Consider the following 57,671-nt stretch of genomic DNA (forward strand, 5'->3'; position numbering starts at 1 on the left):
GTTTTGACCGTCTCACCAATATAACCGCCTTCTCAGAAGGTCTTGCGTTACGTCAGTGGATGCGCATTATAGACATCTTATTTTTTTCTTCAAGCACATTTTGCATTTATTTTTTTAACTGCTCATTTTTTAACAAATAACGATATCCTTTAATCAGATATCGCTATTATATTACTAATACCTAAACTTCGAACGGATCGCGTAGAATCATTGTCTCTAAACGATCTGGGCCAGTTGAAATAATATCAACAGGCGCTTGTGATAATTCTTCAATACGTTTTATATAATTTATCGCGGCTTGTGGCAGTTCTTCAAAAGATTTAACCCCAAATGTCGACTCTGACCAACCAGGCATCACTTCATATACTGGTTTAACCACACTCCAATCTTCAGCTGAAGACGGGGCGATTTGCGTTACGTCACCATTTGGTAATTCATAACCAACACAGATTTTAATTTCTTTTAATCCATCTAAGACATCTAGTTTTGTTAAGCAAAATCCAGAAACAGAGTTTAGTTGCACTGCTTTACGAATTGCAACAATATCCAACCAGCCAGTTCGACGACGACGTCCTGTTGTCGCACCAAACTCATTGCCCTGTTTACAAAGATATTCACCAATATCATCATCAAGCTCTGTCGGGAATGGGCCCGCGCCAACTCTTGTGGAATAAGCTTTAACAATTCCTAATACATATCCGACGTAACGAGGACCAAAACCTGTTCCAGTTGCAACACCACCAGCGGTAGTATTTGAAGATGTAACATAAGGATAGGTACCGTGATCAATATCAAGTAATGTGCCTTGTGCCCCTTCAAACATGATTTTCTCATTTTTTCGACGCGCATTCTCTAACAAACTAGGGACATCCGCAATCATTGTCACCATAGTTTCGGCGATCGAAGAGATATCTTTTAAAACTTCGTCATAATGCACAGGTTCTACTTGATAATAGTTAACGAGTAAGAAATTATGATACTCCATAATTGCCGATAGCTTTTCAGCAAACGTATTGAGATCTCGTAAATCCCCCACTCTTAAACCTCTGCGAGCAGCTTTATCTTCATAAGCAGGACCGATACCACGTCCGGTAGTACCAATTGCTTTTTTACCCATTGCTTTCTCTTTTGCTTGGTCTAAAGCAATATGCGAAGGTAGAATCAGCGGACAAGCTTCAGAAATCAATAATCGATCTTTGACGGAGATACCTTTACTTTCTAGCTCACCCATCTCTTTTATTAATGCATCAGGGCAGACTACAACGCCATTGGCGATAATACTAGTAACATTATCTCTTAAAATACCAGATGGTATGAGGTGTAAAACAGTTGTTTCACCATTAATTACAAGTGTATGACCCGCATTATGCCCGCCTTGATAACGAACAACATATTTGGCTTTTTCTGTTAGCAGATCGACGACTTTACCTTTACCTTCATCGCCCCATTGCATACCTAATACAACAACATTATCACTCATTTTTCATACTCATCTTATTTAAATTAATATCCTACCGCTAAAAATGGCATTTGCAACCATTATTTTTTATTAGATTCGGCGCTATTTACATTCAGTTTCATATATCGAAAGAACTCGCTATCAGGACTTATCACCATAACATCCGTTTCTTTAAAACTTTTTTCGTATGCTTTTAAGCTACGAATGAAACTGAAAAATTCTCGATCTTTATTAAATGCATCTGCATAAAGCTTAGCGGCATTCGCATCACCCTCGCCTTGAATCGTTCTTGCTTGTTTCTCAGCTTCAGATAAAATTTTGGTTGCCGCTAATGTCGCATCAGCACGCGTTTCTTCAGCTTCTCTTATTCCCTGAAAACGTTGATCACGAGCAACGACTTCTCGTTCAGCACTCATTCTGGCATAAATCGACTCAGAGACTTCAGGCGGAAAATTAATTTGCTTAATGCGAACATCAATCACTTCAACACCAAAAGCAAGCATACTCGTGATACTTTCAGGATCTGTTTCCGCAACAGCCACCAAATCTTCAACAGGCACATCTTTAATATTTGCAGTACTTTGCTGCGTGCCATTTAATGCATCTTTTACTCTAACCATTAAAGAGTTTCTTGACTTGGTATCCGCATTGGTATCATTTATAATATCTTTAATGTCAAGTTTACCAATTTCAGCGCGTAAACGGCCATTTAATCTTGCAAGTAAGAGATTTTCAACACTGTTACCGCCGGCTACTGTTTCATAATATCGATCAAAATCAACAATTTTCCATTGCACATAATAGTCTACAATTAAATCTTTCTTCTCTCGGGTAATAAATTTTTGTTCTCTGCCGCTATTATTTGAGCTATCAGTTGTTTGAATTTTGGCATCAATAACTTTAACATTATCAACCCCAGGAATTTTAAAATGCAAGCCAGGATCAGATAATCCAATAATTTTATTGAATCTTAATACAATACCACGAGTCCCTTCTTCAACCACATAAAGAGATGAAAATAGCACACCAATCAACACGATTACGACAGGAATTAATAATTTACGCATATTTATCTCCTTATCGCCCAGATGAACGCGAGCTAGTTGTATTTCCGCGCGTCACATTTGTATTTTTTGATTCACTTGTCGATGCTACCGCATCAGTATTTGACGTGCTTGGAAAATTCATATTATAACCATTTGTGCTATTTAATTTAAATTGTTCATTCAGGGACGGGTTACTGTTATCTTTATTTTTCAATAGTTGTTCCAATGGTAAAACAAGCAAATTACCACTTTTATCATTAACAAGAATTTTATTTGTATTTGATAAAATATGTTCCATCGTTTCGATGTATAAGCGCTCTTTCGTAATTTCAGGTGCGGCTTTATATTCAGGCAATAATTTTTCAAAACGCGCCACATCACCTTCCGCTTCTAATTCCACTCTGACACGATAAGCATTAGCATCCGCTAAAATTCTGGCCGAGCGACCTTCTGACTGCTGAATTAACTGAACTTTATCAGCCTCCGCTTTATTAATCTCACGCTCACGATCCTCCCTTGCTTTGATAGCATCATTAAATGCATCTTGTACTTCCTCAGGAGGTCTGACTGACTGGAAATTCAAATCAACGATACGAATGCCCATATCATAATTAGATATAATATTGACTAACTCATCTTTGGTCCTACTTTCAAGCGCCGATCTACCATCGGTCAAGATCGCATCCATGTTCGATGACCCGACTTCAGTACGTAATGCACTATCAGCGGCTTGTCGTAAGCTATCTTCAACATTCGTTACATTAAATAGATATTTGATTGGATTACTGACTTGATATTGTACGTTCATTTCGACAAAAACAAGATTTTCACCAGCGGTGATCATAAATCCTTGTACATTAAAATTACGCGTTCCTTGTGTATCGACAATATAGACCTGATCAATCAAAGATGGTTTCCAATTTAAACCCGGTTGGACTATTTCTTGCTGAACTTGTCCAAACCGAGTAACGACACCGCGTTGACTTTGGTTAATAGTATAAAATCCACTAATTGCCCAAATAATAATAATGATTAATAGTATTGCACCAATAATAACTGGCATGTTAACGGGTAAGTTGTAGTTATTCTTACCACCTGATTTCTTTTTTTTAAAAAGGTTATTAACCATATCAAAAAAACTACCTGATGAATTATTAGGTTTTTTCTGATTGCCATTTCCCCATGGATCATTATCTTGTCCGTTATTCCCGGGCTGATTCCACGCCATATGTCATATACTCCATCTAATAGTTATTTGCTATTTTACTAGTGAATGTTCATTGATTAAATATAATAAATCGGATTCTTGTTTACATAACCGATTCCACTCAATTAATGGTAGTCGAATATTTAAATTAAAACTACCATCCTCATTAATTATTTCTTGCTCAACAGCTTTGAGTTGATAAAAACGACTACGTAGTCTGCTCAAATAAGCAGGTATATGCAGCTCGCCAGTTTGAATCTGTTTAGCTAAACGTTCTTTCAAGGCGGTAAGCAAAAGATCCAATCCTACCTTATTTTGTGCCGAAAGCCAAACGCGAATTGGTACGCCATTTTCATCTCGATCTATCGAAGGGACCTTCTCCTCTAATAAATCAATTTTATTCATAACAAGCAATGTTGGAATTTCGTGTGCTTCGATTTCGAATAAGACTTCATTGACGGCTTGAATATTATCAAATTGATTAGGGTCAGAGGCATCAATAACATGTAATAGTAACGCAGCCTCTTTAGTTTCAAGCAATGTAGCTTTAAATGCGGCAACAAGATTATGAGGTAGGTGGCGGATGAAACCAACAGTGTCAGCAATGACAACATCGCCGACATCATCAACAGCAATTCGTCTAAGCGTGGGATCAAGTGTGGCAAAAAGCTGATTTGCAGTATACACATCCGCATCAGTCATGGCATTAAAGAGGGTTGACTTACCTGCGTTAGTATAACCGACCAATGAAATAGTTGATAAATCGGCTTTAATTCTTGATTGTCGATTTTGTTCTCGCTGTTTTGCAACCTTGTCTAAACGAGACAAAATCAATTGAATACGATGACGTATCAGTCGTCTATCCGTTTCCAATTGTGTTTCGCCAGGGCCTCTTAAACCTATCCCCCCTTTTTGTCTTTCTAGATGCGTCCATCCCCTAACTAGCCGAGTCGAAATATACTGCAACTGTGCAAGTTCAACTTGTAATTTACCTTCATGAGTACGAGCACGCTGTGCAAAGATATCGAGAATCACGCCAGTGCGATCAACGACTTTACATTCACATAATTTTTCTAGGTTGCGTTCTTGGGTAGGTGTCAGTGAATGATTAACGAGGATAACTGCAGCATCGTGTTCTTTAACAAGTGCTGCAATTTCAGTCGCTTTTCCTTCACCGATAAAATACTTGGCACTTGGTGCCTTTCTGGAAGTTGTGATAATATCGAGAATCTCAATATGAGCAGAAGAAACCAAAACTTCAAACTCGTTTAAATCCTCAATATCATTATCTTGTGGTAAAAATACATGTACCAATAACGCTTTTTCACCACCTTTGTGTCGTTCAAACAATGACAAACACTCCATCACAATGGGATTGAATTAGTTTGAACCTGCACTGTCTTCATCAGTTTGTGAAAACGAACCCGAGATCGGCCTAGCAGGAACGACAGTTGAAATTGCATGCTTATATACCATTTGACTTACTGTATTTTTAAGTAAAATAACAAACTGATCAAAAGATTCTATTTGCCCTTGTAACTTAATTCCATTAACCAAATAAATTGAAACCGGGATATGCTCTCGGCGTAATATATTTAAGTAAGGATCTTGTAATGATTGCCCTTTTGACATGTAATTATCCTTTTTATAGCTAAAAAAACAAAATAATCGAATTAGATTAAAAACTTTTTCATAACAATCTGTACTTATATGATCCAAATTATCATAAAAAAGTAGAATCTTAAACAGTTGGTGTGTAATTATTGTATAAATAATCAAAATTTATGTTATGTCTGGCGATAAAAAAAACGATATCACCTAATTTCTAAGAATGTAGAATCATATTAGTATTGATAGCCTATTTTTTAGTGGCTATAAATGCGTTATCTCAACAAAAATTTACGCTAGGTAAACAAACCATTGGCTACACATAAATGAATAAGGAACCCCACTCCGCTCCCAAAGCTTAGTATATATTACCATTTTCATGAGCAATTGACATATTGCATCGAATCGTGTTGCCACTCTCATACTCAGCGAAATATCTTGAACTGTATCAGCCCCACTAAACAGGCTAGCAATCCCTAATGTATAAGTATTGAGTTTAATTGACAAATTGAAGCGTTATACGATTTTGCCGTGGTGAATGGGTCAATTTAAACCAATAAATTGATTAGTTACACCACATAAAAGAACTATGTTTCTAAAAAAGGCTTAAAAAGTTGGTCATCTCCCAGTTTTACCCAATGCAGCGGATGTTTCCATCCTCTAAGCCAAGTAGTCTGACGCTTAGCGAGCTGCCTCGTTGCACAAATACCTTTAAATACCATTTCATCATAGCTGCTCTCTCCTAATAGATATTCCCACATCTGTCGATAGCCAACACAACGCATTGATGGTAAATCAAGATGAAGATCGCCTCTTTGCATAAGCCGCTTTACTTCATCTTCAAAACCGAGTTCGAGCATATTTAGAAAGCGTTGTTCAATGCGCTGGTGAAGCAGTGCGCGATCATCACAGCTCATCGCAAATTGCACCACATCATAAGTTAAAGCCTCACCTTTATCTTGTGTTAAATCAGTCAAAGAACGTCCTGTAATGAGGTAAACTTCTAATGCACGGTTTAAGCGCTGTGGATCATTGGGATGAATTCTGGCTGCAGAGACAGGATCAACCAGGGCAAGTTCTTGATGAATAGCTTGCCAACCCAGTTTATTGGCTTTCTCTTCAATTAACTGACGAATATCACTATCCGCAGGCGGTAATGGTGATAAACCATCGAGCAAAGCTTTAAAATACAGCATCGTTCCGCCGACTAATAAAGGAATGCGACCTTGCTGCAATGACAATGCAATTTCATTTAACGCATCTCGACGAAAATCAGCCGCAGAGTAGCTATCAATCGGATCTTTAATATCAACTAATTTGTGCGGATAGGTAACGAGTTCTTGCTGAGATGGTTTTGCCGTACCAACATCCATATCGCGATAAATCAAAGCAGAGTCGACACTAATAATATCAATCGGATAATCTTGGCTTAATGACATAGCCAAAGCGGTTTTTCCCGATGCGGTTGGCCCCATTAGGGTAAATATGGTCGGTTTTTTCATAATGATTCAGATAAAAATAGTGAAACAAAAAGAGATAAATCTACTGGTTTAAGCATATCTGACAAAGTCAAATCATGCTCACTAAGTTGTTCAAGCTCCATCAATAAAGAGATCGTTTGAGGTACGCTCCATACCATATTTTGCTCTTGAGAGCTTTGGGTGTATTGCTCAATCAACCATTGATAAAGCAAAGACTTTAACTCGGCAGATAAAAGATGCAGAGATAAAAACTCAATTAAATCAGGTAGTAAAGCCTGCCAGTTAGCTTTACGCATTAACTTAGGCACGGCATTTAACTGCAATTTAGACTTCTCAACATGACAGTCAAAATTAAAGGTTTTCAGCACAGGTTGAGCCTGCTCAATAACATGTTGTTCATGCTTATTTAATAAAAGAGACAGCGGAATAAGCAAATGCTCTTGATGCAAATCGTCATGACTGCTTGCTATTTTATGTTTAAACAGTGCCAGTTGCGCTTTTTTTAATGACAACACACTTAACGTTTGCTGTTGATATTCATTTTTTTCCAATAGCGCAAACTCATTGTGAATAATCGTCAGCACTCGCCCTAATCTCACTGCAGAGGCTAGCTCAATATTACCTATTATCGGAGATAATGGCTGCTCTCGCTTAGGAAATAATGATTGAATAACCGCTTGCTGAGATACAGAAATTTGCTCTTCTCGAAGAACGTGAGACTCACCAACAGGGTGTATTAATTGACGATAAACATCATTCTCAGCAGCATGTGTTGTTTTTTGCAAGCTAGCTGGCGGAAATGATTGCCCTGTCGTTCTTGCCGCAGGTGAAACATTAAACACGTTATCACCGGCCGCCGTTCTATTGGGTTTGAGCATCCATGAATCACAATCCGCTGCGTTTTCATCAGAATCAAACGTGAGAGTTTGATGGTGCTCGGTTAATGCCATTGCCACTGCTTGATAAACAAAATCGTGCACTAATCTCGCTTCATGGAAACGAACTTCATGCTTAGCGGGATGCACATTAACATCGACTTGGTGTGGATCTAGATTGAGGTGGATAACATAACCCAAAAGCTCATCAGTCGTGTAAGTACCGCCGGAATTATTCTCTAAAAATGCCTGTTTCAATGCATGATTGAGTAAACGATCTTTGACAATCCGACCATTCACATAAAAATATTGTACATGTTCTTGTTTCGCATGCGGAGCAATCCAACCATGAATAGATAAATCATCATGTTGCCACGATAATGACATCGCATTTTTCATGAAACTCATACCACAAATACTCGCGACTCGCTTTTCAATTTGCGCATCCGCTTGTACGGCGCGGTATAGCCTGACCGGCTTACCGTTATGCTGCAAAGTAATATTAACGTGTGGGCAGGCAAGCGCAATGCGGCGAACCACCTCATCGATATGGGAAAATTCTGTTTTTTCTGTTTTCAAAAAGCGCCGTCTTGCTGGCGTATTATAAAAAATATCTAAAACTTCAACCGTGGTTCCCTGTGGATGCGCTGCCGGTTTCACCACCGCAGACATATCACGGCCTTCCGCGTAAACCTGCCAGCCCTCTGATTGAGATTGTGTTTTCGATGTCAGTGTTAAGCGCGATACAGAACTAATACTGGCTAAGGCCTCACCGCGAAATCCAAGACTCATTATCGCCTCTAAATCATCAAGGCAATGGATTTTACTGGTGGCATGCCTCGCTAATGCTAAAGAAAGCTCATCTTTTGCGATACCACAACCATTATCGCGAATACGAATTAATTTACATCCCCCTTGTTCGATATCAATATCAATACGCGTTGCACCAGCATCAATACTATTTTCGACTAGCTCTTTGATAATCGATGCAGGCCGTTCGACAACTTCACCAGCAGCAATTTGGTTGGCGAGCTGAGGAGGAAGAATTTGAATCGCCATTAGCGCTTTTCCTTATTAATCGGATTAGCTTTAATATAATTTTTGATACCGCGATAAATGGCTTGAGCGATTTTATTTTGATGAGCATCGGTTCTCAATAATTTCTCTTCACTCACATTAGAGATAAAGCCAACTTCAATTAATACCGATGGAATATCGGGGGAACGCAACACACCTAGACTGGCATGTTCTGGGGCTCGTTTATGGAGTGTAACAACCTTAACAAGCTCTTGCAAAATATCTGTCGCTAAATCGTAGCCAACCATTTGAGAATAAGAAAACTGCAAATCTAAAATCGCTTGGCTTAAAAAAGGGTTATCACCCTCGGATAGCGCATCACCCGCGCCACCTAATAGCTCTGATTGTTTTTCATGTTGTTCAATCCAACGACCAAGTTCGGTATCAGCTCGTTTGGTCGATAAAACCCAAACAGAAGCACCTTTTGCACTGCGATTAGGTGCAGCATCAGCATGAATTGATACTAACAAATTAGCTTTACGGTCTCTGGCGATTTCGGATCGCTGAAAAACGGAAATATAACGATCGGTATCACGGGTTAATACCGCTTTTAAACTCCGATCTTTATTAATCAGTGCCGCTAATTTCTTAGCAATTGATAATGTTACCGTCTTTTCATAAAGTTTATACTGACCAATCGCCCCAGAATCATTACCACCATGCCCCGCATCAATAGCAACTACAACCTGACTAAAGGCTTGATTGCATACCAATAGCATAATCAAAAATAGTGATATCTTGTGAATAAATCGTTTCATATATCCTATGCTTACTTCAATAATGTTAATAATATTTGTTATCCCCTTAGGAAGATAACATAATATTGACCCCTTTTTCAGTTAATGGACGAATAATCGCCTCTCGTTCTAACTGCCGGTAAAGTAATTGAATCTCAATATCTGCGGCCGGCAGCATATCGTCCGCCTGTTGTGGCCATTCTATTAAACAAATACAGCGTGTTGATAAATAATCACGTATCCCCATAAACTCCAATTCTTCTGGATCCACTAAGCGATAAAGATCGAAATGATACACAGAAAAATCATCAAAATCATAAGGTTCAACAAGGGTATAGGTAGGGCTCTTCACATTACCTTTATGCCCAAGTGCCTGTAAAAATCCACGACTAAATGTTGTTTTGCCTGCGCCAAGTTCTCCCTGTAAATAAATGACAATCGTATCATCATGGGTATTTAGATAGTTTTGGCAATGCAACGCAATTTTCTGACCTAATGCGATCGTTTCTACATCTGAACTAAGTTGACTTTTCTCTATCATATTTTCGATTCTTTACTAGACACTGAATCATTATTATAGAAGAATAACGAATATTAAGGAAATATTTAACACGTTTGATTAAAACATGCTACATACTATCGCTAATTCCACGATTGATATTGATTTGATTAATGCAAATGATGCCGTTATTTTTTGGCAAAATGGCGTGATATTAACAATGAATAATACACCTATCTTACAGGCTATCCTGACAAAAACTGATCATTGCTATGCATTAGATAATGACATTACCGCTAGAGGCTTAACGTCATTAATCGATAGCCGTGTTAAAATTGTTAATATGGATAAGGTGGTAGCACTAACCGCGTGCTACTATCCGCAAATGAAATGGTGAGTCAACAAACCTGAGCGGCAAAATTAGTCCACGGGCACTTACAGTATTGCTCGCGCCGTTTGCCTTGCCCACTCATCGATATGAAATACTTCTTCTATTGACGATGGCTCAGCGCTCGAGAGCTGACTTAAAACATTTTCGACCACTGCGGCGATCTCCATAAAACCGATCTGCCGATTTAAAAAAGCCTCAACTGCAATTTCATTCGCGGCATTCAACGATGTTGTCGCAGCCTGACCACTTTGATAGGCATCAATCGCGAGTTTTAAACAAGGATAACGACTAAAATCAGGTTGCTTAAATGTCAGCTGAGATAACTGCGTAAAATCAAGTGGAGGGACACCAGACAAGATTCTCTCTGGGTAAGACATTGAATAAGCAATAGGTGTACACATATCAGGATGACCGAGTTCAGCAATCACGCTACCATCATGATAGCGCACCATGGAATGAATAATCGATTGAGGATGGATGATAATCTCCATTTCATCTGCCATCGCATTAAATAACCATCTTGCCTCAATATATTCCAATCCTTTATTCATCATGGTGGCAGAATCAACCGAAATTTTTCGCCCCATAGACCAATTAGGGTGAGCAATCGCTTGCTCGGGTGTAACCTGCTTTAACTCACTGATATTAGTATCGCGAAATGGCCCGCCAGATCCAGTTAATATAATCTGACTCACCCCATGCTCCGCTAGATTGGCAAAACCAAGATCACGTTGCACAGCAGTTGGCAAACTCTGAAAAATCGCATTATGTTCGCTATCAACAGGCAATAATTCTGCCTGATATTCTTTTACCGCTTGCATAAATAGATGCCCACAAGTCACTAAAGACTCTTTATTCGCCAGTAGTACTCGCTTGCCTTTCTTAATCGCGGCTAATGTCGAGCGTAAACCTGCCGCACCAACAATAGCCGCCATGACTTGATCGACTTCAGGCAATTGCGTTAAATCACAAATCGCTTGTTCGCCCGTAAACACTTCCGTCTGATTATTAAGCTCACGTAGGGTTTGCCGCAATAACTGCGCCGAAGACGCATCTGCCATTGCGACATATTTAGGTTTAAATTCAAGGCATTGTTCAACCATTTTAGTGACATTTTTGCCGCCGACTAACACATAGGCTTTATATAAAGCAGGATTATGGCGAATGACCGATAAAGTACTCGTGCCAATTGAACCTGTTGATCCTAAAATTGCGATATTTTTTTGCATGGAGAAAAATAAGGAAGTTGTGATTAACGATTACAATAACGTAAAGCACAAAAATAAGCAATTAGGTAAAATAATACTTATCTCTATGATATTATCACTGATGATAATCAAAGAGATAAGTAGCACTTGACCCTTAATTAATAATTAACGCATCCATAGCGGTAGCATACTATATTCAGTTATTAGCAGCATAAAATACGATAAATATAGTCTCTAGTTAAGTCGAATAAGATCAGCAATGCGCTGAGCGTAATGCGTTACCAGAGCACTATCTTGCCCTTCTACCATGACACGGATCAATGGCTCAGTACCTGATTTACGTATCAGCACTCGCCCTTTGTGTTCCAACAAAGACTCAACGTCTTTAATCTCGTTAATAACATCGGGATGATTGAGCGGATCACTTTCGCCAGCGAAACGGACATTGATTAAAACTTGTGGGAATAGTTTCATACCACTGCTAAGATCGGCAAGCGACATTTTATTACGAATCATCGCTGATAATACTTGCAAGCCAGCGACAATACCATCACCTGTCGTCGTTTTATCAAGTAACAGAACATGACCTGAATTTTCCGCACCAAATTTCCAGCCCTTTTCAAGTAACTGCTCAAGTACATAGCGATCGCCAACTTTTGCACGTACAAAAGGAATCCCTAACTCTTTTAAGCCAATCTCTAGTCCCATATTGCTCATTAAAGTACCAACAACACCGCCACCTAATTCACCTTTACGTAATGCTTCGCGAGCGATAATATAAATTATCTGATCACCATCAAGAATGTTACCATTATGATCGACCATAATCACGCGATCGCCATCTCCATCGAGGGCAAAACCAACGTCAGCTTTTTCATCAAGCACTTTCTGAATTAAAGCATTAACGTCCGTTGCGCCGCAATTTTGATTAATATTCATTCCATCGGGCTCGCAACTAATTTTAATCACTTTAGCCCCCAATTCTCTTAGTACATTAGGCGCTATATGGTAAGTTGCGCCGTTAGCGCAATCCACCACCACTTTTAACCCAGCTAAACTCAGCTCATGATCAAATGTACTCTTACAAAATTCAATATAACGACCCGCAGCGTCAGTAATTCGACTAGCACGACCAAGTTTATCTGAGTCAACACAACTAATCGGTTTTTCGAGTTCTTGTTCAATCAGTAATTCAACATGATCGGGGAGCTTCTTGCCTTCGGTTGAGAAAAACTTAATACCATTATCATAAAATGGATTATGAGAAGCGGAAATAACAACGCCAGCATCGGCGCGAAATGTGCGCGTCAAATAAGCAATAGCCGGTGTAGGCATAGGGCCGGTAAATGCCGCTGCAACGCCCGCTGAAGCAAAACCAGCTTCTAGTGCTGACTCTAACATGTAACCCGAAATACGAGTATCTTTACCAATAAGAACTTTACCCACACCATTTTGTGCCAGCACGCGACCAACAGCCCAACCAAGCTTTAATACAAAATCAGGCGTTATCGGATAAACGCCAACGCGGCCCCGAATGCCATCAGTGCCAAAATATTGTTTTTCTGACATGCCATATTCCCTTTTACATTGCTTGCTACAAGTATTAATTGATTTAATAAGTCGGTGTCAATACCGATAAATCGTCGATTCAATCATGTTACTATAATAACGTCAAAATTTCATTGATTGATCGTTAATTTCATATCAATGCTGATCATAGCCTATAATTCTAACGCTCAGCCTGCATCGCTTGTACAATTCTAAGCGCATCGAATGTCTCTTTCACATCATGTACGCGGATAATTTTCGCACCTTGCATCGCTGCAATAACAGCACACGATACGCTACCAATAAGCCTATCTGATGGCGACACATTCAATATCTGACCAATCATTGATTTACGTGACATCCCCACTAAAAGTGGTAAATCAAAATGATTAAAATTAGCTAGCTTAGCTAGCAAACGATAATTGTGCTGCAAGGTTTTGCCAAAGCCAAAACCGGGATCTAATACAATTTTTTGTCTATCAATCCCCGCCGTTATGCAGCGGTTAATCTGCTGCGTAAAAAATTGTTCGACTTCAAGGTAAATGTCCTGCTCATAGCAAGGAGCTTGCTGCATCGTTTTCGGTTCACCTTGCATATGCATAATGCAGATCGGTAAACCAGTTTTCGCCACTGCATCCAAAGCACCAGGTAAGGTAAATGCGCGAATATCATTAATTAAATGCGCGCCGGCTCTGGCCGATTCGGTTATCACTTGTGCTTTGGATGTATCAACTGAAATCCACACATCAAAATATTTTGCAACATGTTCAACAATTGGAATAACGCGATCCAGTTCCTCTTCGACTGAAACATCATCAGCACCAGGTCTGGTTGACTCACCGCCAATATCAATAATGGTTGCACCATCTTGCACCATTTGATCGACGCGACGCATGGCACTTTCCAAACTATTATATTGACCTCCATCTGAAAATGAATCCGGCGTCATATTTAAAATCCCCATCACATGGGGAAAAGTCAAATCCATGATTTGCTGATTAAACTTAATTTCCATTATTTTGACCTTTAATTTAGTTGTAAAAAAACGCGCCTTAGCGCGTTTTAGTCAGATAAATAACTTAGCTATTTTGAGACGAATGATCATCCGGATCGCTATCTGTTGGTTGAGTTGATGACACACCTTCAACAGGCACCGCTTTAACTGCTTGTTCATCTTTTTCTGTCCAACCATCTGGCGGCGTAATCGGTTGACGAGCCATTAACTGTGCAATTTGCTTAGCACCGATTGTTTCATATTTTATCAATGCATCTTTCATTGCATGTAATATATCGATATTTTCAGTCAATAGAGTTCTCGCCTTTTGATAATTACGATCAATTATCTGTTTCACCTCTTCATCAATGATACGTGCTGTTTCATCTGAGATATCTTTTGGTTTACCATATGCTGAATCATCGGTTTCATAAAACAATGGCCCAAGTCGATCAGAAAATCCCCATTGAGTAACCATGGCTCTAGCTAATCGAGAAGCATATTTAATATCGCTTGAAGCGCCAGTAGACACCTTATCAGCCCCATAGATAATTTCTTCAGCTAGGCGACCACCATATGTTGATGCAATTTGTCCTTCAAGTTTCGTTCTACTTGCACTAACACTATCACCTTCAGGTAAGAAGAAGGTTACACCTAATGCAGGGCCCCTTGGAATAATCGTCACTTTATGAACCGGATCATGCTCAGGCATTAAATAACCAATAATTGCATGCCCCGCTTCGTGGTACGCAGTTGAAATTAGCACTTCAGCAGTCATGGTTAAGGAACGACGTTCGGTTCCCATATTAATTTTATCTTTTGCTTCTTCAAACTCATCCATTGATACTAAACGCTTGTTACGACGGGCAGCAAATAGCGCAGCCTCATTAACCAAGTTAGCTAAATCAGCACCAGAATAATTTGGCGTTCCACGCGCAAGTACCGCTAAATCAACATCATTATCTAACGGCACTTTTCGTACGTGCACAGCTAAAATTTGTTCACGGCCTTTCATATCAGGTAAACCAACTTGAACTTGACGATCAAAACGGCCTGGACGTAATAAGGCCGGATCTAAAATATCGGCGCGGTTAGTTGCGGCAATAATAATAATACCACTATTCGCTTCAAAACCATCCATTTCAACAAGCATCTGGTTTAATGTTTGCTCACGTTCGTCGTGACCACCCATTGAGCCAGCACCACGTTTGCGCCCAACAGCATCAATCTCATCAATAAAAATAATACATGGTGCATGTTTACGTGCTTGTTCAAAGAGATCTCTAACCCGTGATGCCCCAACGCCAACAAACATTTCAACAAAATCAGACCCTGACATGCTGAAAAAAGGGACGCTTGCCTCACCTGCAATCGCTTTAGCAAGCAATGTTTTACCTGTACCAGGAGGACCCACCATCAAAATACCTTTGGGAATACGGCCACCAAGCTTTTGATACTTAGCGGGTTCACGTAAGAAGTCAACCACTTCCGTCACTTCTTGCTTCGCTTCTTCACTGCCTGCTACATCAATAAATTTAGTTTTTACCTGATCGGGCGTCAACATTTTGGCTTTACTTTTACCAACCGACATTGGACCGCCTTTACCGCCGCCCTGCATTTGTCTCATGATAAATAACCAAAAACCAATTAATAAAATAATGGGAAACCAAGAAATTAAAATATTCATCAGTAAACTTGGTTTTTCGTCAGGTTTACCCCAAGTCGGTACATTATTCGCAACAAGATAATCAGTTAACTTAGTATCAATATAAGGAATATAGGTTTTATAGTTATCATTGTTCTTTGTAGTAGCTGAAATTTCACGACCATCGATGACAACTTCTTTCAATTTACCGTTTTTAATATCAGAATTAAATTGTGTATAGTCTACTTGCGGCCCGCTGTTTGAAATTGAACTGAATTGGTTAAAAACAGCAATCAATACTACAGCAATAATACCCCAAATAAGCAAATTTTTTACCATGTCGTTCAAAAGAAAACCCCTCAAAAATAATGGATTATGCTCATTTTAATATGGCATAATGCTATCATAGTACTATAAAAAAAGGCAACAGCTACTTCCGGCCCATCGCAACAATATAAACCTCTCGCGATCTGGCTCTAGATGCTTCTGGTTTACGGATTTTAACAATCTTAAACATCTCTCTGACGCTTTTAAGATACTCTTCAAAACCAGCACCTTGAAAAACTTTTACGATAAAATTACCGTTAGGTGCCAATACATCGCGACACATATCAAGTGCTAATTCAACCAAATACATTGCTCTGGGAATATCAACTGCAGGCTGTCCACTCATGTTAGGCGCCATATCAGACATTACAACTTGGACTTTTTCTTCGCCTACTCGTTCAAGCAGCGCTTTTAGCACGGCTTCATCCCGAAAGTCACCTTGTAGAAAATCCACACCAACAATAGGATCCATCGGCAAAAGATCGCAAGCAATGATGCGACCTTTATCACCAATAACCGAGGCGACGTATTGAGACCACCCCCCTGGCGCGGCCCCTAGATCGACAACCGTTATGCCAGGACGGAATAATTTATCCGTGTGTTGTATCTCTTCAAGCTTAAACCAAGCTCTCGAACGCAAACCTTTTTTTTGCGCTTGCTGCACAAAACGGTCTTTAAAATGCTCATTCAACCAGCGAGTTGAACTCGCGGTACGTTTTTTACCACTCACGTTTTATCCTACATTTCTTTCTAAGAAAGCGAATATTCATTGAAGTTTTACTTTATATAAGGGTAGAATAGCAAAATTACAACCCTTTAAGATATAAATAAAATGAATTTATCTAATAAACAAAAACAATATTTAAAAGGTGAAGCTCATCACCTAAAGCCTGTCGTTATGATTGGCTCGAATGGGCTCACTGAAGGTGTTCTCGCTGAAATTGACAACGCACTAAACTTTCATGAATTGATCAAAGTGAAAGTTTCGGCAGAAGATCGCGACACAAAAAAATTGATTTGTGACGCAATTATTCGTGAGACTAGCGCAGTTCAAGTGCAATTAATTGGCTCTATTCTAACGCTATTTAAACCGAGTGAAGAGAAAAAAATCAGCCTACCTAAAAACTAGCTTAAACAATAATGCCGCACTATGCGGCATTATTGTTTTTAAACATATTCAACCTTTAAAATATCAAAGTCAACATCACCACCGGGTGTTTTGATTGAGACTGAATCATCTTCTTCTTTACCAATTAATCCTCGCGCGATAGGTGAATTAACCGAAATTAAATTTTGTTTAAAATCCGCCTCATCATCGCCAACGATTCGGTAAGTAATCTCTTCATCAGTTTCAACATTTAACACTGTCACTGTTGCGCCAAATATAATTCTACCTGTATTTTTTATCTTTGTAATATCAATTACTTGTGCCTTAGAAAGCTTCGCTTCAATTTCTTGAATACGCCCTTCACAAAATCCTTGTTGCTCGCGAGCAGCATGGTATTCGGCATTTTCTTTTAAATCGCCGTGCGCTCTTGCTTCAGCAATCGCTGCCGTAATTTGTGGGCGCTTGACGCTTTTTAGTTCTTCTAGCTCAGTACGTAGTAACTCAGCACCTTTTACTGTCATTGGGATTTGTTGCATTTCTAATCCTTCCTTACGTTAATGCTTGGCAAAATAAGATTAAATTGACTATTTTCAACTTTCCATAAGCAATAAAAAACACCTCTTTAATTAAAAAGAAGCGTTCTATTTTGTTTTGTTGCTAATTATATTAGCGATTATTTAAGATAAGGCAAGTAATAAAATCGACAAAAACAGGAGGTATACAATTAGTTTATTATGATTAATCATCAAGTAACTACGTTACAAAATTAAAAACTCTGAAATTGTTAAATCCCAATTAACACCAATATGGTATAATGTTATAATACATAGGCAATCCTATATAATACTGACTATATCGATTTAATCGCTAAATAAGTAATAAAATATGCTAAAACGACTACAATTGATTATTTTAATTATCATCTCAATTCTTTGGTTCGTCGTTATCTTGCCCTATTTATTGGTACAAACCCAATTAGGTTCATCTTACATCAGTCAGCTACTTTCTTTTTATGACAAACATTATTCCATTACAATAGGACATTTTTCTCATAACATTAATAAACCGTATGAATTAATTTTGGAAAATGTGATTATTCAAGATAAATCACACTCAAAAACCTATCTTAGCGCAGATAAGATGATTGTGGGTCTTGAGCGCGGTAATTTGCTACAAATTCATTCGTTCGATTACCTTATTGTTGAAAATGCTCAATTGCAACTGACCACACCTATAACCGACATAAACGTCAACATACTGCAATTGAAAAACGTTTCTCTTAGTTATCAAAACGATGAACACACCACCAATATCACTCTCAATAAAATATCAGGCAGTATTATGCCTTGGTCATCCAACTTCGGCGATGAGAACATCAATAGCAAATTTAATCTGACAATTCAAAATGCAATTTATAATGGGCTAAAGATGCAATCAATTTTAATTCAAGGTTCAACCCCAAATAATACCATTGTATTAAATACCTTTGGCGGTGAAATTGGTCAGGGTTTTTTTACCGTTAATGGCACTATTGAAGCCGATAAAACCCTCAATATTAAGCAACTCAATACTAATAATATTGCTATTCAATCAATACAAGGAATCCAAGGATTGACAGCGGATCTACCGCCCACAAAGATTGGGCAGCTATCTATCATTAATAGCAGCCTACAAACGCCCGCAATCTCGATTGAAAAAGGCAATATTGAAGCCCGAAATATCCGTTATAACCAAGGCTGGCAATTACAAGATAGTGATCTAGCCTTTAACAGTGAAAGCCTCGTTTGGCATGACGAATTGATTGAGCAACCGCTCCTTCAATGGCACCACAATGACGATGGTATTGTCATCGATCAAGCGATGGCTATGTGGCAACAAGGTAATATTCAGCTAACTGGCCACTGGCAAACCGACCAATTAAATATCGATAGCTTGATTGCATCTGGTATTCGTTATATCTTACCTAGCACCTGGTATGCTGAGCTGACGTCATTAACATTAACTCATACATTACCGGCAAATATTACTATCAAACAACTGATGCTTATGCCCAGTTTGCTCATTGATACTAATCCCAAATTACCCTTTCAATTTAGTGTGTTGCAAGGATTTGCCAATAATATTGAAATTGATAGCAGCAAAGACAATTGGTACGTTAATGGTACGCTCTACCTTAAAGCTGATAGTGCCACACTTAACGGGGTGGAAATCGATAAGCCTGATTTGTCTTTCGCTCTGACTGCTGGCAAAGCGACGCTAACGTTTAGTACACTACTTGATCAAGGCGTATTTGAAGGCTCTGCTGAAATGACCAGCCCTACACAGCTAAACGCATTGACAATTAACGGTCATTTTGTTGATAGTCAAATTTTACAACGCTGGTATTTAATTACAAATCCAATCCAAACCAATAAATATCTTCTTGAATTACATGGAAACTTAGAGCCATTATCATTAAACGGTTCATTCAAAACCGATGAACAAATCTATACAATTACAAACAATCGACTCGTTGACTATTGATTTCATGAAATTTATCCCAATTATAGTGTTATCCCAGAGGATACCAACATAAGATGAACAAGACAGAACAACAGGTAAGATTAGACAAATGGCTATGGTCAGCACGTTTTTATAAAACACGTTCATTAGCTCGAGAGATGATTGAGGGCGGCAAAGTTCACTACAATGGACAGCGAAGCAAACCTAGCAAAATAGTTGAAATCGGTGCAGAAATAAAGCTAAGACAAGGCAGTGATGAAAAAACTGTTACGGTTATCTCGCTGAGTGAACAGCGTCGATCAGCTAATGATGCGCAAAATCTGTATCAAGAGACCAGTGCAAGTATTGTCAAACGAGAGGAAATTGCCTCAGCTCGAAAACTTGGTGCTTTAACCATGCCTCATCCCGATCGCAGGCCAGATAAAAAAGAGCGCCGTAATCTTATTAAATTTAAACATGGTGAATAATACCATTCATCAGGAGTCAATATGAACCAAACAACACTGCACGATACACACCATGATAAATTATCGCGTTTTTTATTTGATAACCACTCAATTCGTGGCGAGTTAGTCAACCTCAATGAGACCTATCAACATATTTTAGAAAATCATAATTACCCTTTAGCTGTGCAAAATTTATTGGGAGAATTATTAGTCGCAACAAGCTTACTCACCGCGACATTAAAATTTGATGGCGATATTACCGTGCAACTGCAAGGCGATGGCCCCTTAAATCTTGCGGTAATCAACGGTAATAACCATCAGCAAATGCGAGGCGTTGCTAGAGTCAATGGTACTATCGCTGATGACGCCAGTTTGAAAGAGATGATCGGTAATGGTTATATTATCATTACAATCAGCCCCAAAAAAGGTGAACGTTATCAAGGCATCGTAGGCCTTGAAGCCGATACAATTGCGGGATGTATTGAAAGCTACTTTCTGCAGTCTGAGCAGCTACCCACTCGACTCTTTATCAAAACTGGCGTTTATAAAAATAGGCCAATGGCGGCTGGAATATTGCTACAAGTCCTCCCTGCCAGTGAGAATACAGCAGACTCATTTGAGCACCTCACAGCTATCGCCGAAACCATTAAGGCTGAAGAGCTTTTTGCCCTGCCTGCGGATGAAATTTTATACCGACTTTATCACCAAGAAGACGTCAGATTATTTGATGGACAATGTGTTGAGTTTAAGTGTACCTGTTCACGCCAACGCTGCGCAGATACCTTGATTACTTTACCGGCTAATGAGGTGGACTCGATTTTAGTTGAAGATGGCAATATTGATATGCACTGTGATTACTGCGGTACCCACTATATTTTTGACAAAATCGATATTGAGAATTTACGCAAGCATCAACCGCAAGATACATTACACTAATAAAAAATAAAGTCGATGTCAGCTATCGCCATCGACTTCTTGTTGCCCTATCATGGTGCTGTTATAGGCGGCATAGCCTGACGATCACACCGCAAACAATCGATTAATTCGTATTATCTTTTCCTTTCCAACACTCAGTACTAAAACCATAATCTTGCGAATTAAATGGTGCACCTTTTGTGTTACGGTAATGCTGTAATGCTTTAAGTACGAACGGCAGTCCTAACAGCAATAATGGGATATTAAGATAGACCATAATGATATTCATTAAGTCTGAAATGCTCCATAAATTACCAAGTTCAAGACCGGCTAAAATCGTCAGCACACCAAATGGTACGAAGCATAATGATCCCAATGCGCGAATCACTAAAATAAAGCCACGTTTTTTAGAGATAAAATTAGCTGAAATTTCGGCGAATGAAATCATACCGAGTAAGGTCGTAAAAGCAAATAAACCATAACAAGCACACATAATAATTTCAACAGCTTTGGCAATAGATACGGGCACTAGCGTTTCAACAGAACTTAAATACAAGGTAATTTTTGATGCTCTAACCGAATCCCACATCGCCCCATCGGTATAACCAGTCCAAACATGCGCCATGACAACAATAAAACCGGTCATGGTGCAAATCACCATTGTATCAAAAAACACACCAAAACTTTGCACCAGTCCTTGTTCGCATGGATGACGGTTATTGGCAACCGCGGCCGCCATCGTTATCGTACCTTGACCAGCTTCATTGGACATCAAACCGCGTTTTACCCCTTGTGCCAAAGCAGTACCAATTGTTCCACCAAAAATAGCATGCGGTAAAAATGCCCCAACAACAACCTCTTTAAAAAAGTAAGGAATAAGCGGAAAATTAATCAAAATAATAATAATAGAGATCCCAATAAACAGCGCCGCTTTAATTGGCACCAACACATCAGAGTAAGCCACAACGCGTCGAATGCCGCCGAAAATAATAAAAGCGCTCACCACGATCAAGACCACCGCAATCGTATAATAAAGATTAGATTGATGGCTATAAGTTTCACCCGTTGATGCTTGAGCGATTGCACCTATCGCGGAGAAAACATTAAAAGTTTGGGCTGGAATATTAAATAAAGCATAAATAATAAATACAAACGATAAAAATAAGCCGACAACACGTTTATTACCTAAAATGCGTTTACCATAAAAAGGCAAACCACCGACATACTCATCATTTTTCTTCTCTTTAAACAATTGTGCTAGGACCGATTCAGTAAATGCTGAAGCCATCCCAAAAAAAGCCGCAACCCACATCCAAAATAGCGCACCTGGACCACCAATTGAAATCGCGCCCGTAATCCCGACAATATTACCGGGTCCCGCACGCATTGCTAGACCAAGCATAAATGAACCAATAGAACTAATCCCTTGTTTGGATGTTTGGCGCGCAAACATAATTTTAATTGCAGGCCCAAAGCTTTGTCCCTGAATAAATCGCGTTCTGAACGTGAAATAGATACCAACGCCAATTAATAAAATCACCGGAAATGAAAACTGCCCTAACACTGGAATACTACCATACCACTCTAAATTAGTTGGGAAATCCCAAATGGCGTCGGTAATTGGGCCTAAAAATGCAAAAAAATCATTAACTAAATCAAATATATTACTCACAACCAAACTCTCTTATGATTCGATATTTTATATAATAAAAAATCACCACTGAATCAAGTCAGTGGTGATGAAACAGACTGAAAAATTAATTTTTAAAGGAATGAATTGGCGCAGGAATGCGTCCACCTCGTTGAATAAAATCGACAGAACTAAACTGATTAACGGGCATAATTGGCGCGTGACCGAGTAAGCCACCAAACTCGACATTATCCCCGACTTTCATACCAACCGCAGGAATAATACGTACCGCGGTTGTTTTATGGTTTATTACCCCAATCGCGGCCTCATCAGCAATAATGGCAGCAATCGTTTCCGCTGGCGTATCGCCCGGAATAGCAATCATATCAAGACCAACTGAACAGACACAGGTCATCGCTTCGAGCTTTTCTAAGTTGAGCGAGCCCTTATTAACTGCATCAATCATACCCGCATCTTCAGATACTGGGATAAATGCGCCACTTAATCCGCCAACATGACCACAAGCCATCACGCCACCTTTTTTCACCGCATCATTGAGCATCGCAAGGGCTGCTGTCGTGCCGTGAGTACCGACAACTTCAAGTCCCATCTCTTCTAGAATGTGCGCAACCGAATCACCAATCGCAGGCGTTGGTGCCAGCGATAAATCAACAATCCCAAACTGCACGCCGAGTCTTTCTGACGCCTCTTTACCCACTAGCTGACCCATCCGCGTGATCTTAAAGGCAGTTTTTTTGATAGTTTCAGCAACCACATCAAATGGTTCTCCTTTGACCTTTTCTAACGCTCGTTTGACAACACCAGGCCCACTAACCCCAACATTAATCACGCAATCAGCTTCGCCAACACCGTGGAAAGCCCCCGCCATAAATGGATTATCTTCAACCGCATTAGCAAAAACAACTAATTTAGCGCATGCCATACTATTATTATCAGCCGTTAATGCTGCTGATTCTTTGATGATTTCCCCCATACGTTTTACCGCATCCATGTTGATACCGGTTTGCGTTGAACCAACATTAACAGATGAACAGACCCGTTCAGTTTGCGCTAAAGCTTGTGGAATCGAGTCGATTAAAATACGATCGCCTTTATGGAATCCTTTTTGCACGAGTGCCGAGAAACCACCGATAAAATTAACACCGACCGCTTTAGCTGCTGCATCAAGGGTTTTGGCAAACTCAACATAATCTTTATCATCGCTAGCGCCAGCAATCAATGATATCGGCGTAACAGAAATACGTTTATTAATAATAGGAATACCGAACTCTGACGAAATATCTTCACCCACTTTGACTAAGTTGCCCGCTAAACGGGTAATTTTGTCATAAATTTTCTGTCGTGCCTTCACGCCATCGCTGTCAATGCAGTCTAATAGCGAAATCCCCATTGTAATCGTACGAATATCGAGTTTTTCTTCCTCGATCATTTTAATTGTTTCTAAAATCTGTCTTGTTTCCATGGTTTACCCTTACAATGAGTTTACAAACGATGCATCGCGTCAAAAATTTCTTCTCGTTGAAGATTCACTTTAACTTTCAGCTTGTCACTCGTTTGTGTTAACGCCAGTTTTACATCCTCAAAAGAACCATTAATTTTGGATAAGTCCAGCAACATAATCATGGTAAAATATTCATCCATAATCGTTTGTGACACGTCTAAAATGTTGATATTTAGCTCATAAAGCTTTTGACTTATCCCTGCGATAATGCCTGTTTGGTCTTTACCTATCACCGTTAAAATGGTTTTCATTGGACTCTCCGCACAAATTTTGCACAAGTTAAAATATATTTATCAGTTCACTATCATAACATCTTCAAAAATGATCTAAATAGTAGTAGATTGGTTTATCAATAAAAATTATAAAGACGTTCCGAACATAAAGGGCAATAATCATGGTGTCATTCGAAAAATCAAATAAGTTAGAACATGTTTGTTACGATATTCGAGGTCCGATTCTCGACTATGCAAAAAAATTAGAAGAAGAAGGGCAAAAAATCCTCAAACTTAATATTGGTAATCCCGCCCCCTTCGGTTTTGCGGCACCAGATGAATTACTTGTTGATGTTATTCGTAACTTACCAACATCACAAGGATATTGTGATTCGAAAGGACTCTATTCGGCGCGTAAAGCCATTATGCAAGATTATCAGGCTAGGGGCATCAACAGCATTGATGTTGAAGATATCTACATTGGTAATGGTGTCTCTGAGCTCATCGTGCAATCAATGCAAGCCCTATTAAATACCGGTGATGAAATTCTAGTACCAATGCCAGATTACCCACTGTGGACAGCGGCGATTAGCCTATCTGGTGGTAATGCAGTGCATTATATCTGTGATGAAGAACAAGATTGGCAACCTGATCTCGATGATATTCGGAAAAAAATCACTCCCAAAACCAAAGGATTAGTGATCATTAATCCAAATAACCCAACAGGGGCAGTCTACAGTAAAGAAATTTTACTTGAAATTGCCGAAATTGCGCGTCAAAACAACATTATTATTTTTGCTGATGAGATTTACGACAAAATTTTATATGATGGTGCTGTTCATCACTCCATTGCAGCCCTTGCTCCCGATTTATTTATCATTACGATGAGTGGCTTGTCAAAAACCTACCGCGCAGCAGGCTTTAGGCAAGGATGGATGGCATTAAGTGGACCGAAAAAACATGTAAAAGGTTATATCGAAGGTTTGAATATGCTTGCCTCTATGCGCCTTTGTGCAAATGTGCCACTACAGCACGCGATTCAAGGTGCCTTAGGCGGATATCAAAGCATTAATGAGTTTATTAAACCCGGTGGGCGCCTATATGATCAATGCATGCTTGCCTGGCAGCTGCTCAATGAAATTCCAGGCGTATCGTGTACCAGGCCACAAGGAGCGATGTATCTGTTCCCTAAATTAGATATGAAAAAGTTTAACTTACATAACGATCAAAAGTTAGTCTTAGACTTTTTGCTGCAAGAAAAGGTTTTACTTGTTCAGGGCTCTGGATTTAACTGGTATAAGCCAGATCATGTTCGTATTGTAGCACTGCCACATACCGGTGAACTTGATGATGCAATTCATCGCTTTGCACGCTTCTTATCAAACTATAAGCAATAATCTGCTTTTGCCGCGCAATAAGCTATTTTTATGACTAATTGCGCGGCACCATTTACTGACAAAAATTAACGATTCCAAAACGACATCTACCCAAAATATTGATCTAAATCCAAGGTGCCATCCAATGCAACGGATTTAAGTGCTGTCGTTTTTGTTTATTAATCGCTTTAATTACCGCTTTAAGTAAATATTTATGTGCTGATTTGCCTAATTTCGTGCGATAAGTAAACATTGCACTAGCCTCTTTGTGAGAGAAGTTAGTACTTTCACATACCTGTATTTTTACGGTGGCATATTTTTTTGAGATTAACCACTGCCCACCAGCCCAAGCGACCCAGTCCTCTAATAAACCAGCCATCTGTTTTTTGGAGATATCAATATGACGCGCCTGAATATTAAACCAATATTTAGCAATCGGTAACGGTTCATAGGCATAAATTTGCGCTTTTTTCATCAACGGGCTAATCAATGCGATTTCATGATTACCAGTGCCAACAGGATCTAAAGTCACTAAATATTCAATATCCACGCCACATTTTGCTAAAATATACGCCAAATGCGCCCCATTCCATCCGCCTAGACTATGACCAACAATATAAACTTTAGTGCGCGGCCCAATATTCTTTTTGATATTGATATAACGTTCGCAATTTGGTTCAATCAATGTATCACTTAGTGGATCAAAGTTTTTCAATTCTTCAAAAAAAGCTTCGGTATAACTTAAATAATCAATTTTATAATATTGTAGTGAGATATGCTGATGCTCGCTGGTTGTTAAACCAAATTTAGTATTGATCTCCTGAGCAAATAATTCGGCTAATGAACCAACAATATGATGTGGCTTTAAATGAGTAAATGGTAAATTGATATTACCCCAAAGAAAAGACTCTTTATCAGCAGCACCGCCAATAAATAAAATGTAAACAAATGGATATGTCATAAAGACAACTGCTTTAATAAAAGTTAAACGTATTCCACCATAATTATGATGGCGACTCAATATACTTTAGCAGATTTATTTTTCAGCTGAAGAGTTATTTTGGGGGCGAGTAAATATTGATGATATTTGATTCAATTTGCCGATCGATTGTGCAATCAGATTGCCATATTTTAGCGATAAAAAATTCGTTATAAAATAGAATTTTTACTTAATTTAATATAAAAAAACCATGAATTACTGGTGCAGTAGCTAGATTTTACTGAATGACTAATAAGTCAATAACATTTCATCTATTGTTGCACAAAAACACAATATATAGTGATAATCAAAATGAATAAATCTACATATTGTATTTTTTGATTGTATTTTTTGCTGAAAATCAATTATGATATGCGCTCTTTATAAAGCTGTTTATGGATGATTAGAATGAATAAATCAATGTTAGTGACTAAACGCGATGGTCATAAAGAACCGATCGATTTGGACAAAATTCACCGAGTGATTGACTGGGCAGCAGAAGGTCTAAATAACGTCTCAGTATCCCAAGTCGAATTAAAATCGCACATACAATTTTATGATGGTATTCGAACTGCTGATATTCATGAAACGATTATCCGGGCAGCCGCTGATCTTATTTCGCAAGAAGCACCTGATTATCAATATTTAGCGGCTCGTCTGGCGATTTTCCATTTACGTAAAAAAGCTTATGGGCAATTTGAGCCACCTAAACTCTATCCTCATGTCAAAAAATTAGTTGAGCAAGAACGCTATGACAAACATCTGCTAAGTGATTACACTGAAGATGAATTTAATCAAATGGATGAATTTATTGATCACTGGCGTGATATGGCATTTTCTTATGCAGCTGTTAAACAACTAGAAGGCAAATATTTAGTACAAAACCGGGTATCTGGTGAAATCTATGAAAGTGCACAATTTTTATACATCTTAGTCGCGGCTTGCTTATTTGCTAATTATCCAAAAGAGACGCGTCTTGATTATGTTAAGCGTTTTTATGATGCGATTTCAACTTTCAAGATCTCTTTACCAACGCCAATTATGGCAGGCGTAAGGACCCCAACGCGTCAATTTAGCTCATGTGTATTAATTGAGTGTGATGATAGCTTAGACTCAATTAATGCAACAGCAAGCGCGATCGTCAAATATGTATCACAGCGCGCAGGTATCGGGGTAAATGCCGGCAGTATCCGTGCATTAGGCAGCCCGATTCGTGGTGGTGAAGCGTTCCATACTGGCTGTATTCCGTTTTATAAATACTTCCAAACCGCCGTTAAATCATGCTCGCAAGGTGGCGTTCGAGGTGGTGCAGCAACGGTATTTTACCCACTTTGGCACCTCGAGGTAGAAAACCTATTAGTGCTTCGTAATAATCGCGGTGTTGAGGAAAACCGTGTTCGTCATCTTGATTATGGTGTACAAATTAATAAATTGTTATACCAACGCCTTATCAAAGGCGGCAATATCACCTTATTTAGTCCATCTGACGTACCTGGGCTTTATGATGCATTTTTCTCAAACCAAGATGAGTTTGAACGTCTTTATCTGCAATACGAAGCCGATGAAACTATTCGTAAGCGCGCCGTTAAAGCGGTTGAACTGTTTGCATTACTGATGCAAGAACGTGCATCGACTGGCCGAATTTATATTCAACATGTCGATCACTGTAATACACATAGCCCGTTTAATGCAGCTGTTGCGCCTGTAAAACAATCTAATCTCTGTATGGAAATTGCCCTACCAACAAAAGCTCTTAATAATATTAATGATGAAACCGGTGAAATTGCACTGTGTACGCTATCGGCGTTCAATTTAGGTCAAATCGAATCATTAGATGACTTTGAAGAATTAGCAAAACTGGCAGTACGAGCCCTCGATGCACTACTCGATTATCAAGATTACCCAATTCCAGCAGCAAAAACGTCGTCAATGAATCGTCGAACGTTAGGTATTGGCGTGATTAACTATGCTTATTACCTTGCTAAACATGGCGTAAAATACTCTGATGGTAGCGCAAACAACTTAACCCACAGAACGTTTGAAGCGATGCAGTATTACTTACTCAAAGCATCTAATGAACTCGCAATGGAAAAAGGCGCTTGCCCACTATTCCACGAAACCACTTATTCACAAGGTATTTTACCAATCGATACCTATAAACGAGAGCTCGATGATATCGTTAAGCCAACATTAAAATATGACTGGGAAGCATTACGTCAATCGATTAAAACGCACGGTTTACGTAACTCAACATTATCAGCTTTAATGCCGTCAGAAACCTCATCGCAAATCTCGAATGCGACTAATGGTATTGAGCCACCGCGTGGTTATATTAGTGTTAAGGCATCAAAAGATGGAATTTTAAAACAAGTCGTGCCTGAATACGAAACCTTAAAACATTTTTACGAATTACTGTGGCAAATTCCCAATAATTCAGGCTATATACAATTAGTGGGCATCATGCAAAAATTTGTCGACCAATCTATTTCGGCCAATACCAATTATGATCCGACTAAGTTCCCGAATGACAAAGTGCCAATGAAACAACTACTTGCAGATTTGCTCTCAGCGTATAAATATGGCGTCAAAACGCTTTACTATCATAATACACGAGATGGTGCAGACGATATTCAAACGGATATTGCAACGGCGGTAGATGATGGCTGTGAAGGCGGGGCCTGCAAAATTTAATAAGTGATTAAACGGTTCAATATAACGTTAAAACTATCCTCGAGGATGTGAAATCAACTTATTTTTACTGAATGTTTTAACTGATTTGGGTGAGACTATCCTTCACCCATTTTCCTTGCATCAATGAAAGGAAATCTAGCAGTTAAAGCAATACTTTTTAACCATTGAGGATCTCATAATGAGTTATACCATTTTCTCTCAAATACATAATGATCAGCTCAAAGAACCCATGTTTTTAGGTCAGCCCGTTAATGTTGCTCGCTATGATCAACAAAAATACGAAACATTTGAAAAACTGATTGAAAAACAACTGTCATTTTTCTGGCGCCCTGAAGAAGTCGATATTTCGCAAGATCGTATTGACTACGCCGCCTTACCCGATCATGAAAAACACATTTTTATTAGTAATTTAAAATATCAAACTTTATTAGATTCGATTCAAGGCAGAAGCCCAAATATCGCGTTATTACCGCTTATCTCGATTCCAGAGCTAGAAACATGGGTCGAAACTTGGTCATTTTCAGAAACGATCCATTCACGCTCTTACACTCATATTATCCGTAACATTGTCAACGACCCAGCCATTGTTTTTGATGATATTGTGACCAATGAAGAGATTAAAAAACGCGCTACCGACATTGCGGGCTACTATGATGATTTAATCGAATATTCAAGTTATTACAACTTACTTGGTGAAGGTAAACATAGTATCAATGGTAAAAATATTAAAATTGATTCTCGCACATTAAAGAAAAAGCTCTACCTTTGCTTAATGAGCGTCAATGCGCTTGAAGCAATCCGATTTTATGTGAGCTTTGCCTGCTCATTCGCGTTTGCTGAACGTGAACTGATGGAAGGTAATGCCAAAATTATTAAGCTTATTGCTCGTGATGAAGCACTACATTTGACTGGTACGCAATTTATGATAAACACCTTACGTAGTGGTGAAGATGACCCCGAAATGCAGCAAATTGCCAAAGAGTGTGAGGATGAATCTTACGCGCTATTCTTAAAAGCCGCTAATCAAGAAAAAGAGTGGGCTGAGTACCTATTTTCAGGTGGTTCAATGATTGGTTTAAATAAAGATATCTTATGCCAATATATTGAATATATTACCAATATTCGTATGCAAGCCGTTGGTTTAACTTTACCATTCCAAACTAAATCAAATCCAATTCCGTGGATCAATAACTGGCTAGTCTCGGACAATGTCCAAGTTGCGCCACAAGAAGCCGAAATGAGCTCGTACTTAGTTGGCCAAATTGATTCAGAAATCAATGAAAGCGACTTAATTGACTTTGAGTTGTAAATCAAAATAGGGCTTTTTATAACTATTAAGCCCAATTTTATTAAATTACATTGTCTTACCGAGTATTAAGTGATAAGTTATATACGGTTTAGATAGTAACACCTGTCTTTTTTCAACGCTATACCTGTTTCATTTTTATACTTTATTTGGACTAAATTCAATTAGTCCTTTTTTTTATCCAATCTGTCACGTTGATTATTGACATTGTTACATTTTACAGTAACGATGATGCATCATCTAGCCATAAGAAAAGTTGACATGAATCCAAATACTGATCCTGAGATTATTCTGCCTTATACTCCACTCGAATGGACAAATGAGCAGCTGAGTCTTAATGCATTGAAAACGCAATTAGATCTATTCTATGATTGGTCGATAGCGCAATTTAAAGCAGGTTTAGATATTGAAACATTGATTTTCACCCGTTCGAAATTTATCGATCAGCTACTGAGCCGTTTATGGCAGTTTTACCTTGCGCCGCAAGAATTGGTGCCTTATCTAAACAAAAATAGCATCGCCCTTATTGCGGTTGGTGGCTATGGTCGGGGGGAACTACACCCTTTATCCGATATTGATATTCTTATTTTGAGCGATAAGCCTTTAGCGGCCATCATTGAAAACCAAGTCAGCACGTTAGTTCGCTTACTATGGGATTTACATCTCGATATTGGTCAAAGTGTCAGATCACTGGCAACTTGCCTACAAGAAGCCAAATCAGACATTACCACGATGACAAATTTGCTTGAGTCGCGCCTAATTATCGGTAGCCAAGCATTACTCACTGAGCTACAAAAACATATATTTGCAGATAACATTTGGCCATCACAAGCATTTTATCGCGCCAAAGTGGCAGAACAACAACAACGCCACCGACAATATCATAGTACGAGTTATAACCTTGAACCGGATATCAAAAATAGTCCGGGCGGACTACGCGATATACAAATAATTCAATGGATCGCACTTCGACATTTTGGCGGTATATCCGTTAAAGAAATAGCTCAATTCAATTATCTCACTGCAGAAGAAATTGAAGAAATCAAAAATTGCCGGCGATTCTTATGGAAAATGCGCTTTGCCTTACACTCGGTGATTACGCGCAGTGATAATCGACTGCTATTTGACCGTCAATTAAGTATTGCACATTTACTCGGTTATCAAGGTGAACGTAATGCTCCGGTTGAAAAAATGATGCGCGATTATTATCGCGTTGTACATAATATTACCGAGCTTAATCAAATGCTATTACAGCTATTTGAAGAGTCAATTTTAACCATCAATCCGCAAAATCGGCCTTATGATATTAATGAGCACTTTCAAGTTAGAGATAAGTTAATTGATGTTAAAGATAAGCGTTTATTTAATGATGATCCAACGATGATTTTGCAGCTATTTCATACTATGTTGCTTAATCCTCAGATTATTGGTATCTACTCTGATACCATTCGCCAATTACGTTCAGCGCGGCGTAAATTGAACGGATTATTGTGTGAGTACCCACAAGCACGCGAATGTTTTTTATCCATAATTCAGCACAAAGATGCCATACAAAAAGCTTTATTACCAATGCATCGCTTTGGTATTTTAAGTATTTATATTCCGGGTTGGAAACGGATTGTTGGGATGATGCAATTTGATCTGTTCCATGCCTATACGGTGGATGAACACACCATTCGATTATTATTAGAGATTGCCGACTTATCCACTGAAGTGGGCAAAAAGAAACATCCTAATAGTTCGCGGGTGTATGGTAAACTCAGTAAACCTGATCTATTAATTATTACTGCGCTGTATCACGATATCGCCAAAGGCAAACCCGGTGATCACTCAGAATTAGGCGCAGAGCTAGTCGAAAGTTTTTGCCAATTACATCACATTGATAAAAATGACACCGATCTTATCTGCTGGTTAGTTCGCTATCATTTACTGATGTCAGTCACCGCTCAAAGCAGAGATTTACAAGATCCTGCGGTTATTCGTGAATTTGCCGGACACGTCAAAAGCAAAAAACGCTTACAATACCTATTGTGCTTAACCGTTGCTGATGTTTGTGCGACTAATGAGACCTTGTGGAATAGCTGGAAACAGAGCCTGATGCGTGAACTGTACTTTCAAACCAAACGTTCATTTGATTTAGGCATTCATCAAATCCCTGAGCAGCGCAGCATTGCCAGAGAACATAAAAAGGAGGCATTGCAGCAACTCATTACACAAGGCTACCTTGAAAAGCGTGTTTTACAGTTTTGGCAAGATTACCGCTTCGATTACTTTTTACGTTATTTAGCCGATCAGCTTGTCTGGCATGCTAAACATTTGCTCGAACACGACTTATCTCAACCATTAGTATTGATTAATGCAGCGCCATTTCACGGTGGTACCGAAATTTGTATCTATTCACCCGATAGACCTTACTTGTTTGCAACCGTCAGTAACGAGCTGAGTAAACGCAATTTAAATATTCATGATGCCCTGATTATTACCAATAAAAAAGAGTTTGCGTTAGATACCTTTATTGTTCTTGAACCTAGTGGTCGGCTGATCGCCGAAGATCGCCACCACGACATTAAGCAAGGGCTCGCTAAAGCATTAAAGCAAAGTCATTATCAACGCGCTAAAATCAAGCAGCCATCATCAAAAATTCGTCATTTTTCAGTGCCGACGCAAGTGAATTTTTTATCCACATTAAGTGATCGTAAAACGTATATGGAATTAATCGCTTTAGATCGGCCCGGCTTACTGGCCTGTGTTGGTGAGGTCTTTGCTAATCAAGATCTCTCTTTACGTAGTGCTAAAATTGCCACTATCGGTGAACATGTTGAAGATCTGTTTGTGCTGACCAATAAAAATAATCAGGCGCTTGATGATCGTATCTGCCATAAACTACGCGATGCGGTGATTCAAGCTATCGATAAAATGGACTTGTCACGATCAAACGATTAAATGGCGATGATTTACATCACGTGAAAACAATGATTGATTAATCTTGATTGTTATTATATACAATAGCAATCACTTAATCGTCGCGATACCAATATGCAATTTTTTATTATTTTATTCCCGGTATTTTGTATTTTTATTGTCGGGTTCATTGCCCAAAAAGCACTCAAATTTGATATCGCTAATTTATCAAAGATGTCGCTGTACGTTTTATCGCCTTTTTTGGCGTTTAAAACCTTTTATCTGCACCACTTAACCATTGACTATCTGTACTATATTATCTATATCTTCTCGCTGTGCTTTATTTTAGTGGCGATCATTTCGATTTGGTCATGGCTCTGCAAGTACAATACCAAAGAGCGCTGTGCCATGATTCTCAGCTCATGCTTTATGAATAATGGTAATTATGGTACACCGGTCATTTTAGTTTTTTTTGGTTCATTAGGCTTTGATCTTGCTGTTATTACAATGATTTTACAGCAATTTTTGATGAGTACGGTAGGTATTTACTATGCGGTTAAAGGCGGTGGCAATAGCGGTAAAGCCAGCCAGAAAGCGATCATGATGAAAGTGATCCGTATGCCTGTTGCCTATGGCGCGTTGCTAGGCATTGCCTTTCAGCTCTGCCAGATTCCGCTTAGCGCTTCAATCTTAACATCGATATCGATGATTGGTGATGCCTCAATCGTGGTAATTATGATTATTTTAGGCATGCAATTAGCAACATTAAAAGTGGCACAACTTGAGTATAGCAAAATCTCAGTCGCCTTACTGGTGAGAATGGTCATTTCACCTTTCGTTGCAATGGTATTAGTGCATTTTATGCCAATCGATGCGATGTATAAGCAAATACTCATTGTACTTGCCGCAATGCCTACTGCCGCAAATACCACGCTGATGTCAGTGCAATTTAATACCAAACCCGAACTGGTTTCGAGTGCAACCTTTATTAGTACATTACTCAGTTTAGTAACACTGCCAATGGTATTATGGTTAGTCAACGCGCCGATTCCCGCTTAAATTCAGCAAACTAGCATAGTCATTTAACGACGAGCAGTACTATGCTAGCTCAACACCATTTTACGATGACCTAAATTAAAAACCGTTCTTTTTATAAACATCATTAGGATTAGGTCCAAGGCGCCTATCTTGATTAAGTTTATCAATAGCTACGACTTCCTCATCACTTAACACAAAATCAAAAATATTGGCATTATCAGCAATACGGCTGGCATTACTTGATTTTGGTATGGCGATATACCCTTTTTGCATATGCCAGCGTAGGGTGATTTGGCTAGCGGATTTGTGGTATTTTTCGCCAAGGCTAATTAATAATGTATCTTCATTGACTTTACCTTGTGCCAACGGTGACCAAGCTTCAATCGCAATCTGCTCTTGTCGTAAATATTGCACTAACTTCTCTTGAGTAAAATAAGGATGCAGCTCAATCTGGTTGATCATCGGTTTAATCTTCGCTTGCGTAGCTAGAAGCTCAAGATGTGAAATATTAAAGTTGCAAACGCCAATCGCCTTAGCGCGTTTTTGCGTATAAATGATTTCCAGTGCTTGCCATGTTTCAAAAAACGTATTGCTCAGTGGCCAGTGAACTAAAAATAGATCGACATAATCCATCTGTAAGTCCGCAAGTACCTGATCAAACGCCTTGAGTGTTTCATCATAGCCTTGATTGAGATTATGCACTTTCGAAGTAACAAAATAATCCTGTCGCTGATAACCACTATTTTGCAATGCCACACCCAATTGCTGCTCATTTTTATATAGTTGCGCAGTATCAAAAGCGCGGTATCCAACGTGTAAGGCTTGATTAACAGCCTGATTCATCTCAGCTAAATCAATAATTTTGTAGGTGCCAAAACCCAGTATAGGTAGTGACACATCTTCATTCAAAGTGATCATTGATGATAGTGATAATGACATGGCAATCTCCTAATGATATGAACTAATATCTTAATCTAAAGGCTATCAGTATACACGCAATCCTTTATAAATATAGCGCTGCGTTAGCGGTTAATAGTCCCCTCCCTTTCCTTAATTGATAACCATACATTTATCATCAAACAACCAAGATAAAACACTTGTTTTTTATGACCAAAAGCGAGATTATGAAACATTGACAGACAATAAGGAGTAACACGATGAAACTTTACTATAGCCCCGGCGCATGTTCATTAACCCAGCATATTTTACTTGGTATGTCAGGCCTGCCATTTACACTGGAAAAAGTCGATCTTAAAACTAAAAAAACGGAACATAATCGTAATTTCCTTGAGATTTCACCGAAAGGACAAGTCCCGTCACTCGAATTGGAAGATGGCACGATTTTGACTGAAAACATTGCGATTGCGCAGTATATTGCCGATAAAGTGCCGGCAGCAAATTTACTCGCACCAATTGGTCATATTGAACGCTATCAAACCTTATCATGGCTTAGCTATGTCGCCACCGAACTTCATAAAGCGTATGGTCCCCTTTTCCGCTCGCAAATTCAAGCAGAAAAAGACGCTGCAATTGCCTCATTAGAGCATAAATATGAGTCCCTTGATGCCGAGCTTAAACATCGTCAGTTCATTGCATCAGAGCATTTCACTATTGCCGATGCTTACCTATACGTCGTATTACGCTGGCGCAAGATTATTCCAAACTTACCAGCCTATCCAAATATTGACCTTTTTATGCAGCGCATCGAAGCCTTACCAGCAGTGAAAAAAGCATTAACTCAAGAAGGGTTATAAGTCGACTAACAACAGGGCTGAATCAGCCCTGTTTATTTAAGTCTTCTCGCCAATCGATTTAATCTTAGGCTTGTGGGCAATAGAAAGCACCGTGCCGATCGAAGAGAGAATAATTAGCATAATAGAGAACCATTGGTAGCCAGATAACGTTTCACCTAAAAACATCAATCCGGATAATGCACCCAATACCGGCGATAAACTCATTAAAGTACTAAATGTTAAAGCCGGTACTTTGGGTAGCGCGATCATATCTAACGCGTAGGGAATGGCCGATGCCAGTAGTGCGACCAGCAGTGCAAGCGGTAACACATCTAATGAGAACATCACATCACCACTTTGCCACAAACCTATCGGGAAAATCACGATAGATACCATCACAGAGCCAATCGCCACACTCGATGAACCATGTAATTGACCCGCCTTACGCCCAAAGACAATATACATTGCCCAACATGCACCAGCGCCAAGTGCTAAAAAAATACCGACAAAGTCTAAATCGGCATTGGCCTGATGAATAGGTAATAACATAATTAATCCGGTAATTGCTATCGCAAGCCAAATAAAATCAATTAATTTACGCGCGGCGCACATAGCAACCATAATTGGCCCGGTCAATTCAATCGCAACAGCAATACCAATTGGAATACGCGATATCGCAGCATAAAAACAAAAATTCATACAGCCGAGCGCTAAACCATATAAGATAATGTATTTCCAGGCTTGCTTAGATACCGCTTTACGCCAAGGCTTGAAAATGAGCACTAGCATGATAGAGGAAAACACTAAACGCCAAGCCGTCATACCAGCAGGGCCAAGAATAGGGAAAAGATGCTTGGCGAGTGATGAGCTACCTTGCACTGAAGCCATTGAAATGAGAATAATCACAATAGGCCAAAAACGTTTTAGCATAACTTATTGTTCCGTTTGTATTAATCGTTTTGGTGAGATTTGATTTGCCAGCCATTCACCACAGCCAATAAATTGATCTTGACGATATAATCTAACAAGCTGCTCGCACTCACTAAATTGCTCAATGCGTATCGTTCGACCTAACAAAATATCTTGCCCCTGCTGCTCAGACAGTACCAATTGAGAGTAATCTTGCACTGGACTATCTACCGGTAATAATAGCGAATCAAGTAACACTAAGTCATCGGCGTGCTCTTGAATAAACGCAAGTGACAGCATTTTATCACTTGGATACTGCGATACCTGCAGCCGACGCAGATAAATAATATGCGCCCCACAGCCTAAGAGTTCGCCTAAATCATCAATAATGGTTCGAATATAAGTGCCTTTTGAACAGTGTATTTCCAGTTCAAGCTCATCCTGACGTAAATCAATTAAACGATTTTCATAAATGGTGATCGGACGCGCTTCTCGTTCAATGGTAATACCTTGTCTGGCATATTCATAGAGCGGGCGCCCTTGATGTTTTAAAGCAGAAAACATGGTCGGTACTTGTAAAATATCTCCGCGAAACTGCTCAAGCATCGGTTCAATATCAGATAAGTTGAGATGAACCGGTTTTTGCGCAATAACTTGACCATCAGAATCGGACGTATCGGTGCGCTGACCTAAGCGCGCAATCACACGATAGCGTTTATCCGAATCGAGCAGATATTGTGAAAATTTGGTTGATTCGCCAAAACAGATCGGCAACATACCTGTTGCAAGCGGATCCAGAGCTCCCGTATGTCCAGCCTTTTGCGCGGTAAAGATGCGTTTTACTTTTTGTAATACATCATTCGATGTCATACCGGTTGGTTTATCGAGAAGTAATACGCCATTAATATCACGGCCTTTGCGTTTTCTTGCCATTATCTAAATTAACCTAAATATCATCCGTAAATTGTGAACTGTTATACCTTAAAATATTTTTTTTTCAAATCTTTATTAAAAAATAAACCCCAACAATATGGGGTTTATCATACCTACAACACATCAGCCTCAAGTTAGATGAATTACCAAGTGTAACGGTAACCGACATTCAATTTCCATAACTGTTTAAAATCAGCCCCGCGAGACTGCTCAATATCAAAATAGACATTATGTAAATTTTCAATTTGCATATTAAAACCGACGCCATAACTCCACCAATTGCTACCTAAATCAGTTTTAATGCTTTCATCATTAATTTTGCCGTCTAAATCACCATCAAACTCGTGAAAATAATTGGTTTTAACATAAAGATTGGCGGGGTTTTCTGCTTGAGAGAAATCATAACCAACCATCACACCAACCTTACCTAACATCGACGAATAACTATCAAAACTAATGTGCTGGCCATTACTCGCCGTAAATGAATCACTAGCAACTCGGCTATAAGATAATTGTGCTGATGGTTCGGTGAACCAACCGGTTTTTTGTTGTTCTAAGAAATAATATTTATAACCTAATTCAGAGCTTAACCCAACCACAGTACTATTGGTATCGCCATACACGGAATTATTTTGGTTATCTTGTAAGCTAAAGTCTTGTTTTTGTCGGCCCAATTTGAACACGTTATCAACATAGAAACCATTCACATTTGTATACGTTCCGTACGCATTAATGTAGTAAGAATCGATATTACCATCACCACGTTCGTAGTTTTGATCACTGTGAGTATAACCAAATGCTAAACCGAGATAGGCATTAGCGTTTTCATTAAGGATATACTTACGATCAGCACCCACTTGCATACCATAAAATTTTTGGTCAAAACCGGAAAGTTGGCTATTACCATCCACTTTATTTTTGCCCGCAAGTAGTTTAACCCACAAATCACCCTCTGATGCCGATTGACGTAACTCGCCCATACGTTGTAATAAACTTTGGTTTTCATTGTAATTCATCAAATAACCGGCCCGTAATCCATTGATCGCATTATTGGTTGTTAACGAAAATGACTCTTTCCGTTCTAATTGCCAATCATTGCCCGCTTGCGTAATCCCATATTGGTAGGCACCAATATTAGCTAGATTTGGCATACTGAACGTTGCGCTTCCACCTTTTGTTGTAATAATGGTGGCACCATTGGCCGCATCACCAGCATTATTACCAGAATCAACGACTTCAACCGTGTGATTACCGGTCGCCCCATTGGCATCAGTAATGGACAATAACATGCCTGTCGTGTAGTTATCAAAGATGATGTTACCTTGACCGGCTAATGAGTTAATGCTCGAGCTATCGGTCATTGTCCAGCTACTGCCATCAGCAAAATTAACCGCGATTTTGCCCGCTGATACGCCAGCAGAATTATTTGGATTAGCATAGTTATCCATTTTGCCAGTTACCTTTGCATTACCCGATAAATTTAAATTCATCACCCCCTCATCCGATGCCTCAATATCACCTGCCATCGTTGAATTACCTGATAAGTTCATATTAATCAGACCTGATTGCTGAGCGTAGATATTACCTATCACTTGCGAAGACTTCGATAAATTTAAATTAATTTTACCAGTGTCTACAGCGTAAGAATCACCTTCTAGATAGGCTTGTCCATTGAGTTCAACCGTTCCGGCGGTTGCTTCAATGACGCTACTATTGGCGTTATTGGCAACAACTCGAATATCACCATCAGCCTTAATCGTATGATTATCAAGTTCTGAGACCAATCCAACACCACTAGCCATATTAATATCCAAGCCATCTTTAAAATAAATTAAACCAGGATTATTCAGTAGTGTACCCGTTGCAATTACGCCGATACTATTTGGTGCATTCATGGTGATTGAAACGTTTTTATCAAATGTCATCGATGGTGCATTTTGATCAGGGTTATTAGCAACCTGAGAAAAAATACCATAGCTACTCCCACCGTTTGCAACAATCGTTACTTCATCTTTAAACTCGCTATTTGAGCCCTCAACTGATGAACTGTATCCGCGAATCCCAATTGATGATAAGCCGGAGGATTCGATATTAAGCTTATTATTGAAGATAGCATTACCTTGGCTAGCAATATACACCCCACTACCAGCATTAAATTTAATATCGATATCACTATTAGCCGTAAATACCCCTCCACCAATAACGCGAATACCATAAAAAGAGTTGTAATTACCCGCCGCATTTGAGGTGATACCAAAGATATTGCTACTATTTACTATCATCTGCTGACTATTGCTGACAGATAAACCATCGCCAGTTGTAGTATTAATCTGTGGTGTTAGCGCGCCATTCGTGGTGGTATTGATCGTAATATTATCACTGGTCGCTGCAACCGTTGAGGCTGGAAAGTTAGTATCAGTTAATGTCGTCAGTGCGTAGCTGTTATTGGCATATAAGGCAGATAGCACTGCTAAAGACAAAACTTTATAGTAAAGGTCAATCTTCATTGTTTTCTATTCCTATGAATTATTGTTATTAATAAATTTTTAACTAATATACTTTTTTTGTTTGAAATTGTTAATACAAATCTCAATTTTTATATAACTATTCTCTATGCGATTCAGAGTGATAAAAGATAAGGTACATGAGAAATGGTGTTTGACCATAAATACAGCAGTGCCAGGATAAGAGTAGTATGTATCATGCTTATTGAATTTATGCCAATAAACAACTAATAAAAAAATAACCTGAATGAAATAATCAGGTTATAGCTGAAATCAAATTATTAGTCTTTATGTCGGCGTTCGTCGTTATTGATCACTTCGCTAACCAAATTAGACATACGCATGCCTTCAACCAACGACTCATCATAAACAAATTTTAGTTCAGGAATAATTCTTAATTGCATCGCCTTACCAACTAATGAACGAATATACCCTGTTGCGTCGTTTAATATTTTCAGCCCTTGATTGACAACATCAGGATCTTTATCATTAAGAAATGTGACAAAGATTTTGGCATAAGATAAGTCTCTCGATAGCTCAACATCTGAAACTGTTACCATACCTAAACGCGGATCTTTAATCTCTCTTTGCAAGATAATTGCAATTTCTTTTTGCAATTCATGACCGACCCGTTGTGGACGACTAAATGATTTTGCCATATTAAATCCTCTCTTTTGCACAATAGCCCCTGCCATAACCACAATACATCTCGTTCATAAAGCAGAGGCTAATCATTGACAATCGATCTATTGTTTATATAGTACGTTTAATTTCAATCGTTTCAAATACTTCGATCATATCACCGACACGTACATCATTATAGTTACGAACCCCAATACCACACTCCATACCATTACGGACTTCGTTCATATCATCTTTAAAGCGGCGTAATGATTCAAGTTCACCTTCATAGATAACAACATTATCACGTAATACACGAATACGATTATGACGTTTAACCACACCTTCAGTTACCATACAGCCAGCAATTGCACCAAATTTTGGTGATTTAAACACATCGCGCACTTCAGCAAGACCAATAATTTCTTGTTTATATTCAGGAGCAAGCATACCGCTCATCGCCTGTTTAACTTCATCAATTAAGTCATAAATAACAGAGTAATAACGTAAGTCAAGATTTTCAGACTCAATCACTTTACGCGCAGAGGCATCAGCACGAACGTTGAAACCTAAAATTATCGCGTTAGATGCAGCGGCTAACGAAGCATCCGTTTCGGTAATTCCACCGACACCAGAACCGATAATTTTGACTTTAACTTCATCCGTTGATAACTTAATTAAAGCATCGCAGATCGCTTCAACAGAACCTTGTACATCAGCTTTAAGCACAATATTAAGCTCAGAAACATCACCGTCGGTCATATTAGTAAACATATTCTCTAGTTTTGCTTTTTGCTGACGTGCCAGTTTGACATCACGGAATTTGCCTTGACGATAGAGCGCAACTTCACGCGCTTTTTTCTCATCGCGAACAACAGTTGCTTCATCACCAGCGGAAGGTACACCGGATAAACCTAAGATTTCAACTGGCATTGATGGACCTGCAACCAGAACTTCTTTACCAAGCTCATTACGCATTGCACGAATACGTCCATACTCAAAACCACAAAGCACGATATCGCCTTTATGTAGCGAGCCTGATTGCACAAGAACGGTTGCAACAGGACCTCGGCCTTTGTCTAAGAACGACTCAATCACCACGCCACTTGCCATACCGGTTTCAATTTCTCTTAACTCTAATACTTCAGCTTGTAATAGAATGGCTTCAAGCAATTGATCAATGCCTGTGCCTGCTTTTGCAGAAACATGAACAAATTGCGCATCACCGCCCCAATCTTCAGACATAACGCCATATTGAGCTAATTCACCTTTAACGCGATCAGGATCGGCTTCTGGTTTATCAATTTTATTCACAGCAACTACGATTGGCACATTCGCCGCTTTAGCATGTTGTATTGCTTCAATTGTCTGTGGCATCACCCCATCATCCGCTGCTACAACAAGTACCACGATATCAGTTGCCTTCGCCCCTCGTGCACGCATTGATGTAAATGCCGCATGGCCTGGTGTATCTAAAAAGGTAATATCACCATTGGCTGTTTTCACATGATAAGCACCAATGTGCTGAGTAATTCCCCCAGCTTCTCCTGAAGCTACCTTCGCTTTACGAATGTAGTCAAGTAACGAGGTTTTACCATGGTCAACATGACCCATAATGGTCACAACCGGTGCTCGAGAAACTTTTTCAGCCCCTGTATCACGATCGCTCATGAGTGATTCTTCTAACTCATTTTCACGACGTAACATCACTTTATGCCCCATTTCTTCAGCCACAAGTTGTGCAGTTTCTTGGTCAATCACTTGATTAATGGTTGCCATAGCCCCCATTTTCATCATTGTTTTAATAACTTCTGAACCTTTTACTGCCATCTTATTAGCCAGTTCAGCAACGGTGATAGTCTCACCGATAAGAACATCGCGATTAACCGCTTGAACAGGTTTGTTAAATCCTTGCTGAATCGTACTCTTACCTTTCTTTTTGTGACCACTGCGCGTGATTGCTCTGGCCTCTTCGCGTTCAGCTTTACTTTCTGAAAGTTTGCTACCTTTTTTCTGTTTAGTCACTTTGCTACTACGACCTCGAGCTCGGCCACTTTCCACTTCTCGATCATTATCATCTTCAGCGGCTCTTGCATAAACAGAAGTCGTTAAATGATAATCTTCATCTTCAGGACCTCGTTCTGGCGTTTTAGTCTCGGTGTTATATTGCTCTGCAAGTTTCCTCGCTTCTTCTGCCATACGTTTTGCTTCTTCTTCAAGTTTTCGACGGTTTTCTTCTTCAGCTTTACGTTTGATCTCATTAGCCTCAGCTTCTAAGCGAGCTTTGTCTTCAGCTGCTTTTTTTGCTTTGGGATCTAACGTCGCTTCTTTTTCAGCATTTGCTTTAGCAATCGCAGCTTGCTTAAGTTTTTCTTCTTGCTCTTTCTCTTTACGTTTTTGCGCTTCAGCCTCGTGTTTTGCTTTTGCTTCAGCGTCTAAGCGAGCTTTTTCTTCAACCGCTTTTTGTTCAGCTTCTAAACGGGATTTTTCCTGTTCAGCGGCAATAGCAGCAGGATCTTGTTTGACAAAAGTACGTTTTTTTCGCACCTCAATTTTTACTTCTTTACTTTTACCACCCGAACTTGGAACATTGATTGTTGAGTGGGTTTTACGCTGTAACGTCAATTTAGTGGGGCCTTTTTGCGGATTTAAATGTGCAAGTAGTGCCTCTTTCTCACTTTGACTAACTGTATCCGATGCACTTTTTTTGATACCGGCATCAGCAAACTGCTGCAACAGGGTGTCTACTGGAGTTTTAATCTCTTGTGCCAGGGTTTCTATTGATACTTTGGTCATGTGTTACTGTCCCTTCCTGTTACGTTTAATTATTCATTTGCAAACCAACAAATATTACGAGCTTTCATAATCAACTCACCGGCTTGTTCATTTGTTAACCCTTCAATATCAGCTAAGTCATCCGTTCCTTGCTCAGCTAAATCTTCGAGTGTAATAACACCATTCGCAGCTAATTTATAAGCAAGCTCTTGTGTCATTCCTTGCAGAGCTAACAAATCATCAGCAGGTTGTTTGCTGTTATTTGCTAATGCGAGTGTCGTTAGTGCATTTTTAGCTCTACTTCGTAGAGCTTCAACTAGCTCTTCATCAAGCGCTTCAATTTCTAATAATTCATCAAGTGGCACATAAGCAATTTGATCTAGGCTAGTAAAGCCTTCCTCGACTAATAATGTCGCCAATTCTTCTTCTATATCAAGGTGCTTCATAAAGTTTTTAATAGCAGAGAATGATTCCGCATGATGTTTTTCTTGCAGCTCATCCGTGGTCATCACATTTAACGTCCAGCCCGTTAGCTGAGAAGCCAAACGGATATTTTGACCATTACGTCCGATCGCTTGTGGCAAGTTATCTTGATGCACAGCAATATCCATTGTCTGCTTATCTTCATCAACAACGATCGAAACGACATCTGCTGGCGCCATCGCGTTAATTACGTATTGCGCCGGATGCTCATCCCATAAAACGATATCAATTCTTTCGCCACCAAATTCATTCGATACTGCCTGAACACGTGCACCGCGCATCCCAACACAAGCCCCAACAGGATCAATACGACGATCATTACTCTTAACGGCTATTTTTGCACGTGAACCCGGATCGCGCGCAACACCTTTAATGTCGATCATCTCCTCAGCGATTTCAGGCACCTCAATACGAAATAGCTCTTCCATCATTTTTGGATTTGAACGACTGACATAAAGTTGTGCTGGTTTATTCTCATTTTCCACAATATATAAAATACCGCGAACACGATCACCAATACGGAAATTTTCACGTGGCAGCATATCATCTCGGGCCATCATCGCATCCGCATTACTACCTAAATCTAGAATCACGCTGTCACGGTTAGTCTTTTTAACAATCCCAGTAACAATTTCGCCCAAACGATGACGAAACATATCAATTACCATAGCGCGCTCTGCTTCACGTACTTTTTGTACAATAACTTGCTTAGCGGTTTGTGTGGTAATTCGGTCAAACCCTATCGATTCGATTTGCTCTTGTACGTAATCACCTAATTTTGTAGTTGGCTCGTCATACTGAGCAGCATCTAGGGTAATTTCGCGAAATGGTTGAGTCACTTCATTTACCACTAACCAACGACGAAATGTATCATAATCACCGGTTTTATGATCAATCTTAACAACAACATCAATATCCTGTCCGTTTCGCTTTTTCTTTGTTGCTGTTGCTAGTGCGGACTCTAACGCTTCAAAGATTTTTTCTCTTGATAACGCTTTTTCATTAGACACTGCTTCAACAACCGCTAAAATTTCTTTATTCATCTATGTTACCTACTCATCTCTTTTTAAAGTCAGTGTGACAAATTTGGGCTAAAATTTAGGGACAATATTTGCTTTTTGAATATTACTTAACGCAAAAACTTCATCTTTACCATCAACGGTTAGCGTCACCATTTCATTATCGTCCACAGCCTTGATGATTCCTTTCCATTGACGACGATTCGCCACAGCAATACGCAGGGAAATCGTAATCTCTTCCCCAATAAAACGATGGTAGTGTTCCAGTGTAAATAAAGGGCGATCCATACCTGGCGAAGACACTTCTAAACTATATGCAGTTGTAATCGGATCTTCAACATCAAGTACTGCACTGACTTGACGACTAACATCAGCACAATCATCAACAGTAATACCATTTTCACTATCGATATAAATTCTGAGCACAGGATTGCGGCTTCTAATATATTCAACGCCAACCAGCTCGAATCCAAGAGCCATCGTGGGTCCTTGAATAATATCTACTAACCGCTGCTCTAAACTAGCCAAATAAACCTCCACCGCATAATTAGCCAAATAAAAAAAGGGCATATAGCCCAACTTATTGATAAATCCATTAAAAAATACAAGCGAACTTCATAAAAAGACGTTAAAAAACCCCGACAAGCGAGGCTACATTGAAAAATCCTGTAATGAAGCCACTTTACTGAATTGACTATTGATATTCAACATCAGAAAATTCAAGTGGTTGCGGGGGCTGGATTTGAACCAACGACCTTCGGGTTATGAGCCCGACGAGCTACCAAGCTGCTCCACCCCGCGTCAGATGGCTAAAATTATACATTTTTTAGATAAAAAAGCAACTATTAATTTTAATGCAACCGATAAGATTTCGGCGCTTTAGCACCGATTGTTATCATCAAAAAATCACTTAACCGCTTAATCATCGATACAAGTGAATATTATACTCCTGGGAACCAAAATGCTAATCCATAAACAACCAATGATGAAAAAATCGCCGCAATCACATCGTCGATCATAATACCGAATCCGCCCGATACTTTTTGATCAAACCAACGAATTGGCCATGGCTTAATAATATCAAATACGCGAAAAGCCACAAAGGCGATAATCAGCCATAAAATTGAAATATAGGGAATAAAAAATAACGTTATCCACATCCCCACAAACTCATCCCACACAATATGACCGCTATCATGTGTCTGTGTGTCATCAGACGTTCTTTGACATAAAAAACAGCCAAATACAAACGCCACGGCGATCAATAGCCAGTATAAAATGGGTGAAAGGCCACAAAATAATAACCAAAGTGGAATAGCGATTAATGATCCCATCGTTCCTGGCATAATCGGTGACATACCACTGCCTAATCCCACCGCGAATAAGTGGATAGGATTGGATAACCGAACGCGCTGTTTAAACACAGACGGCTTTACTGTTGACTGCTTAGTTTGTTTTGTCATTCGTCTTTACTTAATGTTGCAACCATTACGGCTTTAATCGTGTGTAAGCGGTTTTCTGCCTCATCAAACACGATACTATGTTTTGATTCGAAGACCTCGTCTGTCACTTCAAGGCCATTATTTAATCCATATTGCGCTGCCATTTGTTTACCCACTGCCGTATTCATATCATGAAACGCCGGTAAACAGTGCATAAATTTAACATGTGGATTTTGGGTCAAGTTAATCACATTTTGATTGATCTGATAAGGGGTTAATAATTTGACTCGCTCATCCCAGACTTCTTTCGGTTCACCCATTGACACCCAAACATCAGTATAAAGGAAATCAACATCCTTCACACCTTGTGCAACATCTTCCGTTAAAATAATTTTAGCGCCGGTTTTTGCCGCAATATCTTGGCATTGTTTAACTAATGCAGCTTCGGGTTGGCACGCTTTTGGCGCAACTAAACGAACTTCCATGCCCATTAACGCCGCACCTTCCATCAATGAATTACCCATATTATTACGAGCATCGCCCAAATAAGCAAATTTCACCGTCTTGAGTTCACGATCACCAATATGCTCTTTCATCGTCATAAAATCAGCCAAAATTTGTGTTGGATGCGCTTCTGTCGTCAAACCATTCCAAACTGGTACACCAGCGTATTTTGCTAAGGTTTCAACTATCTCTTGCCCATAACCGCGATACTCAATACCATCATACATTCGGCCAAGAACACGAGCGGTATCAGCAATCGACTCTTTATGACCAATTTGACTACCGTTTGGCCCTAAATAGGTCACACAAGCCCCCTGATCAAAGGCGCCAACTTCAAATGCACAGCGAGTTCGGGTTGAGTCTTTCTCAAAAATTAATGCGATATTCTTGCCAACTAAATATTGTTGCTCTTTACCCTGTTTTTTCGCTGCCTTTAATGTCATCGCTAGCGTAATTAATTGATTAATCTCAGCTGGAGTAAAATCCAGTAATCGTAAAAAGTGTCGTTGATAGAAACCAAGCATACCTCACTCCTAAAATGAATATTGATTGATGAAAATTTTATTTGAATAATTATTCAATTTCAAGTTAAAGATCATAAATAAAGATAAAAGTACATTCCATCACACTTAAATCTCAAATTTGAGACTTGTTTATTCAATTAAATTTTATAATATTTGATTATTTATTCAATTTATTATCACAAAAGAGTTGCCATTTTGATTTATCGATGTAAACTAAATTGAATTTATATTCAAATAAAATGACTTTTTATTCAAAAAGGACCACTTTCATCATGCACAATTACGCACTTCTCATTCTTCAAGATGGCACGCAGTTTTTAGGTCAGTCAATTGGCGTAGACGGCGATACAGTTGGCGAAGTGGTTTTTAATACTTCGATAACAGGCTACCAAGAAATTTTAACCGACCCCTCGTATACCGAACAAATTGTCACCTTAACTTATCCACATATCGGTAATGTGGGCACCAACCCTGCCGATGAAGAATCGAGTCAAGTTTATGCTAAAGGCTTAATTATAAGGGATTTACCGATTATTAGCAGTAACTTCCGTAGCACCGAGAACTTATCCGCGTATTTAGTCAAACATAATATTGTTGCTATCGCCGATATCGATACCCGAAAATTGACCCGAGTGCTACGCGAAAAAGGAGCATTACACGGCTGTATCATGACTGGCCAGAGTAAAACCGAGTTATTCGCTCAGGCAGATAAAATATTACTTAAAGCGCAAAACTTTAACGGCATAAACGGACTGGATCTCGCCAAAGTCGTTACCACCCGCCAACCCTATACTTGGACACAAGGGTCATGGTCATTAGGCAATGAAAACCCAGTTAACAAAGCAGAAAGCACATTACCCTACCATGTCGTCGCGTATGATTTTGGCATTAAGCGTAACATTTTACGCATGCTAGTTGATCGTGGTTGTAAACTGACCGTTGTGCCAGCTCAGACATCCGCAGAGCAGGTATTAGCGCTCAATCCTGATGGTATTTTTTTATCTAATGGTCCTGGCGATCCCGCGCCTTGTACTTATGCCATCGATGCCATTAAACATTTTTTACAAACCAATCTCCCCATTTTTGGTATCTGTCTAGGTCATCAATTATTGGCGCTCGCTTGCGATGCTAAAACTGTTAAAATGAAATTTGGCCACCATGGCGGCAACCATCCCGTCAAAGATATCACCAATAATTGCGTCATGATTACCGCGCAAAATCACGGATTTGCCGTCGATGAAGAGAGCTTACCGGCTCATTTACGGGTAACCCATAAATCGCTATTTGATGGTTCCTTACAAGGTCTTCATCATAATATAAAACCCGCATTTAGCTTCCAAGGACATCCTGAAGCAAGCCCAGGTCCGCATGATGCGGCACCATTATTTGATCACTTTATTCAATTAATCTCTATTTATCAGCAAGGGAAGTAAATTCAATGGCAAAGAGAACGGATATTGACAGTATTTTAATTATTGGCGCAGGTCCGATTGTCATTGGGCAAGCGTGTGAATTTGATTATTCTGGTGCACAAGCTTGTAAAGCACTTCGTGAAGAAGGTTATCGCGTCATTTTGGTTAACTCAAACCCAGCAACCATTATGACTGACCCAGACATGGCTGACGCCACGTACATTGAGCCCATTCATTGGACCACGGTGCACAAAATCATTGAACAAGAAAGACCCGATGCGATTTTACCAACCATGGGTGGGCAAACAGCATTAAATTGCGCATTAGAACTGGAAAAACAAGGCGTATTAGCCGAATTTAATGTGGAAATGATTGGTGCAACCGCCGATGCGATTGATAAGGCTGAAGACCGTCGCAGATTTGATCAAGCGATGAAAAAAATTGGCTTAGAAACAGCTCGAAGCGGCATCGCACATACATTAAGTGAAGCGTATGGCGTATTAGATCAAGTTGGTTTTCCCTGTATTATTCGCCCTTCTTTCACAATGGGCGGCACCGGTGGCGGGATCGCTTATAATCGAGAAGAATTTGAAGATATTTGTACCCGAGGTTTAGATCTTTCGCCGACCAATGAGTTACTGATCGATGAATCACTCATTGGCTGGAAAGAGTATGAAATGGAAGTCGTACGCGATAAAAATGATAATTGTATCATTGTCTGTTCAATTGAAAATTTCGACCCAATGGGTATTCATACCGGTGATTCAATTACCGTTGCTCCGGCCCAAACGATGAGCGATAAAGAATACCAAATCATGCGTAATGCCTCGCTGGCAGTGCTGCGTGAAATCGGTGTAGAAACCGGTGGTTCGAATGTACAGTTTTCCGTTGATCCCAAAACTGGACGTTTAATTGTCATTGAGATGAATCCCCGAGTATCAAGATCATCGGCGCTGGCATCAAAAGCAACGGGCTTCCCGATTGCAAAAATTGCCGCAAAACTAGCCATTGGCTATACCTTAGATGAACTTGCCAATGATATTACAGGGGGGAAAACACCAGCATCATTTGAACCCGCTATCGACTATGTCGTCACTAAAATACCGCGTTTCAATTTTGAAAAATTTACCGGCTGCAACGATCGCCTCACCACCCAAATGAAATCGGTTGGTGAAGTGATGGCAATTGGCCGGACTTTCCAAGAATCACTGCAAAAAGCATTACGTGGTTTGGAAGTTGGCGCGACAGGTTTTGACCCGAAAGTTGAGAACTATATCGATAATAGTGAACTAACTAAAATTCGCCGAGAGCTACAAGAAGCGGGCAGTGATCGAATTTGGTACATTGCTGATGCCTTCAGAGCGGGCTTGACTGTCAAGGACGTTTTTAATCTCACGCATATCGATCCGTGGTTTTTAGTCCAAATCGAGCAATTGATTAAGTTTGAACACAGCGTGAGTCAAACGTCACTGCATAAACTTGATTACGACATGTTAAGACTGCTAAAACGTAAAGGGTTTTCCGATGCAAGATTGGCAAAACTATTGCACGTCAAAGAGCACGATATTCGTCAAAAACGTCATCAATTTAATTTGCATCCGGTTTATAAACGCGTCGATACTTGTGCAGCAGAATTTGCTACCGATACGGCTTACCTTTATTCAACCTATGAAGAGGAGTGTGAAGCTAATCCACAGTTTACTAAACCCAAAATCATGATTCTTGGTGGTGGACCAAACCGTATTGGTCAAGGTATTGAGTTTGATTATTGCTGTGTTCACGCCGCACTCGCGCTACATGAAGATGGCTTTGAAACGATTATGGTTAATTGTAATCCGGAAACCGTTTCAACTGATTATGATACTTCGGATCGTCTCTATTTTGAACCTGTCACGCTCGAAGATGTGCTAGAAATTGTGCATATTGAAAAGCCAACCGGTGTAATTGTGCAATATGGTGGACAAACGCCATTGAAGCTATCGAGAGCCTTAGAAGCGGCTGGCGTGCCGATTATCGGCACGCAACCTGACGCTATCGACCAAGCCGAAGATCGCCAGCGTTTTCAGGATGTGGTGGATAAACTCAAGCTCAAACAACCCGTGAATGGGACTGTCACCGATTTGGAACAAGCTATCGCTAAAGCAGAGCAAATTGGTTATCCGCTCGTTGTTCGCCCATCTTACGTCTTGGGGGGGCGGGCAATGGAAATCGTTTATGATGAAAACGATTTAAGGCGGTATTTTAAAACCGCGATTAGTGAATCAAATGATGCACCGGTATTACTTGATCACTTTTTAGATGACGCCATTGAAGTTGATATCGATGTAATGTGCGATGGTCAAGAGGTTGTTATCGGCGGTATTATGGAACATATTGAGCAAGCCGGAGTCCATTCGGGTGACTCTGCCTGCTCGCTACCTACCCATACATTAAGCCCAGCGGTATTAAATGAGCTGCGACACCAAGCCAAACAGCTCGCACTCACCTTGCAGGTTAAAGGCCTAATGAATGCACAATTTGCCATTAAAGATGGCGAAATCTACTTAATTGAAGTGAATCCTCGCGCCGCAAGAACCGTCCCTTTTGTATCAAAAGCAACGGGCGTCCCGCTAGCAAAAATTGCCGCTCGAATCATGGCAGGCCAATCACTGGCTAAGCAAAACATTCGCCATGAAGTCATTCCGCCTTATTATTGCGTCAAAGAAGTGGTTTTACCCTTTAATAAATTCAATGGTGTCGATCCGATTTTAGGGCCGGAGATGCGCTCAACCGGTGAAGTAATGGGTATTGGTCAAACCTTTGCTGAAGCCTTTTCTAAAGCACAGCTCGGTAGCTTATCAACTATGAAAAAGCATGGCAAAGCCTTGTTATCAGTTCGAGATCAAGATAAGCACAAGGTGGTTGATGTTGCGAAAAGACTGATTGAGCATGGCTTTACGCTTGATGCAACCCAAGGTACCACTAAAATGCTACACAGCGCAGGTATTGCCTGTCAGGAAGTGAAAAAAGAGACTGAAGGTAGGCCCAATATTCATGATCATATCAAGAATGGTGAATACAGTTATATTCTCAATACCACATCAGGTCGACAAGCCATAGAAGCATCAAAGACCTTGCGTCGTAGCGCGATTCAATACAAAGTTCATTATGACACAACCATTAATGCGGCTTACGCAACGACTGCCGCTCTTGATTATAATCCAGCTGATAATATTACGGCATTGCAAAAACTATATTAATTAGCTAAGCAGACAAGGGGAAGGATTACTTCCCCCAACTTTAATTAGACACACATGCGGCTCTAAATGCACTCACCGATGGCATGCCATATCCGACAGTACCAAAACCTGAGTAAATCATATATCTAAGACTACTACTCCATGATTCACTGACCCAGTAATAAAAATTTTCCCAATCACTATTTAAATAATAAGTTGAACCATCTGGATTACCCCACTCAGCAAAAACGCCACCACCAATAGCTCGTGTATAACCATTATGTTTACCAGTTGAAAGTGAAATTCCACTTGCAGCGGTTGGATCATCTGGAAATATGACTGAATCGGCATAAGCACTATTAGTAAAATCAGACCTTAAGCCTAATTTATATTTCCCTGCACCTGCAATATCGGCACAAAATGTATTTACCGCGGCAGCAGAGCTAATCAAGCCAGATTTAGGAATAAACCATTTACTTAATGTGAATTGATATATGGTGCTTTCACCATCGTTTAGTTCAAATGTAGCTGGCAGTCCATTAACAGCCACTTTTCCAGGAATCGCTGATTTTTGTCCCGAACTAGGACCACTTAATTCAACTCTTAGTATATTGCTTGTTGCTGACTTGGCCGGAACAGTACTTAACTTTAAAGTCACATTTGATCCTGCAATGGCAGTAATACGGCTATTATTAATAATCTGCTGCGCAGTCTTACCGGCTAATACAACATCAAAATATGCACCATTAAATCCGGTTGTTGGAAAGCTGCCGCTAGTATTTGCTGTAGGCTGCCTTGAAGTATGTTTAGGAATAAAACCTTTTGTTGGTAGCCACTGAGAAGATAATCCTTGATATTCCTGTGTGCCATACATCAGATTTGGCTTAGTATAGCAAGCCGTCGCGACATCAATTTCTAATCGATTTACAGGATTTTGTGTCGTGTTCCAAATAGGCGAATTAGTATCATTGATATCATAGACTTCAGTATTCGGGTATCCAAACTGAGTACTTAAAATGAGTGGTCCAGAGATTTTAAAATAAGGAACTATTGCGATGGTTTGGGTTGCTAGATCACAGAAATTTTGATTGGATAATGCCGTAGTTAATGCTGTTTCAACCTTACCATTCATATAATACCAACCCGCTTTGATTGTTTTCGATGATAATATGGTTATCCGATCGCCATTAAGATCACTAGCATCAGCATCCGTAAGTACTTTATATACAACGCTTATCTTACCTGTTCCATTACCTAATTTGCGCGTAATTGAATTAGGTGTTTCAGTTCTTATCGTACCGATTCCCACTCTTGATAACGCTTTTTTAACCTCAGCCGTCGTAAAATAGCTTTTATCATCAATTTTTAAGCCGATTAAATTCAAGTTATTACCTGACTTTATCGTAACTAGATGCCCAGCAGATAATGTTGGCTTATCGCCACTAATCGGATTAGCTAATTTGCCGGTCAATCCCGCATAGCTAAAAAAAGATATGCAATATAATATAAAACCGTTTCTAGTTATTAGAATCAATTGATATAAGAATCCAAGTTTGGTGAGATCTTTTTTATAAAATTGAGATAGTATTACGAGGAACCTAAAAATAAACAGTTCCGAATTTATGTAACGCAATAAACTGATATTAGCTCTTTTTAACATAACCTATTCCTTTGTTATTCAGCATGTTCCTGTTATTTACAATTAACAAATAAAAATAATTAATTCTTAACAATTTGGTAATGTAAATACATTCTATGATCGGAATTAACGATCGGTTAATTAAGTTTCAATAAGCGAAATCTATCAAAAAAGATTAAATCTTATCCTTCTTTATAACAGATAGCTTAATAAAAATGTGGAAAAGGAGCTGGTTATTAATATCTAAAATTTTTAATAGCATGATAATTAAAAATTAATTCTATATAAAATAATAATGACATTATGCTTCATGAAAGAAGCAAATTATCAGTTATATACTACGAAATATTACCAATAAAATTTGTTAAGAAATGTAATGATTGCTTATAACGCAAATACTGATTATTTAGACACCAAACTAAACTATAACAAACTTAATACTACACAAATCGAATATGGCGAAACCGTTTTAGATCGAAATGTTCTCGCATTGTGACAAGTAGTTGACTATAATTGTCAACTATTTCTAATAAAATATAGAACGACCCACTATGATAAATAATCTTGTCAATTATCAAACCTCACCCGTTTGGCATGCAAATACACTACCGCCGATCTTTAAAGATAAATACCATAACGAATTGGGCACATTTACCCATTTGACAATTCTTGAAGGCAGCCTCAAAGTAGCCGAACTTGATGAATACGGTAATATAATTAACGAGCATCAATACTCTGCTAATCAACAACCGCCTTTAATTGTCCCGCAACAATGGTATAAATTTGTCCAAGTTACTGATGATATCGCGTGCCAATTGGTATTTTACTGTACTAAAGAAGACTATTGTGCAAAAAAATATAGCCTAACAACAACTCACTCAGAAGTTATTGATGCCTGCAAAATCGTCCCCGTTGGCAAAGCATTAGATCTAGGATGTGGCTCTGGGCGAAATTCACTCTACCTCAATTTACTGGGCTTTGATGTCGATGCTGTAGACAAAGCAGCAATGAGTATTGCAAAAATTAATGAAATTATTGATCAAGAACAATTAAAATATATCACGGCGAACGTCTATGATATTAACCAAGCAAATTTAACCGGTCAGTACGATTTAATTATTTCAACCGTCGTGATGATGTTCTTACAAGCGGAGAAAATTCCAAGTATCATCGCCAATATGCAATCAATTACCAAAGCTAATGGCTACAATTTAATTGTGAGTGCGATGTCTACCGAAGATTACCCATGCACAGTGCCATTCTCATTTACTTTTACAGAGAATGAGCTCCGTGATTACTATCAAGACTGGCAAATAATTAAATACAATGAAGATATCGGTGAGCTACATAAACTGGATGCAAATGGCAACCGCATAAAATTACGTTTTGCCACGTTGCTCGCTCAGAAAAACTAATATGATCATGCGATAATCACAACAAATATCGCATGTTTAACCTAGTATGATAAACAAAAATGATTTAAGTCGTTCGCTTCATCAATTGATCGAACGCCTTTAACATCTTAATGATCTTCTTTTGCATGGTTTAGCGTATATCTTGGAATGTCGACCACTAGATCGGCTTTGCTTACTCTAGCTTGACAACTCAAGCGGCTTTGTGGTTCGACGCCCCATGCCTTATCTAGCATGTCATCTTCTTGTTCATCACTTTCTTCTAAAGAATCAAATCCTTGTCGAACAACACAATGGCATGTCGAACATGCACATGACATTTCACATGCATGATCAATTTCAATATCATTACGCAATGCGACTTCCAAAATTGATTCGCCTTCCTTTGCCTCTACGGTTTTTCCCTCTGGGCAAATGTCTTCATTAGGTAAAAATGTAATTTTTGGCATAATCTTCTCTTTTAATAATTAAATTTCATCAACACGCTGACCGGTTAGAGCTTGTTTTATGGAACGATCCATGCGCTGAGCCGCAAAATCTTGTGTCAAACTATCAAGCACATTGATTTGCTGTATAATTGCATTGCTATCACTACCTTGAGTAGCTAATTTAAGTTTCTGCATCTGTGAAACAATTTCATGTAACTCTTGACTAGTAAGTAAATCACCATCTTTATCCAACGCAGCTTGTAAGATTTCAAGTACACTTGCTGCTTCAACTTTTTGTTCCGATAGTTTGCGGAGGTATTTATCATCTTCAGCATGGTTTAAAGAATCTTGAATCATATTCGCAATTTCAATATCGGTTAATCCATAAGATGGCTTAACTTGGATCGCAGCTTGAATTCCTGTTGATTTTTCCATTGCAGTGACACTGAGTAATCCATCAGCATCAACTTGGAAAGTAACACGAATATGAGCTCCACCTGCAGGCATAGCCGGTATACCCCGCAAAGTAAAGCGCGCTAGTGAACGGCAATCGCCAACCGTTTCCCGCTCACCTTGCAGAACATGAATCATCATAGCAGTTTGACCATCTTTAAAGGTCGTAAACTCTTGTGCCCTTGCACATGGAATCGTACTATTTCGGGGAATAATTTTTTCGATTAATTCTCCCATTGTTTCAATACCTAAAGATAGGGGAATAACATCAAGTAATAACATCTCAGAATCAGGCTTATTGCCCACTAAGATATCGGCCTGAATAGCAGCCCCAATTGCCACCACTTTATCTGGGTCAATAGACGTTAGCGGTTGACAAGCAAAAAACTCACCCACTTTTTCACGTACATAAGGTACGCGCGTTGAGCCACCAACCATCACGACTTCAACAACGTCTTGAGTACCCACATTGGCATCTTTCAATGCGCGCCTGCATGCTAATAATGTCCGTTTCACTAATGAAGCAATGAGTTGTTCAAACTGCTGACGAGTAATAACGCCCTGCCAATTGATAAATTCAATGTTTACTTCATCGTTATTTGATAATGCAATTTTAGCTGAGGTCGCGATATCAAGTAACTTACGCTGTAGGTACGGATCATCTGTAGGATTGACTTCCGCTTGCTCAGCAATCCAGTTAGCGAGCAGATGATCAAAATCATCTCCCCCTAATGCAGAATCACCGCCAGTCGCCAGTACTTCAAACACCCCTTTACTCAAGCGTAAAATTGAAATATCAAATGTACCACCACCAAGATCATAAATTGCAATAATACCTTCCTGACCAGAGTCAAGCCCATAAGCAATAGCGGCAGCCGTGGGTTCATTGAGTAAGCGTAAAACAGATAAACCGGCTAACGTTGCCGCATCTTTT

At 39.3% G+C, this 57,671-nt stretch carries 45 protein-coding genes, 1 tRNA gene and 1 pseudogene (1 of these 47 running past the window's edge); 14 read left to right on the forward strand and 33 right to left on the reverse strand.

Features of this window, described 5'->3' with window-relative positions; translation table 11 throughout:
- Positions 1–181: 181 nt before the first annotated feature.
- The 9 genes and pseudogenes from DES39_RS10120 to tsaE form a co-directional block, all read right to left on the reverse strand.
- Positions 182–1,480 (reverse strand): adenylosuccinate synthase, encoded by a 1,299-nt coding sequence (locus DES39_RS10120; RefSeq protein WP_121145767.1) that lies wholly within the window; start codon positions 1,478–1,480, stop codon positions 182–184.
- Positions 1,481–1,539: 59 nt separating this feature from the next.
- Positions 1,540–2,526 (reverse strand): protease modulator HflC, encoded by a 987-nt coding sequence (hflC, locus tag DES39_RS10125; RefSeq protein ID WP_121145769.1) that lies wholly within the window; start codon positions 2,524–2,526, stop codon positions 1,540–1,542.
- Positions 2,527–2,536: 10 nt separating this feature from the next.
- Entirely contained in the window at positions 2,537–3,733 is a 1,197-nt protein-coding gene (gene hflK, locus DES39_RS10130) for an FtsH protease activity modulator HflK (RefSeq protein WP_121145771.1), read from the reverse strand.
- Between the two features lie 30 nt (positions 3,734–3,763).
- Entirely contained in the window at positions 3,764–5,062 is a 1,299-nt protein-coding gene (hflX, locus tag DES39_RS10135) for a ribosome rescue GTPase HflX (RefSeq protein WP_121145773.1), read from the reverse strand.
- Positions 5,063–5,092: 30 nt separating this feature from the next.
- Complete coding sequence (gene hfq, locus DES39_RS10140) at positions 5,093–5,344, reverse strand: RNA chaperone Hfq (RefSeq protein WP_121145775.1); 252 nt, start codon at positions 5,342–5,344, stop codon at positions 5,093–5,095.
- A 563-nt stretch (positions 5,345–5,907) separates the two neighbouring features.
- Positions 5,908–6,822, reverse strand: a complete 915-nt coding sequence (gene miaA / locus DES39_RS10145; RefSeq protein WP_121145776.1) for a tRNA (adenosine(37)-N6)-dimethylallyltransferase MiaA — start codon at positions 6,820–6,822, stop codon at positions 5,908–5,910.
- Positions 6,819–8,735 (reverse strand): DNA mismatch repair endonuclease MutL, encoded by a 1,917-nt coding sequence (gene mutL, locus DES39_RS10150; protein WP_121145778.1) that lies wholly within the window; start codon positions 8,733–8,735, stop codon positions 6,819–6,821. Before mutL ends, miaA begins: the two co-directional genes overlap by 4 nt.
- Positions 8,736–8,737: 2 nt before the next feature.
- Positions 8,738–9,445, reverse strand: a pseudogene (locus tag DES39_RS10155) (N-acetylmuramoyl-L-alanine amidase); the annotation flags it as partial.
- A 112-nt stretch (positions 9,446–9,557) separates the two neighbouring features.
- Positions 9,558–10,031 (reverse strand): tRNA (adenosine(37)-N6)-threonylcarbamoyltransferase complex ATPase subunit type 1 TsaE, encoded by a 474-nt coding sequence (gene tsaE / locus DES39_RS10160; RefSeq protein ID WP_121145782.1) that lies wholly within the window; start codon positions 10,029–10,031, stop codon positions 9,558–9,560.
- A gap of 85 nt (positions 10,032–10,116) precedes the next feature.
- On the opposite strand from tsaE, the gene tusB reads away from it, so the two are divergent.
- Positions 10,117–10,386, forward strand: a complete 270-nt coding sequence (tusB, locus tag DES39_RS10165; protein WP_121145784.1) for a sulfurtransferase complex subunit TusB — start codon at positions 10,117–10,119, stop codon at positions 10,384–10,386.
- Between the two features lie 38 nt (positions 10,387–10,424).
- Here tusB and ispC read toward each other — a convergent pair whose 3' ends face one another.
- The 5 genes from ispC to rlmE form a co-directional block, all read right to left on the reverse strand.
- On the reverse strand, positions 10,425–11,609 hold the full coding sequence (gene ispC / locus DES39_RS10170; protein WP_121145786.1) for a 1-deoxy-D-xylulose-5-phosphate reductoisomerase: 1,185 nt from the start codon (positions 11,607–11,609) through the stop codon (positions 10,425–10,427).
- A gap of 213 nt (positions 11,610–11,822) precedes the next feature.
- On the reverse strand, positions 11,823–13,157 hold the full coding sequence (gene glmM, locus DES39_RS10175; RefSeq protein ID WP_121145788.1) for a phosphoglucosamine mutase: 1,335 nt from the start codon (positions 13,155–13,157) through the stop codon (positions 11,823–11,825).
- A 160-nt stretch (positions 13,158–13,317) separates the two neighbouring features.
- Positions 13,318–14,151 carry a dihydropteroate synthase gene (gene folP, locus DES39_RS10180; protein ID WP_121145790.1) on the reverse strand — a complete coding sequence of 278 codons (834 nt, stop codon included), beginning with the start codon at positions 14,149–14,151 and terminating at the stop codon, positions 13,318–13,320.
- A gap of 64 nt (positions 14,152–14,215) precedes the next feature.
- Entirely contained in the window at positions 14,216–16,123 is a 1,908-nt protein-coding gene (gene ftsH, locus DES39_RS10185) for an ATP-dependent zinc metalloprotease FtsH (protein ID WP_121145792.1), read from the reverse strand.
- Between the two features lie 82 nt (positions 16,124–16,205).
- Positions 16,206–16,832 carry a 23S rRNA (uridine(2552)-2'-O)-methyltransferase RlmE gene (gene rlmE / locus DES39_RS10190; protein WP_121145794.1) on the reverse strand — a complete coding sequence of 209 codons (627 nt, stop codon included), beginning with the start codon at positions 16,830–16,832 and terminating at the stop codon, positions 16,206–16,208.
- Between the two features lie 102 nt (positions 16,833–16,934).
- Here rlmE and yhbY point away from each other — a divergent pair, with 102 nt between their 5' ends.
- Entirely contained in the window at positions 16,935–17,231 is a 297-nt protein-coding gene (gene yhbY, locus DES39_RS10195; RefSeq protein WP_121145796.1) for a ribosome assembly RNA-binding protein YhbY, read from the forward strand.
- 38 nt (positions 17,232–17,269) lie between these two features.
- Here yhbY and greA read toward each other — a convergent pair whose 3' ends face one another.
- Entirely contained in the window at positions 17,270–17,746 is a 477-nt protein-coding gene (gene greA / locus DES39_RS10200) for a transcription elongation factor GreA (RefSeq protein ID WP_121145798.1), read from the reverse strand.
- Positions 17,747–18,095: 349 nt separating this feature from the next.
- Between greA and DES39_RS10205 the strand changes: the two genes are divergently transcribed.
- The 3 genes from DES39_RS10205 to hslO are packed head-to-tail and all read left to right on the forward strand — an operon-like array spanning position 18,096 to position 21,094.
- A complete protein-coding gene (locus tag DES39_RS10205; protein ID WP_121145800.1) occupies positions 18,096–19,733 on the forward strand; it encodes an AsmA family protein in 1,638 nt (545 codons plus the stop codon).
- A gap of 53 nt (positions 19,734–19,786) precedes the next feature.
- Entirely contained in the window at positions 19,787–20,179 is a 393-nt protein-coding gene (gene hslR, locus DES39_RS10210; RefSeq protein WP_121145802.1) for a ribosome-associated heat shock protein Hsp15, read from the forward strand.
- Positions 20,180–20,200: 21 nt separating this feature from the next.
- Complete coding sequence (hslO, locus tag DES39_RS10215; protein WP_121145804.1) at positions 20,201–21,094, forward strand: Hsp33 family molecular chaperone HslO; 894 nt, start codon at positions 20,201–20,203, stop codon at positions 21,092–21,094.
- Positions 21,095–21,197: 103 nt separating this feature from the next.
- Here the strand turns inward: hslO and DES39_RS10220 are convergent, their stop codons facing one another.
- The 3 genes from DES39_RS10220 to DES39_RS10230 form a co-directional block, all read right to left on the reverse strand.
- Positions 21,198–22,745: an alanine/glycine:cation symporter family protein gene (locus tag DES39_RS10220; RefSeq protein WP_121145806.1), complete on the reverse strand. Its 1,548-nt coding sequence runs from the start codon at positions 22,743–22,745 to the stop codon at positions 21,198–21,200.
- Between the two features lie 85 nt (positions 22,746–22,830).
- Positions 22,831–24,186, reverse strand: coding sequence for a PFL family protein (locus DES39_RS10225; protein WP_121145808.1), 1,356 nt, complete (start codon positions 24,184–24,186; stop codon positions 22,831–22,833).
- Between the two features lie 20 nt (positions 24,187–24,206).
- A complete protein-coding gene (locus tag DES39_RS10230; protein ID WP_121145810.1) occupies positions 24,207–24,476 on the reverse strand; it encodes an ACT domain-containing protein in 270 nt (89 codons plus the stop codon).
- A 143-nt stretch (positions 24,477–24,619) separates the two neighbouring features.
- Between DES39_RS10230 and DES39_RS10235 the strand changes: the two genes are divergently transcribed.
- Positions 24,620–25,834: a pyridoxal phosphate-dependent aminotransferase gene (locus tag DES39_RS10235; protein WP_121145812.1), complete on the forward strand. Its 1,215-nt coding sequence runs from the start codon at positions 24,620–24,622 to the stop codon at positions 25,832–25,834.
- Between the two features lie 103 nt (positions 25,835–25,937).
- On the opposite strand, the gene DES39_RS10240 is transcribed toward DES39_RS10235, so the two are convergent.
- The gene (locus DES39_RS10240; RefSeq protein WP_121145814.1) at positions 25,938–26,774 is read right to left on the reverse strand and encodes an alpha/beta hydrolase family protein; all 837 of its coding nucleotides are present in this window, start codon (positions 26,772–26,774) and stop codon (positions 25,938–25,940) included.
- 426 nt (positions 26,775–27,200) lie between these two features.
- On the opposite strand from DES39_RS10240, the gene nrdA reads away from it, so the two are divergent.
- From nrdA to DES39_RS10260, 4 genes are all read left to right on the forward strand, one after another.
- Entirely contained in the window at positions 27,201–29,483 is a 2,283-nt protein-coding gene (gene nrdA, locus DES39_RS10245) for a class 1a ribonucleoside-diphosphate reductase subunit alpha (protein ID WP_121145816.1), read from the forward strand.
- Between the two features lie 178 nt (positions 29,484–29,661).
- Positions 29,662–30,792, forward strand: a complete 1,131-nt coding sequence (gene nrdB, locus DES39_RS10250) for a class Ia ribonucleoside-diphosphate reductase subunit beta (protein WP_121145818.1) — start codon at positions 29,662–29,664, stop codon at positions 30,790–30,792.
- 258 nt (positions 30,793–31,050) lie between these two features.
- A complete protein-coding gene (gene glnD, locus DES39_RS10255; RefSeq protein ID WP_211324694.1) occupies positions 31,051–33,732 on the forward strand; it encodes a bifunctional uridylyltransferase/uridylyl-removing protein GlnD in 2,682 nt (893 codons plus the stop codon).
- A 93-nt stretch (positions 33,733–33,825) separates the two neighbouring features.
- The gene (locus DES39_RS10260; protein WP_121145822.1) at positions 33,826–34,749 is read left to right on the forward strand and encodes an AEC family transporter; all 924 of its coding nucleotides are present in this window, start codon (positions 33,826–33,828) and stop codon (positions 34,747–34,749) included.
- A gap of 75 nt (positions 34,750–34,824) precedes the next feature.
- Here the strand turns inward: DES39_RS10260 and DES39_RS10265 are convergent, their stop codons facing one another.
- Positions 34,825–35,667, reverse strand: a complete 843-nt coding sequence (locus tag DES39_RS10265) for an aldo/keto reductase (protein ID WP_121145824.1) — start codon at positions 35,665–35,667, stop codon at positions 34,825–34,827.
- A 218-nt stretch (positions 35,668–35,885) separates the two neighbouring features.
- On the opposite strand from DES39_RS10265, the gene gstA reads away from it, so the two are divergent.
- Entirely contained in the window at positions 35,886–36,482 is a 597-nt protein-coding gene (gstA, locus tag DES39_RS10270; protein WP_121145827.1) for a glutathione transferase GstA, read from the forward strand.
- 36 nt (positions 36,483–36,518) lie between these two features.
- Here gstA and DES39_RS10275 read toward each other — a convergent pair whose 3' ends face one another.
- The 10 genes from DES39_RS10275 to argF all read right to left on the reverse strand — a co-directional run bounded on the left by DES39_RS10275 (position 36,519) and on the right by argF (position 48,175).
- Complete coding sequence (locus DES39_RS10275) at positions 36,519–37,391, reverse strand: EamA family transporter (protein WP_121145829.1); 873 nt, start codon at positions 37,389–37,391, stop codon at positions 36,519–36,521.
- Between the two features lie 3 nt (positions 37,392–37,394).
- Complete coding sequence (truB, locus tag DES39_RS10280) at positions 37,395–38,303, reverse strand: tRNA pseudouridine(55) synthase TruB (RefSeq protein ID WP_121145831.1); 909 nt, start codon at positions 38,301–38,303, stop codon at positions 37,395–37,397.
- A gap of 143 nt (positions 38,304–38,446) precedes the next feature.
- Positions 38,447–40,810, reverse strand: a complete 2,364-nt coding sequence (locus tag DES39_RS10285; protein WP_121145833.1) for an autotransporter outer membrane beta-barrel domain-containing protein — start codon at positions 40,808–40,810, stop codon at positions 38,447–38,449.
- 278 nt (positions 40,811–41,088) lie between these two features.
- A complete protein-coding gene (rbfA, locus tag DES39_RS10290) occupies positions 41,089–41,466 on the reverse strand; it encodes a 30S ribosome-binding factor RbfA (protein ID WP_121145834.1) in 378 nt (125 codons plus the stop codon).
- 94 nt (positions 41,467–41,560) lie between these two features.
- On the reverse strand, positions 41,561–44,224 hold the full coding sequence (gene infB / locus DES39_RS10295; protein ID WP_121145836.1) for a translation initiation factor IF-2: 2,664 nt from the start codon (positions 44,222–44,224) through the stop codon (positions 41,561–41,563).
- 29 nt (positions 44,225–44,253) lie between these two features.
- Positions 44,254–45,729 (reverse strand): transcription termination factor NusA, encoded by a 1,476-nt coding sequence (gene nusA / locus DES39_RS10300; protein ID WP_121145838.1) that lies wholly within the window; start codon positions 45,727–45,729, stop codon positions 44,254–44,256.
- Positions 45,730–45,777: 48 nt separating this feature from the next.
- A complete protein-coding gene (gene rimP / locus DES39_RS10305) occupies positions 45,778–46,233 on the reverse strand; it encodes a ribosome maturation factor RimP (protein WP_147405438.1) in 456 nt (151 codons plus the stop codon).
- Between the two features lie 196 nt (positions 46,234–46,429).
- Positions 46,430–46,506, reverse strand: a tRNA-Met gene (locus tag DES39_RS10310).
- A gap of 140 nt (positions 46,507–46,646) precedes the next feature.
- Positions 46,647–47,168 (reverse strand): phosphatidylglycerophosphatase A, encoded by a 522-nt coding sequence (locus DES39_RS10315; protein ID WP_121145842.1) that lies wholly within the window; start codon positions 47,166–47,168, stop codon positions 46,647–46,649.
- A complete protein-coding gene (gene argF / locus DES39_RS10320) occupies positions 47,165–48,175 on the reverse strand; it encodes an ornithine carbamoyltransferase (protein WP_121145844.1) in 1,011 nt (336 codons plus the stop codon). Before argF ends, DES39_RS10315 begins: the two co-directional genes overlap by 4 nt.
- A 272-nt stretch (positions 48,176–48,447) precedes the next feature.
- Here argF and carA point away from each other — a divergent pair, with 272 nt between their 5' ends.
- Both carA and carB read left to right on the forward strand, forming a co-directional pair.
- Entirely contained in the window at positions 48,448–49,608 is a 1,161-nt protein-coding gene (carA, locus tag DES39_RS10325) for a glutamine-hydrolyzing carbamoyl-phosphate synthase small subunit (protein WP_121145846.1), read from the forward strand.
- A 5-nt stretch (positions 49,609–49,613) separates the two neighbouring features.
- Complete coding sequence (gene carB, locus DES39_RS10330; RefSeq protein ID WP_121145848.1) at positions 49,614–52,826, forward strand: carbamoyl-phosphate synthase large subunit; 3,213 nt, start codon at positions 49,614–49,616, stop codon at positions 52,824–52,826.
- A gap of 40 nt (positions 52,827–52,866) precedes the next feature.
- Here carB and DES39_RS10335 read toward each other — a convergent pair whose 3' ends face one another.
- Positions 52,867–54,276: a hypothetical protein gene (locus DES39_RS10335; protein WP_147405437.1), complete on the reverse strand. Its 1,410-nt coding sequence runs from the start codon at positions 54,274–54,276 to the stop codon at positions 52,867–52,869.
- A gap of 719 nt (positions 54,277–54,995) precedes the next feature.
- Here DES39_RS10335 and tehB point away from each other — a divergent pair.
- Positions 54,996–55,859, forward strand: coding sequence for an SAM-dependent methyltransferase TehB (gene tehB / locus DES39_RS10340; RefSeq protein ID WP_121145851.1), 864 nt, complete (start codon positions 54,996–54,998; stop codon positions 55,857–55,859).
- 107 nt (positions 55,860–55,966) lie between these two features.
- On the opposite strand, the gene fdx is transcribed toward tehB, so the two are convergent.
- Both fdx and hscA read right to left on the reverse strand, forming a co-directional pair.
- On the reverse strand, positions 55,967–56,305 hold the full coding sequence (gene fdx / locus DES39_RS10345; RefSeq protein WP_121145853.1) for an ISC system 2Fe-2S type ferredoxin: 339 nt from the start codon (positions 56,303–56,305) through the stop codon (positions 55,967–55,969).
- Between the two features lie 18 nt (positions 56,306–56,323).
- Positions 56,324–57,671: the 3' portion of a Fe-S protein assembly chaperone HscA gene (gene hscA / locus DES39_RS10350; RefSeq protein WP_121145855.1), read on the reverse strand. It continues 512 nt past the right edge of the window; only the last 1,348 of its 1,860 coding nucleotides appear in the window; its start codon lies off the right edge, out of view; its stop codon occupies positions 56,324–56,326.

The organism is Orbus hercynius (genome assembly GCF_003634275.1).
Taxonomy (GTDB): domain Bacteria; phylum Pseudomonadota; class Gammaproteobacteria; order Enterobacterales; family Orbaceae; genus Orbus; species Orbus hercynius.

What these genes read in the sequence shown, in the direction of transcription:
- DES39_RS10120 (WP_121145767.1), bottom strand. Translation starts at nt 1,480, where the DNA reads ATGAGTGATAATGTTGTTGTATTAGGTATGCAATGGGGCGATGAAGGT.
- hflC (WP_121145769.1), bottom strand. Translation starts at nt 2,526, where the DNA reads ATGCGTAAATTATTAATTCCTGTCGTAATCGTGTTGATTGGTGTGCTA.
- hflK (WP_121145771.1), bottom strand. Translation starts at nt 3,733, where the DNA reads ATGGCGTGGAATCAGCCCGGGAATAACGGACAAGATAATGATCCATGG.
- hfq (WP_121145775.1), bottom strand. Translation starts at nt 5,344, where the DNA reads ATGTCAAAAGGGCAATCATTACAAGATCCTTACTTAAATATATTACGC.
- miaA (WP_121145776.1), bottom strand. Translation starts at nt 6,822, where the DNA reads ATGAAAAAACCGACCATATTTACCCTAATGGGGCCAACCGCATCGGGA.
- mutL (WP_121145778.1), bottom strand. Translation starts at nt 8,735, where the DNA reads ATGGCGATTCAAATTCTTCCTCCTCAGCTCGCCAACCAAATTGCTGCT.
- tsaE (WP_121145782.1), bottom strand. Translation starts at nt 10,031, where the DNA reads ATGATAGAGAAAAGTCAACTTAGTTCAGATGTAGAAACGATCGCATTA.
- tusB (WP_121145784.1), top strand. Translation starts at nt 10,117, where the DNA reads ATGCTACATACTATCGCTAATTCCACGATTGATATTGATTTGATTAAT.
- ispC (WP_121145786.1), bottom strand. Translation starts at nt 11,609, where the DNA reads ATGCAAAAAAATATCGCAATTTTAGGATCAACAGGTTCAATTGGCACG.
- glmM (WP_121145788.1), bottom strand. Translation starts at nt 13,157, where the DNA reads ATGTCAGAAAAACAATATTTTGGCACTGATGGCATTCGGGGCCGCGTT.
- folP (WP_121145790.1), bottom strand. Translation starts at nt 14,151, where the DNA reads ATGGAAATTAAGTTTAATCAGCAAATCATGGATTTGACTTTTCCCCAT.
- yhbY (WP_121145796.1), top strand. Translation starts at nt 16,935, where the DNA reads ATGAATTTATCTAATAAACAAAAACAATATTTAAAAGGTGAAGCTCAT.
- greA (WP_121145798.1), bottom strand. Translation starts at nt 17,746, where the DNA reads ATGCAACAAATCCCAATGACAGTAAAAGGTGCTGAGTTACTACGTACT.
- DES39_RS10205 (WP_121145800.1), top strand. Translation starts at nt 18,096, where the DNA reads ATGCTAAAACGACTACAATTGATTATTTTAATTATCATCTCAATTCTT.
- hslR (WP_121145802.1), top strand. Translation starts at nt 19,787, where the DNA reads ATGAACAAGACAGAACAACAGGTAAGATTAGACAAATGGCTATGGTCA.
- hslO (WP_121145804.1), top strand. Translation starts at nt 20,201, where the DNA reads ATGAACCAAACAACACTGCACGATACACACCATGATAAATTATCGCGT.
- DES39_RS10225 (WP_121145808.1), bottom strand. Translation starts at nt 24,186, where the DNA reads ATGGAAACAAGACAGATTTTAGAAACAATTAAAATGATCGAGGAAGAA.
- DES39_RS10230 (WP_121145810.1), bottom strand. Translation starts at nt 24,476, where the DNA reads ATGAAAACCATTTTAACGGTGATAGGTAAAGACCAAACAGGCATTATC.
- DES39_RS10235 (WP_121145812.1), top strand. Translation starts at nt 24,620, where the DNA reads ATGGTGTCATTCGAAAAATCAAATAAGTTAGAACATGTTTGTTACGAT.
- DES39_RS10240 (WP_121145814.1), bottom strand. Translation starts at nt 26,774, where the DNA reads ATGACATATCCATTTGTTTACATTTTATTTATTGGCGGTGCTGCTGAT.
- nrdA (WP_121145816.1), top strand. Translation starts at nt 27,201, where the DNA reads ATGAATAAATCAATGTTAGTGACTAAACGCGATGGTCATAAAGAACCG.
- nrdB (WP_121145818.1), top strand. Translation starts at nt 29,662, where the DNA reads ATGAGTTATACCATTTTCTCTCAAATACATAATGATCAGCTCAAAGAA.
- glnD (WP_211324694.1), top strand. Translation starts at nt 31,051, where the DNA reads ATGAATCCAAATACTGATCCTGAGATTATTCTGCCTTATACTCCACTC.
- DES39_RS10260 (WP_121145822.1), top strand. Translation starts at nt 33,826, where the DNA reads ATGCAATTTTTTATTATTTTATTCCCGGTATTTTGTATTTTTATTGTC.
- DES39_RS10265 (WP_121145824.1), bottom strand. Translation starts at nt 35,667, where the DNA reads ATGTCATTATCACTATCATCAATGATCACTTTGAATGAAGATGTGTCA.
- gstA (WP_121145827.1), top strand. Translation starts at nt 35,886, where the DNA reads ATGAAACTTTACTATAGCCCCGGCGCATGTTCATTAACCCAGCATATT.
- DES39_RS10275 (WP_121145829.1), bottom strand. Translation starts at nt 37,391, where the DNA reads ATGCTAAAACGTTTTTGGCCTATTGTGATTATTCTCATTTCAATGGCT.
- truB (WP_121145831.1), bottom strand. Translation starts at nt 38,303, where the DNA reads ATGGCAAGAAAACGCAAAGGCCGTGATATTAATGGCGTATTACTTCTC.
- DES39_RS10285 (WP_121145833.1), bottom strand. Translation starts at nt 40,810, where the DNA reads ATGAAGATTGACCTTTACTATAAAGTTTTGTCTTTAGCAGTGCTATCT.
- rbfA (WP_121145834.1), bottom strand. Translation starts at nt 41,466, where the DNA reads ATGGCAAAATCATTTAGTCGTCCACAACGGGTCGGTCATGAATTGCAA.
- infB (WP_121145836.1), bottom strand. Translation starts at nt 44,224, where the DNA reads ATGACCAAAGTATCAATAGAAACCCTGGCACAAGAGATTAAAACTCCA.
- nusA (WP_121145838.1), bottom strand. Translation starts at nt 45,729, where the DNA reads ATGAATAAAGAAATTTTAGCGGTTGTTGAAGCAGTGTCTAATGAAAAA.
- DES39_RS10315 (WP_121145842.1), bottom strand. Translation starts at nt 47,168, where the DNA reads ATGACAAAACAAACTAAGCAGTCAACAGTAAAGCCGTCTGTGTTTAAA.
- argF (WP_121145844.1), bottom strand. Translation starts at nt 48,175, where the DNA reads ATGCTTGGTTTCTATCAACGACACTTTTTACGATTACTGGATTTTACT.
- carA (WP_121145846.1), top strand. Translation starts at nt 48,448, where the DNA reads ATGCACAATTACGCACTTCTCATTCTTCAAGATGGCACGCAGTTTTTA.
- carB (WP_121145848.1), top strand. Translation starts at nt 49,614, where the DNA reads ATGGCAAAGAGAACGGATATTGACAGTATTTTAATTATTGGCGCAGGT.
- tehB (WP_121145851.1), top strand. Translation starts at nt 54,996, where the DNA reads ATGATAAATAATCTTGTCAATTATCAAACCTCACCCGTTTGGCATGCA.
- fdx (WP_121145853.1), bottom strand. Translation starts at nt 56,305, where the DNA reads ATGCCAAAAATTACATTTTTACCTAATGAAGACATTTGCCCAGAGGGA.